A 51,014-nucleotide genomic window follows, 5' to 3' on the forward strand; every position below is an offset into this window, starting at 1 on the left:
CAGTTAAATGATAGCAGAAAAAGGAAAGAGGCAATTCTTGAAGAAAAAATAACCTCGGATAATATTTATAAGATTCTTGTAAATTTTAATAGCCTTTATACAGTTCTTTCAGATATCGACAAGAAGAGATTACTTAACGAAATGATAGAAGAAATTCAAATTTATGACGAAAAAACAGAAAAGGACACTTGGATAAAATCGGTTGTTTTCAAGCTTCCGCTTATAGATAATGAGATTGACTTTGGTTTGGACAATAAAGATAATGTCGAGAGTGTAGTATTGATGTCAAGAGAATAGGATAAGATGTTACAAGACTGTTGGTATCAATGGCTTTTAGGATTGTTGAAAGAAACCTTAAAGCCATTTTTCTATTAGAAAAACACCTCGTGGGAACATATCAATAGTAAAAATCGTAGGGGTGTGTAGACAGGATAGATATTTATAGGGAGAGTGAACAGAATAGATATTAGGACTTGACACATCAATTAATAAGTTGTAAAATATAAACAAGTTAGCAGATTAGCTAATAAAGTAATAGGAGGTAATCATGAACAATCACGAACTGACTTTTGGGGATTTTATTTCTCAGAAGAGAAAGGATTTAAGAATCACCTTAAAGGATATGGCGGACAGGCTTAATATCTCTTCACCGTATCTAAGCGATGTAGAGAAAGGAAAAAGAGATTCTTTTGACTTAGAGAGGTTGAACCAAATTGCTAAAATATTAAACTTGGATGAAGAAGAATCATCCATTATGATGGATTTAGCTGGAAAGCAAAGAAATACGGTGGCACCTGATTTGCCAGAGTATATTTTAAAGACTAAAGGCTTAAGCGTAGCTTTGAGAAAGGCTAGAGACTTAGATGTTAAAGAAGAAGAGTGGATAAAATTCATTGAAGAAATTGAAAAAGAGAGGTAGGCATGTATCAATATAACTTCAACAAATCAAGTACATGTGCTCCATTTATCACTTTAGATCAAATTGAATCACTGACCGAGCAAATTCTCAATAAATATTGTCCTTCTGCAATTGAAAATTTTGAAGCGGTAGATATTGAGGGACTGGCAGAATTTGATTTAGGGTTTAATGTTGAGTATGCCTACTTATCTCATAACGGATGCTATGCAGGAATGATGGTCTTTAATGATGACCAAGTAATACGAACAATGAAAAGTCTAATGCCAAATGTTGAAACTGGACAATGGGAACTAGAATACCTTACAGATAGAGCCAATACTATTCTAATAGATAAGCAATTAGACAATCCAAGAGATAAAGGATTTAGAAGATTTACCCTAGCTCATGAATGTGGACATGGTGTAATTCATCCGTGTGTATTCTATAGAGATCCAAACCAACTAACTTTTTTTAATGAAGAAGAAAAGCCTGCGTCACTAGCTTGTCGAACTGGCGATGTTAATAAGAAGAAAAATAAACGCTGGGGATTTATGGATACAATAGAATGGCAGGCGAATACATTTGCTTCTTGTCTTTTGATGAATAAAAAAGCGATTAGAAAGTATTTATACTATCTAGGTTATGATAAGCACATTAAGGATGAAACTTATCTATTTGATTTCATCATGAAAGTATCAGAGCAATTCCAAGTATCAAAAACAGCAGCATTAGTTCGATTAAAAGTATTAGGCTATGCACCTAATGACTTTGAATTAACAAAAGAACTATATAACGAATTTAGTTTTTAAAATATAGCTTAGCTATATTTTTTTAAGAAAGAAATTAGCAAAGAAGCTAACAAGGAAAGATAAGGAGGTATTATGGAACAAATGGCATGTCCAGTCTGTAAAAAGAGATTTTTTGATGTATCAAGAATTCCTTTAGAGAAAATAGAGATAGCAGCAAAATGTCCACACTGTGGGAAAATTTCAACACTGGAAATATCAAACAAAAATAAGAAAAAACCATACCGAGCAAAGAAGTAAATGTAACTATCAAATAGCCGGATGAGTATTCAAAAGGAAACTCATCTGGCTATTTTTATATTAAGGAGGTGATCCTATAGAAATAAGAAACAAAGAAGGAAAAAGAGTCTGTGATATTAGCGAAGACAAGAAAAAGCTAACTATCAGGCGAGGTAAAAGTACAACCATAGCCTATGTAGTTAAAGGCGAAATTAAAATTTTAAATAAGTAAAAGAGATATCCGCAAGAACGCTAGACGGCAGTCGGAAAACCAAACCATGGTTTTCTATTGCCGTCTTTTTTTGTTTTTACGGATGGCCTTCTTGCGGATCTAGAGATTTTGCAAGGAGGCAAAAGATGGCAAAGAAAAGATATTTAGAAATAAATGGCAAAGAAATCGAAGTTAGTGAAGAAGTCTACAAAGAATATATGAAACCAATCTGGAGAGAAAAAAAGAGAATACAAAGAGCCTACAAGAATTTAGAAGAACTACAAGATAAAGACAGAATTAAAACAGCGACTGAGAAAAATGGAAACTATGTCCAAGCAGGAAGTTTAGAAACAGGCTTTGTCGAAACAAAAGAATATGGTCTTCCCTTATCCCTTGATGTTGCTGAAGAGGAATACGACTTTGAAGTAACTAGCGTTAAAAATACTGAGGACATAGTAACGTACAAACTTCTAGAAGAAGCATTCTTAGAAATCATTAGTGAATTTTCTGAAAGAGATAAAAAAGTTCTAAAACTACTTTTTCTCTACGAAATGAAAGAAAGAGAAGTCGCAGAAGTAGTAGGAATATCCCAAAAAACAGTTAATAACATCAAAAATAAGCATTTACCAAAGATTCAAGAAAAATTGAGACCTTGGAAAAAATAATTACTCAAAAACTTACTAGATGTCCTAAGGAATATGAGGGAAGAAGTCTTACTTAAATACAAACAGGATGTCCTAAGAAGTAAGAGAATATACAACTTACTCAAAATGAAGGCAAATGTCCTAAGGAGTATGAGAGGAGAAATCTTACTCAAAAATTTAATGAATGTCCCAAGGAATATGAAAGGAGGAACAAAGTGGACTTAGTAAAAAACGAACAGATGGCAGAAAGTTTAATAGCCATCTCAATTGTTGCCAAGAAGATAGCTATGGAATTAATGCAACCAGAGAAAGGAGAAAAAAGTGTCAAGAATAAAGCTATTAATGGAAATCAAAGAAGATGCAGAGAATCTTGCATCTAGTATAGGTGTCCTTCTCACAGCTTTAGAAAGTGATGAGGAAGTTCCTAAAAAGGAAGAAAAGGTAAAACAAGAAGAAAAGACTTATGAGATTGAAGATGTTAGAAAGATACTAGCCGACAAATCAAGATTAGGCCATACAGCTAAGATAAGAGAACTCTTAGAAAAGTATGGGGCTAAAAAGTTATCTGAGATTGAACCAAGTAACTATAAAAGCTTGGTAGCAGATGTGGAGAAACTCTAATGAGTGCTCACGCAATATTGTCTGCCTCAAGTAGTTCCCGTTGGATTCACTGTCCACCAAGCGTTAGGCTTTCTCAAAAATATGAAGATGAGATTAGTCCTTATGCACTTGAAGGTACTTCAGCTCATGCCTTAGCAGAATATAAAATAAAGAAGTTATTAGGTTTAGATACTAAAGACCCAACAGAGGATTTAGATTTTTATGATGAGGAAATGGATGAGCTAACTGAGGGATATGCTTCATATGTGACAGAAGTAGTAAGTAGATACGAAAGCCCAGCCGTCTTTGTGGAAGAAAAACTTGACCTATCGGAATATGTTAAAGAGTCCTTTGGTACAGCTGACTGTGCAGTTGTTGGAGGAGAAGACCTTCATATAATTGACTTAAAGTATGGCCAAGGTGTTTTGGTAGACGCTAGAGAAAATACTCAACTCATGTTATATGGACTTGGTGCATTAAGTCTCCTTGATGGAATTTATGATATCGAAAATGTAATACTTCACATCTATCAACCAAGAAGATGCAATATCTCAACTTATGAAATCAAGAAGATAGAACTTTATGAGTGGGGAGAAACCATACGAGAAATTGCAGATAAAGCTTACAAAGGCGAGGGAGAATTCTCTTGTGGAGAATGGTGTATCTTCTGCAAAGCTAAGAATAAGTGTAGAAAAAGAGCGGAAGAAAACCTGAAACTAGCACAAGAAGAATTTACCCTGCCACCAGAACTATCTGATGATGAAATTGAAGAGATTCTACCAAGATTAGACGAACTGGAACAATGGGCCAAAGATATCAAGGTTTACGCTTTAGAAAGAGCAATGAAGGGTCATAGATGGAAGAACCTAAAACTTGTCGAAGGTAGGTCTAATAGGAAATACCGAGATGAAGATAAAGTTGTAAAAAAAGTAAAAGAACTGGGATTTAATCCCTTTGAAGAAAAGTTACTTGGCATCACAGCTATGACTAAGTTACTAGGTAAAAAAGTCTTTGATGAAAATATCAGCGACTTATTAGAAAAACCAAAAGGAAAGTTAACCCTAGTTAGCATTGATGACAAACGAGAGGAAGTAAAAATTGACAATGTTAAAGAAGAATTTGGAGTGGTTAAGGAATGAAAAAAATACCACTTACAAAAGGACTTTATGCATTAGTTGACGATGAAGATTACAAAGAACTATCAAAATATAAGTGGTTTGCCAGCGGTCATCCAGGTCAGTTATATGCCTGTAGACACAATCCAGAGAATAAATCTCGCCATATTAGAATGCATAGGCAAATTCTAAATGCTCCAGAGAATATGGAAGTAGATCATATAAATCTGAATAGATTAGATAATAGACGATCTAATTTGAGGCTAGCAACTAGACAAGAAAATTCTTTTAATAGAAAAAAGTTTAACATGAAATCTCACTCTAGATATAAGGGAGTTACTTTTCATATTAGAGATAGATGTTGGCAAGCGTGCATCAGAATAAATGAAAAGCATATTTATTTAGGCAGTTTTGATAAAGAAGTAGACGCTGCAATGGCGTACAACGAAGCGGCAAAAAAGTATCATGGTAGATTTGCAAAATTAAATATAATTCAGGAGGAAAATTATGCAAAATAAAACAAAAGTAATTACAGGTGAAGTTAGATTATCATATTTTAACGGATGGGAACCAAAGTCAATCAATGGTGGTAAAGAAAGATACTCAGTATCCGTTATTATCCCAAAGAGCGATCAAAAGACAATCGAAAAAATTGAAAAAGCAGTAGATGCCGCTATTGATGAAGGACTTTCTAAATTTAATGGAAAGAAGCCGAATAAGAAATCTATTAAACTTCCATTAAGGGATGGTGACACAGAAAAAGATGATGAGGCTTATGCAGATGCATACTTCTTAAATGCCAACTCTATGACAGCACCTCAAATTGTGGATAGAAACGTAGAACCAATTCTTGATAGAAGTGAAGTCTACTCAGGAGTTTATGCAAGAGTATCCCTTAACTTCTATGCCTACAATGTAAATGGCAATAAGGGCGTAGCGGTTGGGCTAGGGAATATTCAAAAACTAAGAGATGGTCAACCTCTAGGAAATAGGTCTAATGCAGCAGATGACTTCGATGCTATGGACGATGATGACGAAGATTTCTTAGCATAGGAGGATTTTATATGAAAGAAACAATTTTAGCTATTTTGATGGGATTATGGTCTTACTACTGGTATAAGTTAGGCTATGTTCAGGCTCAAATTAATGAAACACAAAAGAGAATCAGGGAAATTTATAGAGATATAGAGAAACAATTGGATGAAATGCAAAGAACTGTTGATAAATGCATCCAATCATTGGACGAAATTAAATATAAATGAAGAAAATATCAATAGATCTTGAGACCTATTCTTCAGTTGATTTAGGCAAAAGTGGTGTATACAAGTATGCCGAGAGTGAGGATTTTGAAATCCTCCTCTTTGCCTATTCTATTGATGATGAAGAAGTTAAGGTCATAGATTTGGCAAGTGGAGAGATTGTTCCTGAAGAAATATTATCAGCACTTAGTGATGAAAGTATAGAAAAGTGGGCTTTTAATGCAAACTTTGAAAGGGTGTGTCTATCTAGGTTTTTAGGTAAGAGGCTAAAACCTCAAGGTTGGTATTGCACCATGATTTGGTCAGCCTATCTTGGTCTACCTCTATCGCTTGAAAAAGTTGGAGAGGTTTTGAAACTAAATAAGCAAAAGATGAATGAAGGCAAGGCCCTTATTAGATACTTTTCTATTCCTTGCAAACCAACTAAGACCAATGGTATGAGGACAAGAAATCTACCACATCACGACTTAGAAAAGTGGTCTACCTTTAAGGAATATAACCAAAGAGATGTGGAAACAGAAATGGCAATAAAGAAAAAACTATCATATTTTCCTATGCCTCAATCAGAATGGGAAAACTACTGGATAGACCAGAACATCAATGATAGAGGGATTTTGATTGATGAAGTTTTAGTTGATTCAGCTATTAAATTTGATGAAATATTACGAGAAGAAAATATGGACAGAGCCATAGAACTAACTGGTCTTGAGAATCCAAACTCTCCCTTACAGCTAAAAGAATGGCTTAATAAAAAAGGCTTAGAGATAGATTCCTTAGCTAAAAAAGATGTAGAGTCTGCTATTAAAAATGCTGAAGGTCATATTAAAGAAGTTTTGGAACTTAGACAAGAACTATCTAAGTCTTCAGTTAGAAAATATGATGCTATGAAAAATGTAAAAGGAAAAGACAAACGTGTGAGAGGGCTCCTTCAATTTTATGGGGCAAATCGTACAGGAAGATATTGTTTAACTGGAGATCACGAAGTTTTAACTGATAAAGGCTGGGTTAGACTTGATAAATGGAATGGAGGGAACATTGCTTGTTGGAATACCATAGGAGAAAAAATATCTTTTCAAAAGTCTGAAATGGTTAAGTTTCCATTCAGTGGACAAATGGTTTTCTATGAAGATAAAAGAATATCTCAAATAAGCACAACTGAACACAAGATGTATTTTAAAAATCATTATAAGAGTGAGTGGAGAGTTGGAGAAATATCCGAGATGCTAAATTATGCACATCCAGCTATTCCATTTACTGGATATAGACAAGTTCAGTCAAATTTAGATCATATTCAGCTTAGAGTTCTTATTATGATTCAAGCGGATGGACATTATACTGCAGAAGGAAATATAAAACTTTCTTTTTCAAAACTTAGAAAAGTTGAAAGATGTAAAAGTCTTTTGAGAAAAGCAGAAATTTGCTTTAATTTGAAAGAATACATGGATAAGTCAAAGAAAAGATATGTTTTTACTATCTACTCTAGACACCTACCTTTGTGGCTTAGAATGTTTGAAAACAAAACATTTGACACATGGCTATTTGATGAAAGTGCAGACGTGTTCTTTGATGAACTTGTTCATTGGGACGGATATCAAAGTGCTAAAAACAGCATTCAGTATTCTACAGTAAATAGGAAAAATGCAGATATAATACAGGCCTTTGCTCATCTAAGTGGTAGAGCATGTCAAATGAGTATAAAGAAAAGATCGCAAGTTCATAACAATTGGCAAGATGCATATATATTAGACATTTGGTTAAGACCTAAAAACGCACATCAAATACAAAGAAAAGCAAAGAAAATAGACTATACGGGAATGGTCTACTGTGCTATGACTCCAACAGGTTTCTTTTTAGTGAGGAGAAATGGAAGAGTATGGGTTACAGGAAATTCAGGACGTCTTATCCAGGTACAAAATTTGAGGAGAAACAATCTAAAAGATTTAGAACTAGCTAGGAGTCTTGTAAAAAATAGAGATTACGAAACTATGGAAATCCTCTATGAATCCCCGTCTGATGTTTTATCTCAATTAATAAGGACAGCCTTTATACCAAGAGAAGGCACCAGGTTTATTATTTCAGACTTTTCAGCAATAGAGGCCCGTGTCCTTGCATGGCTTGCAGGAGAACAATGGGTACTGGACGCTTTTGAAAATGGAGAAGATATCTATTGTAGAACAGCATCAAGGATGTTTGGAGTGCCAGTTGAAAAGCATGGAGTAAATGGACATCTAAGACAAAAAGGAAAGATTGCTACTTTAGCCTGCGGTTATCAAGGGGCCTTAGGTGCTCTAAAAGCAATGGGTGGTATTGAGATGGGTTTATCTGAAGATGAACTTCAATCAATAGTCGATTCTTGGCGAGAGGCAAATCCTAATATAGTAAGTCTTTGGTGGGACATAGATTCAGTTGTAAAAAGAGTTGTAAAGACTAGGACTAAAGAAAAATATAAGAGCCTAGTTATTAGCTATGAAAAAGGCCTTCTTTTTATACAACTACCCTCAAAAAGAAGACTTGCTTATCCAAAAGCAAAAATAGGGATGAATCGATTTGGTGGAGAGTCAATAGTCTATGAGGGAATCGTAGTAGGAAATAAATGGGACAAGATAGAATCTTACGGCGGTAAATTTGTAGAAAATATTGTTCAAGCAATAGCCAGAGATATTTTAGCAGAGGCTATGATGAGAATTGAAAATGAAGGATTTAATATCGTCATGCATATCCATGATGAAGTTGTAATAGAAAGTGACTCATCTAGTATTGAGGAAGTAAATCAAATTATGTCCGTTGTTCCAGAATGGGCGGATGGACTTATCTTAGATGCAGATGGATTTGAAAGCGAATTTTATAAGAAAGATTAATGGAGGTATATTCATGTTTTATGTGAAAGAAAAAATCAATGATTCTATGGAAATAAGCATTGAAATAAATGATGAGAATGTCTTTTGCACCTGTCCAAAGTGTGGAAAAGAAGTTCAAGTCGATTTAGTCGAAGTATTGGAAGATGGCGATTTATTTTCTACTCAAGTTTTCTGTAATACTTGTAGTGAAACAATGAGTGATATTTATGAATAAGGAACTATACAACAGGAGTGGGTGCAAGGATCCCACTCCTTATCAAGCAATTAAAAATGCAGAGAAGAAGTACTATCCTTTGGTATATATCTGCAGTCCATTTTCTGGAGATGTTGAAAATAATGTAATCAAGGCACAGAAGTATTCTCGATATGCCTTAGATAAAGGAAATATTCCTATAGCACCACATCTTTTATTTCCTCAGTTTATGAATGATGAAAAGGAGAGAAGACTTGCCATGCATTTTAATTATGTCCTTCTTGGAAAATGTGAAGAAGTATGGGTCTTTGGTGACAAGATAAGTCCTGGAATGGCTGAAGAAATAAAGATTGCTGAGAAGAGAAAAATGAAGATTCGCTATATAAAGGAGGTAGTCTAATTGAAAATATACACCTCAAATTTAATAGGAGTGGAGTCAAACTGTGTTTATCCAAATGAGGTTAATGCAGTAGATGTTAGGTCATTTGAGAAAGCTGCAAGTTTTGATCATGTAATGGCTAAGTATAAAAATTCCTACAGGTCCAATGATAATTTCATAGAGTCAGAATGTGTTCCCATGGATATAGACAACGACCATTCAGAAAATCCAGATGATTGGATTTCAACTAACGATTTAAAGAGAATATTTGACGGAGTTAAATTTGCCATAGTTTACAGCAGAAACCATAGAAAAGAAAAAAATGGAAAAGCTGCAAGACCAAGGATGCACATATATTTCCCAATTCCTAAGATTACAAATTTAGCTGAATATGTAGGAATCAAAGAAAGGTTAGCGGAGACCTATACTTTCTTTGATGGCAATGCCTTAGATGGAGCTAGATTTTTCTTTGGAGTTAAGAATCCTGCCGTTGAAATAGTTAGGGGAAGAAAATATGTGATAGAAATCCTAAAAGATAACTTTGAGGATTTTGATAACTCTCAAGACTTGATTCAGCAAGGCTCTAGAAATTCAACTATGAACCATTTTGCTGGTAGGGTTTTAATTCGATATGGAAATACAGATGAGGCGAGAGAATTATTCGATAAAAAAGCTAGTCTTTGTTCACCACCACTCCCAGATAATGAACTGGAACAAATATGGAGGTCTGCTTGTAGGTTCTATAAAAAAGTAGCAGCAAGTGAAGATTATATACCACCTGAAGAATACAATGAGAGATATGAGGAATATAAGCCAGAGAAACTTACAGATATAGCAATGGCTGAAATCTTTACTAAGCACAACAAAGATAAAGCTATCTACACTATATCTCAAGGCTGGCTTTATTGGACGGGCAAGAAGTGGGAAGATTCTGAACTAAAAGTAATGAGTCTTTATATGGAGACTGCCAAAAAAGTTCTAGAAAATGCAAGTATTGAATTTAAAGAGGTCTATCAAGAATTAGCAGATGCTGAAATGATGGGAAGTAAGGAAGAAAAAGCACAAGCAAAGTTAAAAGTAAATACTGCAAAAGCCTATCTCAATTTTGCTAAAAAAATGAACGACCATGGAAAAGTATCTGGAATATTAAAACTAGCTAAGTCTTTGTTAGAAGTTAAAAATGAAAAACTAGATTCAGATGCTTTTATTTTAAATACACCTGTTGGAGTTATTGATTTAAAAACAAGTGAAATAAAAGAGCATGACCCGTCTTACTATTGTACGAAGATTACTGCCCTAGCTCCAAGTAAGGATAATATGGATATGTGGATAGATACTTTAAGGGATGTAACTGGTGGAGATGATGAGTTTATTAATTTCTTAAAGTTCCATGCAGGATCTACATTAATAGGTCATGTTTATGAAGAAGCACTCCTTATAGCTTACGGAGATGGAGGAAATGGGAAGTCTACAGTCTTTAATTCAGAGGCTCACGTTCTTGGAGACTATGCAGGTAAAATTCCAGCTGAGTCTTTAACAACAAGAGCGAAGAATGTGAAGGTTGATCTTGCAGAGTTATGTGGTAAGAGATTTATTCTAGCCTCTGAAACAGAAGAGGGTCAAAGACTGTCAAGTTCTATGTTAAAGCAGATAGCAAGTGTTGATGATATTTCAGCAGAAAGAAAATACTATGCACCCTTTTCATTTACGCCAACACATTCTACTATTCTTTATACAAATCATCTACCAAAGGTGGGCTCTAATGATCGAGGAACCTGGAGAAGAATTGTGGTGGCTCCATTTTCTGTCGCCATTAAAAATCCTAAGACAGACTATATAGATAAGCTTCTAGAAAATGCAGGTGGGGCAATTCTACAGTGGATGATTGAAGGAGCAAAAGAATATATAGATGCAGGCTTTAAATATCCAAAGTGTAATGTTGTAGATGATGCTAAAAGATCATATAAAGAAGAAAATGACTGGATAAACCATTTTATTTCAGATAAATGCATAAAAGGAACAAATTATAAAGAGATGAGTGCAAGGTTATATCAAGTTTATCGTGAGTGGGCTGGTTCAAATGGAGAATACATTAGGAACAATAGAGATTTTTCACGAGCCCTTATAGCAGAAGGTTATGAAAAGAAAAGGACAAATAGGGGAATTGAATGGGGCGGTATAACCATCAATGATTTAATGGAGTCGGAAGACGACTTTTTATAAATGCATCTTAGTGTAGCATTTATAGGCTAAATAAAGATGATTGTATAGAAAAAAGTTTTTCTTAATTAATGAAAAGTGCATACACTAAACTACAAAAAAGACATGACTATTTACACTTGACTTAACACTGAAATGGCTTAATATACGCATTTTGTATGGTGTGAATAGTTATAGCCTACTTTCTTTTATATATTATTTTTATTCTCTCGTGTAAAAGGTTTATAAAAAGCTACACTATACAACACTTAAAAAATGGAGGATTTATGAATTTCTATAACTACATGATGAAAAATCACTTAAATGAAATGTCTCCAAGAGGAGATTTAGCAAGAGATATGATGGAAGATAGAGACTTTCCTAAAAATAAAACGGGGAAATTTAAGGGCTGGAAAAGACTGATTAAAAATTATTTAGAAAGCCAGGGTGCTTGTTATGATTGTATGATGACTTTTGAAGAAGCGTGGAAGGAGTATGAAAATTGCGAGAGAAAGAGATTGAATCTGCCCTTGTTAAAAGAGTAAAAGAGAATAAGGGTCTTTGTCTTAAATTTACATCTCCATCAATGACGGGAATACCAGACAGGATAATACTTCTACCTAAAGGTAAAATCGGATTTGTTGAAACAAAAAGACCTGGAGGAGAACCAAGACCAATTCAGAAAAAGAGAATAAGGCAATTTAAAGATTTAGGTTTTAAGGTTTATGTTCTTGACTCCAAAGAAAACATTGATGAAATAATAAAGAGAATCGGAGGTGACTAATTGGAATATACTCCACATAAATATCAAAATTATGCTACTGAATTTATAAAAGAAAATAAAGAATCAGCAATTCTACTGGACATGGGTCTCGGTAAGACTGTTATAAGCCTAACAGCTATAAAAGACTTACTCTTTGATTCTTTTGAAATTTCTAAAGTCTTAATAATAGCGCCACTAAGAGTTGCTAGAGATACATGGAAGGAGGAAATAGAAAAATGGTCTCACCTTGATATCTTAAAATATTCAGTGGTCATAGGTAGTGAAAAAGAAAGAATAAAAGCATTAGAAGAACAAGCAGATATTTATTTAATCAATAGGGAAAATGTATACTGGCTAATAAATAAGAGCGAACTGTCCTTTAACTACGATATGATTGTAATTGATGAACTATCCTCTTTTAAGTCTCATAGGTCAAAGAGGTTTAAAGCTTTGATGAAAGTTAGACCAAGGGTAAAAAGAATAGTTGGTCTTACTGGAACTCCATCATCTAACGGCCTAATGGATTTATGGGCTGAGTTTAGACTGCTTGATATGGGTCAAAGACTTGGAAGATTTATTGGTCAGTACAGGGAAATCTACTTCAAACCAGATAAGAGAAATGGACCAATCATCTATTCCTATAAACCACTGCCTTTTGCTGAAGATGCAATCTATGAAAAGATATCAGATATAACAGTTTCTATGAAAGCTGAAGATTACCTAAAAATGCCAGAGAAGATAAACAATGAAGTCTTTGTAAATCTATCAGATAAAGAAAGAGATATCTATGAGACCTTAAAAAAAGACTTGGTTGTTAGTATTAAGGATAAAGATATAGATGCAGTTAATGCTGCTGCACTTTCTAATAAGTTACTGCAAATGGCTTCAGGTTCTGTTTATGATGAAGATAAAAATATGATCCATATTCATGATAGAAAGCTTGATGCCTTGGAAGATTTAATAGAAGGTGCAAATGGTAAACCTGTTTTAATAGCTTATTGGTATAAGTCAGATTTAAAAAGAATAAAAGATAGGTTTGATGTAAGAGAACTTAAGACAAGTAAGGACTTTAAAGAATGGAATAAAGGTAAGATTCCAGTGGCTATTATTCATCCTGCATCTGCTGGTCATGGACTTAACCTACAAGCTGGAGGTTCAACACTTATTTGGTTTTCTCTTACTTGGTCCTTGGAACTTTATGAACAAACCAATGCCAGACTTTATAGGCAGGGTCAGAAAGAAACGGTTGTGATTCATCATATCTTAGCAAAAGGAACTATAGATGAAGACGTGATGAAAGCATTAGAAAATAAGAACAAAACACAAGCTGCACTTATTGATGCAGTGAAAGCAAATCTGGAGAGTTGATGTCATAGAATGTCACTAAGAACATTTGATAAGCTTAATATACGAGCAGGAGTTCTATGGAGAACTTACCTCAAAAACGTATGGAGGTAAGAAATGAATGCAAAAGAATATTTAAAACAAGCTTTTTATTTAGACAAGAGAATAAACTCAAAGCTGGAGCAAGTTGAATCACTCAACGCTCTAGCAACAAAAGCTACATCCACCTTATCAGATATGCCTAAGAGTCCTAATAGAGGATCATCAAAACTTGAAGATACTATCGTAAAGATCATAGACCTTCAAGAAGAAATAAATAGGGATATAGATAAGTTGGTGGATTTAAAGAAAGAAATCGTAAGAACAATAAAAAAGATTGAAGATAAAGAACTTCAGGTAGTTTTAGAAAAAAGATATCTTTGTTTTGAATCTTGGGAGAAGATAGCAGTTGAGATGAATTACTCAATTCAGCATATCTTTAGACTTCATAGTAATGCTTTGAAAAATATAGAGATATAAAAAAATCGGGTGACGCTTAAATGCATCACCCGCAAAACTTTCGTTTTCAATTCGTGTTTTTATTATAGTATTAAATTTAAAACTTGTCCAAGATATCATGGTGTCCAATATCTAAAAGAAATATCAATTCATTATTTTCATAGAACCAAATAATGCGAATATCCATGTTAACGGAAGACTCCCATATTCCATCCGTACCTTGTATTTTCTTAGTTCTTAAAGATGGATGGGTAGGATTTTCTACGAAAAATTTAAGTTTCTTTTTCGTTTGCTTCTTTTCAGTATCAGATAGTTTTTTGTAATGCTTTTTAAAGGCTTTCGAATAAGTAATTTTATAAGACATTACTTATCTAACTCCTCAAATAGAGAGTCAATGGAATCAAAGATTGGCCTTTCTCCATTTTTTATAGATTCTTTAATTTCTTTTACTTCAGCTTTTAAATTTTTTATGACGTGTTCTGGATAGATTGCTACTGGAACAAGTACAATTTTTCCGTTATCTTCTATGACTTCAAATTGATCACCTTGGTTTAATTCCATAGAGTTTACTATGTCTTTTGGGATAGTAACTTGTGATTTAGCTTTTAGTTCAACCAACATAACAAAACCTCCTTAGTTAGAAATTCATACTTTCTAACTAAATTATATTTTCTTCTGAGAAAAAAGTCAAGTGGAGAGTAAAGTTGATAGAATGAGAGTAAGTAGTTGTAGTATAGTTAGAATAGCAAAAGAATAATAAAACGAGCCTTGGAGATAAAATCTTCAGGGCTTTCTTTATGGAGTGATAAAGTGCCAAGAAAACCTAAGAGACCATGTTCTCATCCAGGTTGTCCTGAATTAGTTGAAGGACGATTCTGTAAAGAACATGAGAAAGAATACAACAAAAACTATGAAAAATATAAACGAGATCCTAACACTCATAAGCGTTATGGAAAAGCGTGGAGAATTATTAGAAAAAGATATGTAGCAGAGCATCCACTTTGTGAGATGTGTTTAAAAGAAAATAGAATGACAAAGGTAGAGGAAGTACATCATATACTTCCTCTTTCTCGTGGTGGAACTAATGACGAAGACAATCTTATGAGTCTTTGTAAATCTTGTCACTCAAAGATTCATGCTGAGCGTGGAGATAGATGGAATGAAAATAATTAAGAAACCAATACCTTCTTATCCAGGTTATTATGCAGATGTTCTTGGGAATATTTACTCGGTAAGAAGTGGCAAAGAAATAGTTATAAGTCAAAGAATTCATAAGGACTATTTACATGTAACTGTAAGAGATACCAATTCTCCAGTAAAAATACACAAAGAGCCAGTCCACAAGTTAGTGCTTCAAGCGTTTAGAGGATATAGACCTGACAACTATGTATGTAGACATTTGAATGGTAACTGTTTAGATAATAGATTAGTAAATTTAAAATGGGGAACTCAGAAAGAAAACATGCTGGACTCAATTAAACATGGTACAGCAGCTTTCTTAAGACACGGAGAAAATGCTAATGGTTCTAAACTTAAGTTAAAACAAGTTTTTCAAATTCGTTGGCTATATAAGTTTGGATATAAGCAAAAAGAATTAGCAACTTGGTTTGATATAAGTCAGAAGCATGTATCAGATATAGTGCGAGGAAAAACATGGAAGAAAACTATTTGTGTAGAGACCTAGGGGATGTCAAATCTCTACGATTGATTTCCCTACCAACGGTGCCGCCCTCTCACGCACAAAAAAAACGGGTTCAAAGGCCCTATTAAAAAAAATAATAAAATAGGAGGTGATACTATCGCTAAAGACGGAACATACAGAGGTGGAAGAAGAGTAAAAGCAGGAGGGAAACCACAGCCTGCTGCTGAAAAAATAGAAAAAGGTAAAAAAGTAGAAATATTAATGAATGATATTCCAACATTCACTCCAGAAGAAATAGATGCAGTTGACTTACCAGACGGAGCAATTCTTGATGGAACAGATATGCCAACACCTAGTGACTATCTATCTGCAAAGCAAAAGAATGGAATACCACTCGGTGCTGATGAAATATATAAAGAGACTTGGAGTTGGTTAAAACAGAGGAACTGTGAAAACTTAGTAAATCCAAGATTATTAGAATCATACTCTCAGGCATTTGCAAGATACATTCAATGTGAAGAGGCAATAAGTCAATTTGGACTTTTAGGAAAGCATCCTACTACGGGAGGGGTTATTGCATCTCCATTTGTACAGATGTCTAGTCAGTTTCAAAAGACGGCAAATCTTTTATGGTACGAGATTTATGACATTGTAAAAGAAAACTGCACTGAAGTTTATGAAGACTACGGAGAAGATATGATGGAGAAATTACTAAGGCATAGGAGGTAATTATATTGTTTGAAAAAGTAAATCCAAAGCATCCAGATAAAATAGCGGATTGCATCGCTGGTGCAATTGTAGATTTAGCATATAAAGAAAAGGACAATCCTAAAATAGCAGTTGAAGTTTTACTTGGACATGGGAATTGTCATGTGATTATAGAAACGGACTGCAATCTAAATAAAAAAGAAATTGAAGTAGCAATTAAGAGAATCGCAGGAGATGTCATAGCAGATATTAAAATTGAAGAACAGGATATCCACCTATCAAATAATCAGAAAGATAAGATAAGATGTGGAGACAATGGAATCTTTAAGGGAGTGCCTACATCTGAAGAAGAAAAGGAACTATCTTTAATTGCTCGTGAAATCTATTCTAATTATCCTTACGATGGTAAATACATTCTTGATGGAGATAAACTCATCATCTGCCAGTCAAATGTATCTACAGAAATTTTAAAATCAATTTATCCAAGAGCAATAGTAAATCCATTGGGAGATTGGACTGGAGGATTTAATGTTGATACTGGAGCGACTAATAGAAAACTCGGTTCTGATATGGGACGAGCAGTAACTGGCGGAGGTCTTCATGGTAAAGACCTATCCAAGGCTGATGTATCGATTAATATTTATGCCCACCTAAAGGCACAAGAGGAAAATAGAGAGATTGAATTATCCTGTGCAATTGGAGATGAAACTGTTGATGGTAAAGCCTATGAAGAAATAGTAGAAATTGCCAAAGACTATGTAAAATCTATTGGTGGTTTTGAGGAATTTGCAAAGTGGGGGCTCATCTAATGAAAGAAGGACTATTACAATATGAATTAAAAAATGTAGATGAACTCATCCCATATATTAATAATGCTAGAACGCATACTGACGAACAAATAAATAAGGTAGCTGCATCAATAAAAGAATTTGGATTTTTAAACCCAATCCTAATTTCAGATGACAATGTAATCACAGCTGGGCATTGCAGACTTCTTGCAGCTAAGAAACTTGGACTTAAAAAAGTACCTTGCATATTAGAAAATTATCTTACAGAGGCACAAAGAAAAGCATATGTACTTGCTGATAATAAGCTAAGTCTTGATGCTGGTTGGGATGAAGAATTACTAAAAATCGAACTAGAATCATTAGAAGAATATGGATTTAACGTAGAGCTGACAGGTTTTTCGGAAGAAGAACTGGGTCAGCTTTTTGATTTAGGTAGTGAAGCAAAAGAAGATGACTTTGATATTGAGGGAGAACTAAATAAACCAACTTTTTCTAAAGAAGGAGATATATGGACACTAGGAAGACATAAAGTTATCTGTGGTGATTCTACTCAGTGGGATACTTTTGAAAAGCTGCTAAATGATACAAAGGTCAATTTAGTATGTACCGATGCACCATATTTTGTAGATTTGAAAAATAAATCGGGAACAATTAAAAATGACAATCTTAATGATAAGGAAGCCTATGAATTTTTGATGAAGGTTTTTACAAACTTTAAAGACGCAATGGCTAAGGATGCATCAATTTATGAATTCTATGCAACTATGAAAGCTAGAGTTTTCTATGATGCTTTTGAAGATGCAGGCTTTAAAGTTGGTGCAGGGCTTATTTGGAAAAAACCAAGAGCTCCTTTCATGAGAACAGATTGGAAATTTAATATGGAGCCTATTATCTTTGGTTGGAGAAAAGATGGAAAACATAACTGGTATGGAGATCAAAAGCAAACAGCAGTCTTTGAATTTGATGGAATTAAAGATTCAGAAAAAGAAGGATGTGGTCATCCATCATCAAAACCAGTACCTCTCATTGCCTACCTAATTAAACAATCTACACAAACGAATGGCTTAGTCCTTGACGGATTTTTAGGAAGTGCATCGACTCTGATTGCCTGTGAAGAACTTAATCGAATCTGCTATGGAATAGAGATAGAGCCAAAATTTGTTGATGTAGCAGTTAAAAGATATTTGAATTTAGTGAGGAGTGATGAAGAAATAAACTTATTAAGGGATGGAAAAGAGTATAAGTATGAAGATGTTATTAATCTGACTTGATATAAATCAGTATTTGAGTGATATATGTATGTGAGGTGATTAGATGATTTCAAGGGAAATTATACAAAAATTAAAAGAGACGTATCCAGTAGGTACAAGAGTAAAACTAATCAAAATGGAAGATGACGAGGCACCTCCAGTTGGAACCTTAGGTACAGTTTATGGAGTGGATGCTATTGGATCAATCCTAGTAAAATGGGATAATGGTTCAACATTAAATGTAGTTTTCAGGGTTGATAGAATAGAAAAGATATCGAGTAAAGGTTGAAATATAGCCGTTATATCCTCTAATTAACTTGACTTATTTTTGGTTGTACGGTTATATGTACATACAAAAAAAGATAAGGAGAAAAAATATGGCATACAAATATATTAAAACACAGGAAGACTTAAATGAGTTAATCGACTCTTCAGCAATTACAATGCTTGGACTTTATGAAGGAGAAAATGGAGACTTAGCTTTCCAAGATTATTTAAAAGACTACCTTGAAGATGACACAATTTATATCACAATGGGAAAAACAATTAACGAATTTTACGAAAGCGACCTTCCTGAAGACTTAAGGATAGTAAGTTTAAAGTACATCAAGTTAGGAAGACTTCCAATTATAAGACTTGAGATTGGAGCGAAATGGTTTGATGACTTTATAGATAATCTTTAAAAAGATTGAAAAATAACCGATTTATAGGCATAAAAACTTGACTAATACTCTCCTATACGGGAATATGCATATAACAAAAGCAAAGGAGAGTAAAACCATGAAAAAAGAGCTTTTAGAAAGATTAGAGACAGAAGTTAAAGCTTGCAAAAGATACGCAAAAAACTCAATAAAAAAATCAAAAGAAGGCAAGACTGGAGCAGCCATTAACCTTTTAGACATAGCAGGAACAGCAAAGAAATGTGCAGACCAAGTTCATGAAGAACTTTGGGAGGTATCAAAAGGAAATTTAACAAATGAAGAATTTCAACTTTTTGCAGAATCAGAAACACTAGATAGAGAACTTAAGAAAGCTTACAAAGAATTAAAAATAGCAAGAAAAAGATAAAAATAAAATTCCAAATAGAGTTTAGGCTCTTTTTCTCGTAGTGAACTAGCTAATGGCTAGTATTTTTTATGCCTATTTTAAAAGGAAGGAGGTCAAATGAAATATAAACCAACTAAATTTATGTTACCTACATCTCACTATGATAAAAACAAAGCAGACTATGCTGTCACTTTTATAGAATGCCTGAAGCATACAAAAGGTAGATGGGCAGGTAAAGACTTCAAGCTTATTGACTGGCAGGAAGAAATCATAAGAGACTTATTTGGAATTGTGAAAGATACAGGGTATCGACAATTTAATACAGCCTATATTGAAATACCAAAGAAGATGGGAAAATCTGAACTTGCAGCTGCTGTAGCACTTCTCCTTACTTGTGGTGATGGAGAAGAAAGAGCAGAAGTTTATGGTTGTGCTGCTGATAGACAGCAAGCAACTATCGTCTTTGATGTTGCAGCTGATATGGTAAGGATGAGCCCAGCCTTATCTAAAAGAGTAAAGATTTTGGCATCTCAAAAGAGGATGATATATAAGCCTACCAATTCTTTCTATCAAGTTTTATCTGCAGAGGCTTATTCTAAACACGGATTTAATATCCATGGTGTAGTCTTTGACGAACTTCATACTCAGCCTAATAGAAAGTTATTTGATGTTATGACAAAAGGGTCTGGTGATGCAAGAACCCAACCCCTATATTTTCTTATAACAACTGCAGGAACAGATACAAAATCAATCTGCTACGAAACACATCAAAAGGCAGTCGACATACTTGAAGGAAGAAAAACTGATCCAACTTTCTATCCTGTGATTTATGGAGCAGATAGAGAAGACGATTGGACAGATGAAAAAGTATGGCATAAGGCAAATCCGTCTCTTGGAATTACAGTTCCAATTGAAAAAGTAAGACAAGCCTGTGAATCAGCTAAGCAAAATCCAACTGAAGAGAATGCTTTTAGACAACTAAGACTTAATCAATGGGTCAAACAATCAATTAGGTGGATGCCTATGGAAAAATGGGACTTATGTAATTTTGCTGTTAATGAAGAAGAACTAAAAGGCAGAGTTTGTTATGGAGGTCTTGACCTATCAAGCACAACGGATATTACAGCTTTTGTTTTAGTCTTTCCTCCAATAGATGAAGATGATAAATATCAAATATTACCCTATTTTTGGTTACCAGAAGATAACCTCGACCTAAGAGTAAAAAGAGACCATGTAAACTATGACCTATGGAAAAAACAAGGTTATATTATGACAACAGAAGGAAATGTAGTTCACTATGGATTTATAGAAAAATTTATAGAGAACTTAGGTGAGATATACAATATCCGAGAAATTGCATTTGATAGATGGGGAGCAGTTCAGATGGTTCAAAACTTAGAAGGCATGGGTTTTACAGTTGTTCCTTTTGGTCAAGGATTTAAAGATATGTCTCCACCAACAAAAGAATTAATGAAACTAACCCTTGAAAGAAAAATAGCCCATGGGGGTCATCCAGTTCTAAGGTGGATGATGGATAATATTTTTATACGAACTGACCCTGCTGGAAACATCAAGGCAGATAAGGAAAAATCTACAGAAAAGATAGATGGAGTAATTGCTACAATTATGGCTCTTGATAGGGCGATAAGGTGTGGTAATGATACAAGTGAATCTGTTTATGATGATAGGGGATTGATTGTTTTTTAATCTCTCTATTTTTGATTTATCATAGCCAAATTTAGAAAAGTAGCGAGATTTAGAGTTAAGTAAAAATGCACGAAAAAAGCCACCATATAGGTGGCTAGAATATGTATACCAATTGCTTATGAGTGACGATAACACATATCGCTTACCTAGATAATGGCACTTGAATAAGACTTACTGTTGGTATAATCATGATACTTTAAAAATAGAAAAAAGTCAAGTTTTATAGGGGAAATTCAAAAATATATTTTAAGATACCATTGTCTCTTAAAGTTTTAAACTCATCGGCGTAATTACCTGTTTTAAGATGAGAATACAAGATATTTGAGAAAACATCAGCGATTTGAATATTTGAGTTATTGGCAGAGTCAAAATATGAAACCGCAAAATTTCCTTGATTAATCCCAGTTATGCAAAGTTCAGTGTTTAAATAGTCCTCAAGAAAGAATCTCGATTCGGTTCTTTCATTTCTTTCATCAAGTTGTAAAAGATGATTCTCACTTGGTATGTAATTATTTCTTATGAAGTAGTCCAGTGATATTTTTAATAGGTAATTGAAAACCCTAGATGTATTTGAACAAAAAGTATCTTTGAGTCTTGAATTGTCAACTTTTAAATAGAAAAGACTGAAGTTGCTTTTTCTGGCAAAGAAGTTTATAAATTTTTGTTTCATGGGTCTATCAAAAGCAGAACCTTTTAACTCATGAAATGATCCATTTAAAAACATTTTTTGCCTATTGTCTATTCTTTTAAGCTCTTCAAGATTAGATGCTACAAAACGTTTATAGGATCTTTTTAAAGTATTAGAATTATCTGGAATAATTAACGTGATAATGAAGTATTCATTTTTAAGTTGATTATTAATTGTTCCTGATTCGTCGATATATATGTTCATAGTTTGTCCTTCCAGTAAATATATTAACATTATATCACAAATGATTAAAATTTTAGGAGGTGGTAATATAAACATTTTAAATTTAATATTCAAGTCGAGAGACAAACCTAAAGACGGGGAGAGGATATCTTCATCGTCTTTTTTATTTGGGAGAACAACAGCAGGAAGGAATGTCAACGAATTTACTGCTATGCAAATGACGGCAGTTTATTCATGTGTGAGAGTTCTTGCTGAAACCTTAGCAGGACTTCCTCTTCATCTATATAAAAGAGGGGATTCAAACTCAAAGGAAAAAGCAAAAGACCATGCCATATATTTTCTTTTACACGATGAGCCAAATACTGAAATGACTTCCTTTGTATTTAGAGAAACATTAATGACCCATCTATTACTTTGGGGTAATGCCTATGCTCAGATAATTCGTAATGGAAGAAATGAGGTTATTGGTCTCTATCCACTAATGCCAAATAAGATGACTGTAATGAGAAGTGAAGATGGAGAAATCTTCTATAAATACAATCATAAATCAGAAGAAGTTTATCTCTTAAAAGAAGATGTTCTTCATATACCAGGACTTGGTTTTGATGGACTCATAGGATACTCGCCAATCACCATGGCTAAAAACGCAATTGGAATGGCTATGGCTTGTGAAGATTACGGAGCGTCATTCTTCCAAAATGGAGCACAACCAGGTGGAGTTTTAGAGCATCCAGGTATTATCAAAGACCCAGAAAGAGTCAGGGAGTCATGGAACGCAGCCTTTCAAGGGCCTAAGAACGCCAACAAAGTGGCTGTACTTGAAGAGGGGATGAAGTATCAACCCATAGCCATAGCACCAAGTGAAGCCCAGTTTTTGGAAACAAGAAAGTTTCAGTTAAATGAGATAGCAAGGATATTCAGAATACCACCTCACATGATTGGCGACTTGGAGAAATCATCATTTTCAAATATAGAACAGCAGTCACTTGAATTTGTTAAATACACCCTTGACCCTTGGATCGTTCGTTGGGAGCAATCCTTAGAAAGAGCACTATTAACAAAGAAAGAAAAAGAATCCTACTTTATTAAATTTAATCTTGATGGACTTCTGAGGGGAGACTATGAATCAAGGATGAATGGATATGCTGTAGGAAGACAAAATGGCTGGATGAGTGCAAATGACATAAGAGAATTAGAAAACCTAGATAGGATATCAGCTGAAGAAGGTGGTGACTTATACCTTGTAAATGGAAATATGCTACCACTTGATAAAGCAGGTAGTTTCTATCAGCAGAAAGGAGAAGAAATAAATCCTAATGAAGAACAATAAAATATTTTGGAATTGGAATAAGGATTCAAATGAACTCTATATAGATGGAGTTATTGCAGAAGAGTCTTGGTTTGATGATGAAATCACTCCAAGGCTCTTTTTTGAAGAATTAAAAAATAAAAGTGGAGACATAACTGTGTGGATCAACTCTCCTGGTGGAGATTGTATAGCTGCATCAAGAATTTACACCATGCTTTTAGAGCACAAGGGAAATGTGACTATTAAGATTGACGGGCTTGCAGCATCAGCAGCATCAGTCATTGCTATGGCAGGAACTGAAGTATTGATGAGTCCTACCTCACTAATGATGATTCACAACCCCTTAACTGTAGCCATTGGTGACTCAAAAGAAATGCAAAAAGCCATAGATATGTTAAAGGAAGTCAAGGAATCAATCATCAATGCTTATGAGATTAAGACAGGTTTATCAAGAGAAGAAATTTCTAATCTAATGGATGGAGAGACTTGGTTTGATAAGAACAAGGCTATTGAGATGGGTTTTTGTGATGGAACTCTCACTGACAAAAGAAAAGATGAAAAAGTCACTAATATGGTTTTTTCAAGACGAGCAGTTACAAACTCACTTTTAACAAAGATAAATAAAGAAGTAAAGACTCACTCAATGAGTGAGGTAGAAGAAAGATTAAACAAAATTAAAAACACTTGGAGGTAATTATGAATTTAAAAGAACTTTTAGAAAAGAGAACTAAGGCTTGGGATGAGGCAAAGGCATTTGCTGAATCTAAGAAAGATGAAAAGGGTCTAATGTCTGATGAAGACTTTAAGACATATGAAGAGATGGAAAGAACTATCGAGAATTATACTCGTGAAATTGAAAGAAAGAAGAGGGAAGAAGAAATGGATAAATCCTTAGAAAAACCTACTACTCAAGCACTAACAAATGAACCTGCTACTTTTAATGAAGAAGAAAAGCCAATGAGGGCAAGAAATGTCTATAAGAAATCTATGATGAAAGCATTAAGAACTAACTTTAGAGATATTTCAAATGAATTAAAAGTAGGTACAGATGAAAGTGGTGGATATTTAGTTCCAGAAGAAATGGAAGTAGATATTGTAAATGGTCTTGAAGATGAAAATATTGTAAGAAAATTAGCTACAAAAGTTCAAACTTCAGGACTCCATAAAATTAATATTGCAGCTACTAAACCAGCAGCCCTATGGGTAGAAGAAGGTGGCCAACTTACCTTTGGAGATGGCACATTCGATCAAGTATCTCTTGATGCACACAAACTCCACGTTGGAATTAAAGTTACTGAAGAACTTCTCTATGATGCAGCCTTTAATTTAGAAAAATACATCACTGAAGAATTTACTAGAGCACTAGCAAATGCTGAAGAGGATGCCTTCCTAAATGGAGATGGAGTAAATAAGCCTACGGGAATTTTTGATTCTAAAAAAGGTGGAGAACTTGGTGTGACAACAAAGGCTCAAACAATTACTGCAGATGAACTAATTGATTTAGTTTACTCCCTAGATAGACCATATAGAAAGAAAGCAGCCTTCATTTTAAATGATGCAACAGTTGCTCAAATTAGAAAACTTAAAGATGTTAATGGTGCATATATTTGGCAACCATCACTTAAGGATGGAGAACCAGATAGACTTTTAGGATATCCTGCATATACATCAGCCTTTGCTCCAAAAGCTGAAAAAGGAAAATTGGCAGTAGCCTTTGGCGATTTTTCATATTACAAGATTGGAGATAGAGGAAATAGGTCTTTCCAAGACTTAAAGGAACTATTTGCTGGAAATGGCATGGTTGGTTTCTTAGGTAAAGAAAGAGTTGATGGAATCCTTGTATTAAGAGAAGCAGTTAAACTTTTAAAAATCGGTGCTACTGCCTAGGGAGTAAACTATGATTACTCTTGAGGAAGCAAAGTCCTATTTAAGGGTGGATTTTGATGATGAGGATGAGATGATTAATTCTCTCATCCAATCATCAATCAAACATTCTATGGATGTAGCTAGAGTTAATAGTGAAGAAGACCTTTCTAAAAATCCAAATGGAAAGATAGCTGTCTTATATATGACTGCTTATCTTTATGAACATAGAGAAGAGGCAGATTATTCTGAATTAAACTTAACTCTAAGGGCTTTATTATTTGGAATGAGAAAGGCTGAGTTCTAATGAAGATATCAGATTTAAATAGAAAAATAACCTTTCAAAATAAAAATGTGGAAGTTGATGAGATAGGTAACCATAAATCAGTATGGATGGACTATCTAACAACATCAACCTATATATCTTTTCAAGGTAAAGGCGAAGAAGTTTTTCTAGGGATGGAAGTAGACAGGTCGGATATTTCTTTTACTGTGAGATTTCAAAATAGGTTAAAGAATATTAACACTTCAGAATACAGAATTCTATTTGATGATGAAATGTACAATATCATCTCAATTGACTTTATGAACTATAAAAATAGACTTATAAAGTTTAGGTGTAGGAAGGTGAGTAGATGAATGTAAAAATTGAAAACCTCGCCAGTGAAATAATGAAAGGCTTAGAAGATTATTCTGATATGGCAACAGATGAAGTCAAAAAGGAAGTCAAAAAAGCTGGTAGCAATATTAGAAAAGACATACAAGAAAATGCACCTGTAGGAGAAACAAAGAAATATTCTAAATCTTGGTCTGTTAAAACAATGAAAGAAACTTCAAACTCAATAGAACTCGTAGTCCATTCAAGAAATAGATATCAACTGGCACATCTACTAGAGAAAGGTCACGTCCTTAGACAGGGAGGAAGAGTATCTGCTAAGCCTCATATTGGACCAGCTGAGGAGAAAGGAATCAGAGAATTGGAAGAAAATATTATGAGGAAACTAAACGATGGATAGGCTATTAAAAATAATTGAAGCTATAGGACTTCCATTTGCATACTCGCACTTTGCTGAAGGAGAAAGTCCAGACCCACCATTTTTGGTTTATCTATTTCCAAAGAATAAACACTTTGGTGCAGATGGAGTAGTTTTCTATAAAAACACCCAAATAGACTTAGAACTATACACCGATAAGAAAGACTTAAAATTAGAAGAAAAAATAGAAGCGATCCTTGATAGAGAAAAAATCTATTATGAAAAATCTGAAGTTTGGATTGAATCAGAAAGACTCTATGAAGTTTTATATGAATTTACTATGGAGGTAAAAAATGGCTAATAAAGTTAAATTTAATATTTGTAATGTTCACTACGCTCTCTTCGATAAAGCCGAAGAGGGCGTTATTAAATATAAGACACCAGTGCCAATGCCTGGTGCTGTTTCAATTTCATTAGATCCAAATGGAGAGCCTGAAAGCTTTTATGCAGATGGAATTGAATATTACACTATTTCAAACAATATGGGATATGACGGAGATTTGGAAATCGCTCTTATTCCAGAATCCTTTAGGACTGATGTTTTGATGGAAAAATCAGACTCCAATAAAGTTCTAATTGAGTCTTCAAACTCTGAAACTGCAAACTTTGCACTGTTATTTGAGTTTGATGGAGACCAAAAGAAAATCCGTCACGTCATGTATAACTGTTCAGCAGCAAGACCTACTCTCGAAGGAGAAACTAATGAAGAATCAAGAGAAGTTCAACCAGAAACCTTGTCAATTCAAGCAAGACCACTTCCAAATGTAAATGTAAAGGCTAGAACAGGTGAAGAAACTACGAAGGAAACTTACGATGGTTGGTATAAGTCAGTCTATATGCCAACAGAAACTACAGTAACACCTTCAAGAGCAAGTGTTGGAGGTAAATAAATATGGCACTAACCAAGAAAATTCAAATCGATGGGAAAGAAGTTGTTTTCCGTGCATCAGCAGCTATCCCAAGAATCTATAGGCTTAAATTTGGAAGAGATATCTTCAAAGACTTAATGGAATTAGAAAAGTCCATGAAGAAAAATGATGAAGATAAATCTAATCTTGATATAGGCTCATTAGAACTATTTGAAAATATAGCCTATGTAATGGCAAAGCATGGAGATAAATCTGTGCCAGATAGTCCAGAAGAATGGTTGGATAATTTCTCAACCTTTTCAATTTACCAAATTCTACCTCAGCTAATTGAGTTATGGGGGCTTAACATAAAGTCGGAAGAAGTTCCTAAAAAAAAGTAAGACCAACAGAAAGACCAATGACTACACCCTTGTTTCTACTAAGGGCGGTGGAACTTGGTCTTTCTGTTTCTGATTTATCTCTTTTAACAATTGGACTTGTAAATGATATGTTCACAGAAAAAAATAATGACGACTATAAATACAAAGAAGTAGCTACGCAAGAAGATTATGATAAATTTTAATCTTCAAGCTTAGCTACTCTTTTTTCAGCATCTTTATAGACTTTGGATTCCGCTCTTGCACCGATAATAATGACAAGAACTTCATCATCTGATTTTTCCAACTTATAAACGATTCTAAGACCTGAACTCTTAAGTTTAATTTTCATAAGACCAGCAAGCTTAGAATCAGAATGGTTAGAAAGAGGCTTGCCATAGCCACCTTCAGTATTAGGAAGAGGATTTATTAAGATCCTCTTAAGTGCTTTATCGACAATTTTTCTTTGAGATCCATCTAAGGCTTTATAGTCTTGGATGGCTTCTTTTATAAAGGATAGTTTATAGTTCATTCGATTTCGTCCTCATCAAGAGGAGAGACTTCATTTAAATCGATATGGAAGGCTTCTTCAAATTCATCTTGAGAAATTAAATCGGATTTATCCATTGATGACATCCTAGTATTGGCAAGCATAAGATCTCTTGCATCTTCGAGCTCATCAATGAGTTTCGTATATTCATCAGGGGAAACAAGAATGCACTCAGGAGCATTATTTTTTAATACGACCTTAGAACCGTTAACTTTGACATCATCGAAAATACGTCCAGCTAGGCCTCGATTAAATTCAGAAATGGATACAGTCTTATTGGATAATTCTTTTACAAAATTCATACTTATCACCTCAAGATAAGTATAGCATAAATTGATAAAAACATCAATAAAAACACTGATAAATATATCTCTAAAGAGGAGGTGAGATATTGGCAAATAGAATAAAAGGGATAACTGTTGAAATTGGTGGAGATACTACCAAATTACAGACTGCACTAAAACAAGTTAATACGGAGATAAAACATACTCAGTCTGAACTTCGTGATGTCAATAAACTTCTTAAACTTGATCCTGGCAACACTGAACTTATCTCCCAAAAGCATAAGCTATTAGGACAGACCTTAGAAGAAACAAAGAATAAATTAACCTCTTTAAAAGAGGCACAAAAACAAGCTGAACAGGCTCTCGCAGAAGGAAAGATTTCCCAAGAGCAATATGATGCCCTTAAACGAGAGATTATTGAAACAGAACAAGCCCTAAAGTCTCTAGAAAGACAAGGAGCAACCACTAATCAAACCCTTCAAAACATAGCTATTACTGGAGAAAAATGGCAAAACACAGGGCAAAATATAGAAAACGTGGGAAGAAAAATGATGCCAGTATCTCTTGCAGTAGCAGGTCTTGGAGTAGCAGCTGTAAAGACTGCATCAGATTTTGATTCTGGCATGTCAAAGGTAAAAGCAGTATCTGGTGCAACAGGGTCCGACTTTGATGCCCTAAGGGAAAAGGCCCGTGAAATGGGAGCCAAGACCAAGTTCTCAGCATCTGAAGCGGCAGAGGCTATGAATTATATGGCCATGGCTGGTTGGAAAAGTAAAGATATGATTAGTGGTATTGAAGGAGTCATGAACCTTGCTGCAGCTAGTGGTGAGGACTTAGCTACTACTTCAGATATCGTAACAGATGCCCTTACAGCCTTTGGTTTAAAAGCAGAAGATTCTTCTCACTTTGCTGATGTTCTTGCTGCGGCATCATCTAATGCCAATACCAATGTTTCATTAATGGGTGAAACCTTTAAATATGCTGCACCTATTGCTGGTACACTTGGCTATTCAGTTGAAGATACAGCAGTAGCTATAGGTTTAATGGCTAACGCAGGAATAAAAGGCTCACAAGCAGGGACAGCTTTAAGGTCTGGACTAACAAGACTCGCATCACCAACTAAAGAAGTTATTAATGGAATGTCCATGTTGGGATTATCTATTGAAGATGTACAGGGCCTTTCACTTGATGAGACTCTAAGCACCTTTAGAGTAGCCTTTGCTAATTTAGATGGAACTCAAAAAGCACAAGCGGCATCCATGATATTTGGTAAAAATGCCATGTCTGGAATGTTGGCAATAATAAATGCCAGTGAGAAAGACTACAACAGTTTGAGTGATGCCATTTATAACGCAGATGGAACAGCAGAAAAAATGGCTGCTACTATGCAGGATAACCTAGCTGGTCAATTAAAGATCCTACAATCTGCCTTAGAAGAATTAGCTATATCCTTTGGAGAACTTTTAATGCCTGCTGTTAGAAAAGCAGTAGACATATTAACAAAACTGGTAAATGGGCTTAATGCGCTTCCAGGTCCAGTAAAAGGTATTATTGCTGGTATTGGTCTTTTTATAGCTGCTCTTGGACCTGTACTTATGATTGTAGGAAAACTTATCTGGTCAATAGGTACTATTATGACCAAAGGACCTCTAATAGTAGGAGGAATAACTAAGATAGTTGGAATCTTTACAGGGACACTTATACCAGCAATCACTGCAGTAGTATCAGCCATTGGGATTGTTCCTATTGCTATTGGTGCAGTAATAGCTGGTCTTGTTCTTTTATGGAAGAAGTGCGACTGGTTTAGAGAAGGGGTCATCTCCATATGGGAAACTATTAAGGAATCAACTGTTGCCATTTGGAATGGAATAAAAGAATTTTTCGTAAACCTATGGCAAGGAATATCAGAATCTTGGACAAGTACCTGGACTGAAATCACAAGTTTTCTATCAGAATTTTGGTCTGGATTTATTGAAGGAGTGAAGACTACTTGGAAAGGCATCAAGGACTTCTTTGCCAACCTATGGAATGGACTTGCTGAAGGATGGAACAGTATATGGACATCTATAACAACTTTTCTAACTGAATCTTGGAATACCTTTATTGAGGGAGCCAAGAGTTTATGGCAAAGTTTAGGAGAATTCTTTACAAGCCTCTGGACGGGAATTCAAACAACTTTTACCAATATATGGACAGCTATATCAACTACAACTACAGAAGTATTTACAGCAGTTGGAGAGTTTATCAAGACTACTTGGGAAGGTATTAAGACTTTAATTTCAACAGTTCTTGATGCAATTAAAGTAAAAGTAGAAACCATTTGGAATGGACTAAAAAAGTTCTTAACAACAGTCATCACTGCCATTGGAGAATTTATTTCTACATCCTGGACCAATATAAAAACGACTATTGAGACTATCTTGACTTCTATTAAGACGGTCTTTGAATCAATCTGGAATGGGATAAAGACCTTTATCTCATCAACAATGAATAACATTAAGTCCTTTGTTTCATCTGCTTGGAATTCTATAAAGTCGACTATCTCCTCCGCAGTAAATAGTGCAAAGTCAGCAGTATCATCTGCCTTTAATTCTATGAGATCAAGCATTTCATCTACCATGTCAAATATTCAGTCCACTATTAGAAATGGATTTAATAATGCGGTTAATCACATTAAGAATTTGGCGTCTCAAGCTTATACATGGGGAGCTGATATGATTAACGGAATTGCAAGAGGTATTAGAAGTGCCATTAGCAATGTGACATCTGCAGTATCGAATGTGGCATCAACTATTAGGTCTTACTTGCACTTCTCTGTTCCAGATGTTGGTCCACTTACTGATTATGAATCATGGATGCCAGACTTCATGCAAGGCTTATCAAAAGGAATTGAAAAGAGCAGGAAATTAGTTCAATCTTCGATGGAAAATGTAGCAAGTGATATGGTTTTAAGTCCAAATATATCAGCTGTTGGCATAGGTGGATATGATAAAGAATCTGCTGTAAATGGAATTGATATAGGAAGACAAATATCTGATGCACTTGCAAACATTAATTTAAAATCAGAAAATACTGGAGATATTGTCATACCAGTCTATCTTGGAGGCACACTCCTTGATGAAGTTATTGTTAATGCATCTATGCGCAAGAATTTAAGAAGTGGAGGTAGGTAATGAAATATCAATCATATTTAATTATTGAAGGAGTAGACCTACCTCTACCAAATTCTTATGATTTGGAGTTTAGAGATATAGAAGCAGATACTGGCGGAGAAACAGAGGCAGGTACTATTCAAAGGGATATTGTTAGAAACAAAGTAGCAAGTATTTCTGTAGGTTTTTCATGTAGTCCTAAACTTGTAATGACATTAAGTAATTTTGCTAATAAGTCTAATCTAAAAGTTAAATACTTAGATACAGAAACATTAGAATTAAAAGAGACACAAATGTATATAGACAAGTTTCAAGTCAAACTAATAAAAGATACTTCTTATAAAGGATTGTGGGAAGTATCTTTTTCATTGGAGGAATACTAATGACCTAACCCAAAATCATAGATTTTGGGTTAGGTCAGATGTCGCTTTGTTTCAAATCTTTGATTTGTCAAAAAGCGACTAATGTACAGAAATGGAGGTGATAAGTTGTTCTTAACAAGTGAAGAATATAAAACAGTTATAAAAAAGAACTCTCGTAATTTTTACTGGACGGGAAATATCATCTTAAAAGATGAAACAATCATTCCATTTACAAATAAAGATATTCTTAAAGGATCAGGATATATCCATCGTTCCTGCTCTGGATCTTCTGAACTTGAAATAGGTACAGTTTATGCTGGAGAGTTTGGAATCAGTCTTTTTTCAGATATAGATAGGTATTCTTTAGAGGATTCTAAATTAGAACTCTTTTATCATCAAGAATTAGAAAATAAAAAGATTGAAACCATACCAATGGGAATCTTTGATGTCACTGAGGCAAATAGGTCTAAGAAAATTTTAGAACTAAAAGGTTATGACTATATGCTTAGGTTTGATAAGAACTTTCCTGTAACAGATACCTTTGGTACAGCTTTTGAATTACTAAGTCTTTCATGTGAGAAGTGCAAGGTAGAACTAGGTATGACAGAAGATGAGATAAAGACTTTTGTTAATGGTGAGGAAGTTTTGGCAATTTATCAAGACCATGATATAGAAACCTATAGGGACTTTATTCACTATATAGCATCGACTCTTGGTGCTTTTGCTGGGGTCTCTCGTGATGGTAAGTTGGTTTTAAAGAAGTATGCAGAAAGCATATCAACTGAAATTAAATCAAGAGAAAGATTTTCTTCATCAATATCAGATTTTAAGACAAGATATACAGCCATCAACTCAACAAATGCAAAGACTAAAATAGCTGAATACTATTCTTTAGAAAATGATGATGGCCTAACTATGAACCTTGGAATAAATCCTTTAATGCAATTAGGACTTCCAGAAAAAAGAAAAAGGATGTGTGAGGTGCTTCTTACTGAAGTTTGCAAAATTCACCACACACCTTTTGATATGGTAACAATAGGAGACCCCAGCCTCGATGTTGGAGATAGGATAGCTATTTCTTACGAAGAAGAAAAGATTGAAGGACTTATTACCGACATTGAATACAAGATAAATGGAAAACACAGGATTTTAGGAGTTGGGAAGAATCCATACCTATCCAAGGCCAAAAGCAAGAATGATAAAAATATAGTAGGACTATTAAATCAGATTGAATCGGAAAAGTTGGTAGTCCATGCCTACTCAAACTATTCTGCCTTTAATCTTTCCACAACGGATACGCCAATAATTCGTATAGAATTTGCCTCCAATAAAGAAACGGAGGCAATTTTTAATGCATCTATCTTGTTAAATATAATTTGTGATACTGAAGAAAAGACAAGAAAGGTGTCAAGAAAAGTAAAGAAACAAGTAGAGGTTTTAAATAAAGATGGAAAATCCTATGATCCTCCAAAGTTTGAAGAAAAAGAGGAAGTAGAAGAATTAGACTTTATTGAAAATATAGAAATACCAACAAGGATAGTTATTACTTATGTTTTAAATGATACAAAAATAGAACATCACATTCCCAAAGAAACCTACCTAAGTGGTGACCACATTCTAAATCTTTTTTACCCACTAACTAAACTTCAGGAAAAGACGATGAACAACTTTTCAGTCCTCATTAGGCTTGAATCAGGACAAGCAATGATTGGAAAAGATAATGCTATCGCAGCTATATCTGGTCAATCTCTAGGTTCTACAGAGGCTTGGGATGGAAAGATTAAGATTGATGAATCCTGGAAGATAATAGAACTTAGTCATTCATTCCTGCTTAGGAAATTGAAGGCTGAATACCAAGTAGAAAGTCAAGTCCCAAGACCACTAGTATTTAATGAGAAGGTAGGAAGATTTAAATATCAAGGATTGGTGCTTGGAAAATATAAAGAAGAAATCACTACAGAATTTAAAGATAAGGAGGAAGAAGGAAATGCTCAAGGGTAAATCAGTCATTGAACTAACTGATGTGAGAACAAATACGAAGGAGATATATGAAGATGAAAACTTAATAACCAATGCTGTGCCAGATTTATTAAGACTGAATCCATCAGGGCTTATGTATCCGATATATAAAACAAATGCAGAGGAATACAAGGAAGAAATATTCCCAATAGCAAATAAGTGTTATGGGGGTATTTTATTATTTGAAGCTCCTCTCGATGAAAATTCAAATAAATATATAGCACCTGCAAATAATAAGATAATTGGATATGCATCGAATGATGTTAATTCAACAGATGCACCAAAAAGAGGCTCTGCCAATTTAACTGAATCTACTCCTATAGAAAACGGATATAAATTTGTTTGGGATTTTTCAACATCGCAAGCCAATGGAAGAATATCTGCTCTTGCACTAACTCATTATAAAGGAGGGAGATATTTTTATGGAGATGCTTATGGCAGACAGTCTTGCTTAAGGTTAAATTACACCTATACATCCATAGATAATGAAATTTTGAAAGTTTACGTAGGTATGGTAGAAGCTGATGCTCTCCATAATACAATTACTTCTGTTTGGCCATTGGAAAACAAAACATTAGAAATATTAAAAATGCAAGAACCATTAACCAGTATTGGATTAAATGATCCAATCTTTAAAAATGCTCCTCAAAATATAGAAAAGACGACAATCTCTATAGAAGACTTTTATAAAAATATCGGAACGTATGACTGGTATGAATCGGGATTTTTTGATGGTAAAGATGGCTATTACTATGGCTTCATAAGAAATCTTGAAAACAATTATACTGACTTAAATAGGATAAAGATAAAAAAGGATGATTGTAGCTATACGATAGATCATTGGAAATTAAATAATATTAGACTCTATAGAATTGGATCATACCCATCAAGTTCTAATAGTGCCTATAAAAATGGTTATAGCTTGCTAAAGAATGGATATCTATACGTCCCTAATAATGACTGTAATAAAATCTATAAAATTAATGCAAATAATCCAGTTGATGTTTCAGAAATAGCCATTGATTTTGAAATGAAATACACATCTGGAGAAAGTACAAGTTTAGGAATTTATGAATGGGGTGATTATATACTGGGATATAAGTTTGTGATTGATGGAGACGATAATATCATTCAAACGAGCAATGCAACTTTTTATGACATGATGACTCCATCAATTGAATTTGGACCGTTTAGGGTAGGATATGGGTCTTTTAGAGGAAATCTCTATAAAAATTTATATTTGCACACTCCGTATCTTGGAACAATTAATAACTTATCAAGTCCAATATTAAAAACGGCAGATAAGACAATGAAAATAACTTACACACTAACAGAGGAGGAATAAAATGAATAAGTTTTTAGAAATACTAAAAGTATGTTTTACAGCTATCGGAGGATGGTTGGGATTTTATCTTGGAAGTGTAGATGCTTTTATTTACACACTGCTTGCTTTTGTTATTGCTGACTATCTAACAGGAGTTTTAAGAGCAGGGGTTGAAAGAAAGCTATCCTCATCCATAGGATTTAAAGGGATAGCTAAAAAGATTATGATTTTTATAGTTGTAGGTATCGCAAACCTATGTGATGTAAATTTAATTAAAGGTGATGGAACAATGATAAGAACAGCCATCATCTTTTTTTATATAGCAAATGAAGGGCTCTCTATTTTAGAAAACTCTGTAGCACTAGGCTTGCCAGTACCAGAAAAATTAAAAAGAGTATTAGAACAATTCAAGGAGGAAAAATAAATGAGTAATAGTGCATTAGTACAAGCAAGAATTCTCTCACCTAACCATAGCGGTAGAAGAAATCAAAGAATAACAAAAATTGCTATTCACCATGCAGCAGGAGTTATAAATGGTAGAAATCTTGCTGGGGTATTTGTGCCAAGGTCAAGACGAGCATCAGCTAACTATAACTTAGGATCCGATGGAGTCATTGTTTTAGGAGTTGATGAATCTAACAGAGCGTGGACAACCTCATCTTCCTGGTGTGACAATAGAGCGGTAACAATTGAGGTAGGAAACTCTACGAGAGGACCTCAATGGTTAGTTTCTGATTATGTTTTAAATAGACTAATTGATTTAGTGACAGACATCTGCAGAAGAAATGGAATCTATCCTTGCACCTACACTGGAGGTAAGGATGGTGTTCTTCAAAAACATGAGTGGTATAAAAACACTAACTGTCCAGGACCATATCTTGGCAGTAAGTTTCCATATATAGCAAATGAAGTAAATAAAAGACTAAGAGGCGATAAGACTGTTAGTAAACCAACAGGTGGGCTATATAGAGTTAGAAAATATTGGTCTGATATAAAAAGCCAGAAAGGTGCATTTAAGAATTTAGATAATGCCAAAAGATGTGCCGATAGATTCGGATTAAAAGTATTCGATGCTAATGGCAAGATAGTTTATCCAGTTGGAAAGACAATCGACCAATTAGCAAGAGAGGTCATTAGAGGAGACTGGGGAAATGGAGAGGAAAGAAAAAGGAAATTAACTAATGCTGGATATGATTATTATGCTGTTCAAAAAAGAGTGAACCAACTATTATAATATGTGAGTAAGAAGCCTGTGCCGATTTTGCTACAGGCTTTTTTCTATGTAACTTTTCAAAACTATAATTACGTTATTTATTATAAACTCTACTCAAAAACACTCTTTTTGTCCTAAGGAATATAGAGGAAAGAAAACTAAGGTTAAAAATAGACCTGATTTCTTTGCCTGTGACATAGGAGGTGGAGTATGAGAGTAGAAAAGTTGGAAGGCAGAAAAGAAATTTTAAAAACTGAATATACAGAGAGAGATTTAAAGGCAGAGCTTAACTTTTATCTATCGGATAAATTCATTCAAGATCTCTTTCTTTTAGATGAAATCAGTCTTGAAGAATATAGGAAAATTAGGAGAGAAAACATAAAAAAATTCAGACCTATTCTTTCAGAATTATTGCTATAAGACTTGATATATACTCATTTGTACGGGAATATAGCACTGAGAGAAAGAGAGCTGAGACGATGAAAAAGATAACAATAATAGAAGCGAATCAAAAAGAAGAATCTATATTAAGAGTTGCTGCCTATGCAAGAGTATCTACAGACGAGGAAGCTCAGCTTGTGAGTCTTAAAACGCAAAAGGCACACTACGAAAAGATAATATCTGAGAACGAATCATATACATTTGCAGGTCTATACTTTGATGAAGGCATCACTGGAACAAAGAAAGAATGCAGGGATGGACTTCTAAAAATGCTAAAAGATTGTGAGAATGGAAAGATAGATTTTATCCTAACCAAATCCATCTCAAGGCTTGCAAGAAACACAACAGATTGTTTGGAAATAGTAAGAAGACTCCTTGACTTAAACATTGGTATCTATTTTGAAAAAGAAAACATTGATACTAGGACAATGGAAAGTGAGTTGATGTTATCCATACTTTCATCACTGGCAGAAAGTGAGTCCAGGTCTATATCAGAAAATAACAAATGGTCCATAAAGAAAAGATTTCAAAATGGAACGTTTATTATATCTAGCCCACCCTATGGCTATGAGAATATTGACGGAAAGATGGAAGTGAATGAAGAAGAAGGAAAAATAATAAAAGAAATATTTGAACAGTATCTTTCAGGTAAGGGAACGCACAAAATAGCAGATAACCTAAATAAAAGAAAGATTAAAGGACAAAAAGGAGCAAGCTGGCATGGGTCAACTATAAACGGCATCTTAAAAAATGAAAAATACACAGGGGATGTTATCTACCAAAAAACTTATACAGATGAAAATTATAATAGACATAAAAATAAGGGAGAAGAAGACCAGTATAAGATAATAGACAACCATGAAGCCATAGTAAGTAGAGAGGACTTTCAGAAAGTTCAAGACCTAATAAAGATAATGGCTATAGCAAAAGGAAATGGAGAAGACACTAAAAGATATCAAAATAGATATAGCCTATCGGGGAAAATAAAGTGTGGCGAGTGTGGTTCAACCTTTAAAAGAAGGCATCACTATAATGGTAAAGAAAAATATATAGCCTGGACTTGCAGTGAACACCTTAAAGATATAAATAAGTGCTCCATGAAATTTATCAAAGATAAGGACATAAAACTAGCATTTGTGACTTTAGTAAACAAGCTAATTTTTGGAAAAGATAGTATCCTAATGCCACTCTTAGAATCATTAAAGAGAGTGGATAGTAAGGAAGAAGTAGAGAAGATAAATAAAATAGAAGAAAGCCTAGAAAATCTAAATGAAAGAAAAGAGGTTCTAAGCAAACTAATAACTTCGGGAGTTTTAGATGCAAGTATTTACGCAAAAGAAAGCAGCGAAATTTATAGTGAAGAAAGTTATCTACTCAGGGAAAAGGAAAGAATTAAAAAAGCCATCCTTGGAAATGATGAAGAAATAAGAGAGCTTGAAAAACTAATAGAAATCTTAGGAAAAAGTGAAATGATAGATCGCTATAAAGATGACTTGTTTGAAGGAATCATTGCCCACATACAGGTTGTCAATAGAGAGACTCTTGATTTTCATTTAAAGTGTGGACTTGTACTAAGAGAGGAAGTGAAAGAAGATGTCTAGACTATGTTATGGCTATACCATAAGAGAAGGAAGGTTAGAAATTCAAGAAAAAGAAGCGGAGAATATAAGAAAAATCTTTAAAAATTATCTTGCTGGCAATGCCCTTATAAAGTCGGCAGAACTTGCAGGCTTAAAGAAAAACAGCTCAAGTGTAAAAAGATTATTATCCAACAAAAAATATTTAGGAAATGAAATCTATCCCAAGATAATAGATAGAGAGAGTTTTGATAAGGCAGGACAAATGTTAAAAGAAAGGGCAGTGGCCATGGGACGAGTTTGGGAAAAGGGAGAAGAGATCAGTAAAGTTCCTTGTAAGTTTAGGTATAAAGAGGAAGGAGTTCTACCAATAGATCCTTTTGAGAGAGCAAGTTATAAGTATAGGTTAATCGAGGTGATAGATGATGAATAGCAAGGTCATAGTTATACCAGCGAAGAAGAAAAAAGGAAATTCCATCAAGGAATCAGAAAAGAAGAAACTAAGAGTCGCTGCCTATGCAAGGGTATCGACAGATAGCGATGAACAAGCAACTTCTTATGACACTCAAATAGACCATTACACAAATTATATAAAGAGAAATCCAGATTGGGAATTTGCGGGAGTTTTTTCTGATGAAGGAATCAGTGGAACTTACACCAAGAAAAGAGCTGGCTTTAATAAAATGATTGAAGAAGCCATGAAAGGAAATATCGACTATATAATCACAAAGTCCATATCTAGGTTTGCCAGAAATACCCTGGACTGCTTAAAGTACATTCGTAAGCTAAAAGAAAACAACATCCCAGTTTACTTTGAAAAAGAAAACATCAACACCATGGATGCCAAGGGAGAAGTCCTCCTTACCATTATGGCATCTCTTGCTCAACAGGAAAGTCAGTCCTTGTCACAAAATGTGAAGCTAGGCTTTCAATATAGATTTCAACAAGGGCAAGTCCAGGTTAACCATAATAGGTTTTTAGGCTACAGTAAAGATGAAGATGGAAAACTTGTCATCGTTCCTGAAGAAGCAAAAATTATAAAAAGGATCTACAGAGAATACTTGGAAGGAGCAAGCCTAAGAGATATAAAAGAAGGACTTGAAAAAGACAAGATAGTAAATGGAGCAGGAAATAAGAAGTGGCATGTATCAAACCTCAATCAAATATTAACCAATGAGAAATACATGGGGGATGCCCTCTTACAAAAGACTTATACTGTGGATTTTCTAAATAAGAAGAGAGTAAAGAATGATGGAATAGCACCTCAATATTATGTAGAAAATAGCCACGAAGCCATCATACCAAAAGAAATCTTCATGCGAGTTGGGGAAGAAATGTACAGACGAGCTAATATGGTGAGCGGCAAAGGGAAAAGAAGAATTTATTCCAGCAAATATGCCCTTTCAAGTATTGTCTACTGCCCTAAATGCGGGGATATTTACAGGAGAATAGCATGGAATAATAGAGGAAAGAAATATACTGTTTGGAGATGTTGTACAAGAGTAACCCATGGACCAGATGCCTGCTATGCAAGAACCATAAAAGAGACTGATCTACAAGAGGCAGTCGTAGAATCCATTAATCAGCTTATATCTGAAAGCAGTGAATTAAAAGAAATAATAAAAGAAAATATAGAAAAAGCCATCACAGGTGATGGAAGTAGCAGAATCAAAGAAATAGACAAAGAAATGTTGAAAGTGCAAGAAGAACTTTTAAAAGTAGCTAATGCCAAGAAAGATTATACTGAACTTGCAGACAGGGTGGAAGAATTAAGAAATGAAAAAGAAAAGATACTTCTAGATTTAGCGGAAGAGAAGAATGAACAAAGCAGACTAATAGAATTAGAAGAGTTTTTAGAAAATCAAGAAATAGAAGTAGACAGCTATGATGAAGATTTAGTAAGAAAACTTGTAGATAAGGTAGTTGTATATGATGAGGAACTAAAGATAGTGCTCAAGTCAGGAGTTGAAGTCAATGTATGTGTATAAATATCTTGACTTTCAAATATAACATGTGCTACAATATAACTAAGTTATATTTGAAGAAAGGAGGGCAAATCGTGGCAAACGGAGATTATGAAGTAACTCATAATAGGATTCTTAATAGCGGTAAGAAAATTTTCAAAGAACAAGGATTTGAAAAGGCAAATTTAAGAGCTATTTGCAAAGAAGCAGGTGTTACTACTGGGGCGTTTTATGGTCATTTTGAGGATAAGGAAGCACTTTTTTCTGAGTTAGTTGAGCCGATTGTAAGCCAAATACGAAAATACTATGCTATGTATGAGGATGAGAGTTTTGAGACATATAAAAAGGAAGTTCCACTTGGGAAAGAAACCATTTATAAAATTTTAGACTCTAAAGCACATGGTGCTGTTAAGATGGTCTTGTATTTTTTTGAAAATAAAGATGCATTTGAGTTATTAGTGTTTGGTTCTTATGGAACAAAATACAGTAATTTTTTAGATGAACTCGTGGAAATAGAAGATAAAAATCACATCAAAATATTAAGCATGATTTATGGTGAAGATGGTGTCGGTAGTGTAATAACCGATATGGGAATTCACTTAATTAACCATGCATATTATTATGCTTTATCTGAAGTTGCTGTTCATTCTAAAAGCAGAGAAGAAGTAGAATTAAATGCCAAACTAATTTCAAAATTCTTTAATGAAGGATGGGGCAAAATACGAGGTTTGTAAAATGGAAAAATTTTTGCATCAAATATAACTTAGTTATATTAAAGATTTAATTTTATATAAATTGGCAACATGCTGTTTTATAAGCAGATAAAAAATATTATATGTATTCAAGGAGGAGAAAAATGAATTTAAAAAGTATTGTAAAAATAGCAGTATTTTCTGTTATTGGTTTTGTATTAACAATGGGATTGGGACTTTTGACAGGATCGTTTGGAATGATTCCGAGTTTGTATTTATCATCGGCACTTCCAACAATAATTGCCGCGCCAGTTTTTGTAATAATGTGTAAACAAGTCGCACAAAGAGGAACAGCATTCTTATATTTCTTATTACTCGGCGTGTTCTATGCTCTTATGGGAATGTGGCCTGTAATAGTAGTTTGTGCAATTGCAGGAATATTAGCAGAGCTTGTGATTGGTAAAAAGGAAAATTACTCAGACAAAACTATGAAAGTAGGTCTTGGTTTTGGTGCTGGTATGTTTATATATTCGCTTCATGCGATGTATTTCACATTCGTATTTGGTGTAGAAGGTCTTACAAAACAATTCCCTAAGATGTTTACAACAGACTATGCAACATTTCTTTATAATTTTTACACCCCTAAAAACATTGCAATTTGCGTAGTGATCGCAATCGTTGCATCAATTATTGGTGCTAATTTTGGAACATATATTTACAACAAATTCTTTAGCAACAGGAAGAAAAAAAGTGTTTTGTAAAGGTGAAAAAAATAATATAAACGAATACCAACTATCAGATAAAATCAACCCGCTTACTATAGTTGGGTTGATTTTACTATTTTCAGTTATTCTAACTGTTGGAGAGCAATCACAATATTTATTTTCCCTTATTTTTGTCTTAGGACTATTATTCTTATTTTCTATAAGAAAGGCATTTAGAACGATATGTTCATTGCTTATAGTATGGGGGCTTATTTATTTGCTGAAACCACACTTAGGAAATGTTTTGGTTGGTTCTATATATACAATGCTACTTATAGTGTTGAAATTTGCTCCACTTTTCATTTTGGGAAAAGTTCTGTCCTCATATAGTTCTTCGCATCTAATGGCTGCATTTAGAAAAATTGGAATTGATGGTGGAATAGGGATAGGAATTACAGTATTCTTTCGTTTTATTCCGGAAATCTCTATTAGGATGAAGGAAATAAACAATGGCATGAAAATTAGAGGATTTAAAGCAAGTATTTTCAAACCAATTAAAACATTTGAATTATATTTTGTTCCTCTTATGTATAAGTGCATAGATATAAGCGATACCTTAACTTGTTCAATCATATCAAAAGGTATTGAATATGATGGACAAAAAACAAGTTTTCATGAGGTGAGATTTACATTTATTGATATAGCAATGATGATCGGAGGAATGATTTTGTTGGGGGCGAGTTTATGGAAAATATTTTAGAGGCAGAAATCAAATCCTTTCATTATGGAGAAGATTTGATTTTGAAAGATTTAAAAATGTCTGTAAAGAAAGGCGAAATTATAGTCTTAACAGGTCTTTCAGGATGCGGAAAAACGACACTTTTAAGACTACTAAACGGGCTTATTCCGTCATTTTATGACGGTGATTTGGACGGCGAAATTAAGATTTTAGGGAAGGATATAACTACTTATAAAAAGGGAGAGTTAGCTAAATATATTGGCAATGTATTTCAAAATCCTAAGGATCAATTTTTTTGTGATGTAGTTGAAGATGAAATTGCTTTAGTAGGTGAAAATTTGGGATTAGACAGGGACACCCTAAAAGAAAAAGTTGAAAAAGCAATGGACTTGTTAGGAATAAATCATATTAGCAAAAAATCCATTTTTGAATTATCAGGGGGAGAAAGGCAAAAGGTGGCGATAGCAGGAACACTTATTTATGATACAGACATTATCTTTTTCGATGAACCTTCAAGTAGCCTTGATTACGATAGTATAAAACATTTCAGTGAAATACTTATCAGATTGAAGACGATGGGAAAGACAATAATTATAGCGGAACATAGGCTCTATTATTTAAAAGAGATTTTTAGCAGATTGATTTATATAAAAGACGGTACAATATGTGATGTTTTTCCGAATGGTAGTCTTAGTAATGATAAATGTAAGGAACTTGAGTTAAGGACACTTAATGAAAGAGAATTGATATCAGAAAAAGAACCTATTGTGGCTAAAAGCTGTATCAAAGTAAATAAAGCCTGCATTCATCAAGGCAAAAGAACTTTGATAGAAGAATTAACTTTTGAGCTTGGAGAAAGCGAAATAATGGGAGTGATTGGTTCTAATGGTATTGGGAAAAGTACTTTGGCAAAAGCATTATGTGGTTTATCTGAAAAATATTTGGATGTCAGCTATGGACAGAAACAAAGAGAAAGACTTAGAAATTCATATTGCGTGTTACAAGATGTAGATGCTCAGATTTTTTTAGACACAGTAGAAAATGAGTTGATATTTTGTAAAGATAAAAACTCGGAAAATGATTTAGAAAAGATACGAGAATATCTGAAAGATACAAACCTGTGGCATAAAAAAACCAATCATCCGCAGAAACTATCCGGTGGACAAAAACAACGACTGGCAATTATTACTTCATTTTTATCCGGTCGTAAGCTGATAATTTTGGATGAACCAACATCGGGACTTGATTATAAAAGTATGAAAATTATGTCCGATTTAATTACAGAAAAAGCAAAGGAGATTCCAATTATAATAATTACTCATGATTTAGAACTGTTATTTAAAACCTGTCATTCCGTCTTAATGCTCGGTGATAATGGTTATAAAAAAATATCTGTAAAGGGAAATGAAGCGTTAATCATGGATTTTATGGATAAAAAAGGAAATTTATTGAAGGAGGAGAATGATGTTAAATAAGGTTTTTGAGTATGCTGGTTCGCATAAGAAAACAATACATTTAGCGAGTTTTATTATGCTATTAAGTGTCATTATGGGAGTTGTGCCATTTCTATTTGCTTATCAGATTATAAATCCCTTGATTTTAGGACAAAATTTGGAATTCACAAGGTTAGTTATTTTGCTTGCCGGTATTTTGATATGTTTGGTTTTGCAAGCATTATTAGGTGGTTTGGGTCTTAATATGTCCCATAAGGCAGCATATAACACATTATTTGGACTTAGAACATCTCTACAAAAAAAGATGGAGAATCTTCCCTTAGGAGCTATTGAAGAAAAGGGAACAGGTGCTATTAAAAAGATGTTTGTAGATGATATTGGTAGTTTGGAAGTTCTTTTGGCACACTCATTGCCTGAAGGAATTGCCAATTTAATTGTGCCTGTAATGGTATATATTGCAATGTTTTTCGTTGATTGGAGACTGGCACTTATGTCTTTGGCATCCATTCCACTAAGCATTGTCGCTATGATGATTATGTATTCCGCAGGAATGAAAAAAATGGGACCATATTATATGGCGAGTGGAAAAATGAATAATACCATTATTGAATATGTGAATGGTATGGAAGTAGTAAAAGTGTTTAACAAGCAAACGGAATCATATAAAAGATTTTCTAAAGATGTTGGAGATTATAGAGATTATGCACTCGCTTGGTATAAGACTGCATGGCCATGGATGGCATTATACAGTGCCTTACTTCCATGCACGATTATATTAACATTGCCGCTTGGAGCTTACTTTGCTTACATGGGCTATGTTAGTCTTTCTGATTTGATATTGGTATTATGCCTATCTTTGAGTATTGGCTTACCACTCTTAAAGGCTTTGGGATTTTTACCAACGATGCCACAGCTTAATTATAAAATATCTGCATTGGAAGATGCTTTAAATATAGAACCATTAAAACAAGGTGAAAACAAGTTTAAAGGTATAGATCATACTATTTCCTATGACAATGTTACATTTGGTTATCAACTAAGCAAGATGGGAGAGAATGGACAACCTGAAACATACATTAAAAATGTGATTCATAATGTGAGCTTTACAGCAAAAGTTGGAGAAAAGACAGCCATTGTTGGAGAATCAGGCTCAGGTAAAAGCACCTTAGCGAAACTCTTAATTCATTACTATGATGTTTTAGAGGGAAGTATTAGCATTGGAGGACAAAATTTACAGGATATGAGTCTTAAGGCACTGAATAAAGAGATTTCTTATGTGTCTCAAGACCAATATTTATTTAATACTTCACTCTTAGAAAATATTCGTATCGGAAATTTGTCAGCTACCGATGAAGAAGTGATAGAAGCTGCAAAGAAAGCTCAGTGTATGGAATTTTTAGATAAGCTCCCAAATGGTATTTACTCTTTGGCTGGCGAGGCAGGAAAGATGTTATCAGGTGGAGAAAGGCAAAGAATATCATTAGCGAGAGCTATTTTGAAAAATGCTCCGATTGTTGTACTTGATGAGGCAACAGCCTACGCAGATCCGGAAAATGAAGAAAAAATGGAAGCAGCTATTCGTGAACTTGTAAAAGGAAAAACATTGATTGTAATTGCTCATAAACTTCCGGCAATTGTAGATGCAGACCAAATATTGGTAATGAATCATGGTCGTTTAGTTGCAAATGGAAAACATAATGACTTGTTAGAATCATCAGCAGACTACCGTAAATTATGGGATGCGACACTATTTAGTAAAGATTGGAAAATCAGCAGAAAGGAAGGTGAAATGAATGTTTAAACTAATATCAAGAATTTTAAACTTGTCAGGAAAGTATAAAAATAGAATTAAAGGGGCATTTGTTTTTGCCTTTATTGAATCTGTTTTAAGTAAAATGCCTATTTTTATTGCATTTACTGTATTGATAGGATTTTATGAAAAGACAATATCACCGAAAACATTCTTGTATGTAGGAATAGGACTTGGTTTGGTAGTGTTGGTACAGGCATTGGTTCATTTTTTAAGCGATAAATTGCAAAGTGCTGCTGGCTTTCTGATTTTTGCAGATAAAAGGATGGAGCTTGGAAATCACCTTAGAAAACTTCCTATGGGATATTTCACATCAGGAAATTTAGGAAAAATCAATTCTGTTTTAAGTTCAGATATGTCATTCATTGAGGAAGTATCCATGAGTACCATAGCTAATATGATGAGTTATGTGCTTTCAACCGTTGTGCTTACTATATTCATGTTTGTTTTAGATTATAGAATAGGTCTTGTGTCTGTGTGTGTAACTCTAATAGCAACATTACTTGCAAGCAGAATGAATAAAATGTCTTTATCTGAAGCTGTTATCAGGCAAGAGCAAGGAGAGAAGCTAACAGATGCAGTTTTGTCATTTGCAGAAGGAATTAGTGTAATCAAAAGCTATAACCTTTTAGGAGACAATTCAAAGGCTCTTACAGATAGCTTTGCTTCATCAAGAGACACTTCTATAAAGTTTGAAAAGAAGATGACACCTTGGACAAGCGGATTGAACATTATTTATGGTATCGGAATTACTTTTATTTTGGCACTTGCTTTGTATCTTCATTTACAAGGAATGTTGAAACTTCCTTATGTGTTAGGACTGATACTATTTGTATTTGACTTATTCAGTCCATTAAAAACTCTTTATGGAGAAGCAAGCAGGCTAACAGTTATGAATGCTGCTTTAGATCGTATTGAAGAAGTATTAAATGAAACAGAACTACAGGATACAGGTAAAAAACATCTCTTAAAGGCTAAGTTTGGTGAGCCGGAAATTAGTTTTAATCATGTGAAATTTTCTTATGGAGAAAAAGAGGTTTTGCATGATATGAATTTTGAAATGAAAAAGAATACAATGACAGCTTTAGTTGGACAGTCCGGAGGAGGAAAATCTACAGTAGCAAATCTTTTGGCAAGATTTTGGGATGTAGACTCCGGTGAAATTTTGATTAGAGGGGTGAATATAAAGGATGTTTCGCTATCTGAATTGATGTCGGAAATTAGTATGGTTTTCCAGAGAGTGTATTTGTTTCAAGATACGATTTTTAACAATATTGCCATGGGGAAAGAAAATGCGACGAAAGAAGAAGTTATAGAAGCTGCAAAAAAAGCAAGATGCTATGATTTTATTATGGCACTTCCTGATGGATTTGACACAATGATTGGAGAAGGCGGAGCAACTCTATCCGGTGGTGAAAAACAAAGAATTTCTATTGCTCGCTGCATATTAAAAGATGCTCCTATTGTAATTCTTGACGAGGCAACAGCAAGTGTTGATGTGGACAATGAAAGCTATATACAGGAAGCAATCAGTGAATTGGTAAAGAATAAAACATTATTAGTTATCGCCCATAGATTAAATACTATTAGAGATGCCGATAGTATTATTGTAATCAAGGAAGGGAATATTGCAGAACAAGGAACCCATAATGAGCTAATTGCTTTAAATGGGATTTATAAAAATATGGTAGAGCTCCAAGAAAAAAATAAAGGACTAAAAATTATATAAAAATTGGTCTAAGAGAGGAGAAGGCAATGAAACAAGATATGAAAGAACAATTATTAACAAAAAGACCGATAGATTTACTCTTTCAGTTATCTATTCCGGCAGTTATCGGAATGATTGTTATCGGTCTGTATCCGTTAATGGACGGAATATTTGCAGGGAAAATTATAGGACAGACAGCAATGACTGCCTGTGGTGTCGCAATGCCACTTACCTTTTTCAACAGCGGTGTTTCAACTTTACTTGGTGTAGGTTCTGCATCTGTACTTTCAAGAGCAATCGGTAAAGGGGATCAAAAAACTGTAGATAAAATTATGGGTAACCTAATCTATTGGGTGATTTTCTTCTCTGTAATTATTACAGTTGGAGGAATACTTCTTGCTCCGCATTTTTTAGATATGGTCGGTGCAACGGGTGAAATCAAAGCCTATGGTATTAGATACCTTAGAGTAATTTTTATAGGTTCTCTATTTGTAAACTTCACACAGTCCGCAAACATGGTTATGCGTGGCGAAGGACTGATGAAAAAAGCTATGACGATTATGGGACTTGGAGCATTACTGAATATCATTCTTGATCCGATTTTAATGACAGTTATGGGTGAATATGCGATTGAAGGTGCTGCCCTTGCAACCATCACAGCACAATTTGTTCAGGCAGTGGCAACACTACATTATTTCTTGAAAAAGAGTAAAGTTGTTAAAATCCATAAGATAAAGTCTGATGCGGAAATTAAAAAAGAAATGTTTTCTGTCGGTTCATCCGCTATGATGATGCAGCTTTTGTTTATGATTCAACAGACTATGCTCTATAAAATGGCATTTAAGTATGGCGGAGATACCAATGGAATTTTGATGGCGGCATCACTTCGTGTATATGCCTTTTCATTTATTCCTCTTTGGGGAATGAGTCAAGGCTTACAACCTGTTGTTGGAACAAACTTTGGAGCAAAGCAGTATGACAGAGTAAGACAGGCTATGAAGGTCTTTTCTATTGGCGGTTTAGTTCTTGCAGCAATCTTTTGGATTCCGTCTTTATTGCTTTCAAGTCAAATACTATCTTTATTCGGTGTAGAAGCAAACATCATTGCACAGGGTGTTGGAAACTTTAGATTGTTCTATTCCGTATTTATTTTGTATGGAGTAATGGTTATGACTGTTACTTTCTTCCAATCAATCGGAAACGGAAAGAAAGCTGGGATAATCGTAATGCTTAGACAACTGTTTTTGTTTGTTCCTGCCATGATTTTATTGCCAATGATATTTGGAGTAAAAGCTGTTTGGTTTACACAGCCACTTGTTGATTTCATTATGATTGTTGTTGGCGTTTTCATGATGATTGGGGAACTGAATAAAATGGGGAAAGAAAAAGTTCAAGCGTAAAATTTCTTATTAGGTGTTTAGAATTTGAAACATTAGAAGGACTTAATTTATGGAAAATAGTTAGCTATAAAATGGAGGGATAGAAATGGAAAAGTCTATATATTTATTTGAAAGAATAAACCACAATAAAAATAGTCCTTTTTCCTATAAGCTTTATAGCTGTTTGTCTTTCCATATGCTCGTCTAAACAATTAAATATAATTAAAGGAAGAACAAGTTTCTTTCGTTTTAGAGGACTTCTTATGCCAAGGTGCAGGAGTCCTCCTTTTTTTGTTTTAAAACGCAGACAAAAAGAAATGGAGGAAGCATATATGCCAAAAAAATATTACCTTTATATCAACGGACAAAAGGTCAAAGTCAGTGAAGATATTTATAAAGTCTACTGGCGAGAAAGAGAACACGAAAAGTATTTGGAGCAGGTGGAAAGAAAAAACCACTTGCTCTTTTTTCATCATTGGATCATGACGGACATTTTGTAGATAATATTGTTGATGAAAGTGTTGATGTAGAAAAGATTGTTGAAACACAGATGATGATTGAAGCAGTCAGAAATACAATTTCAAGACTCAATGCAGAAGAAAGGGGCATCATTGAGCGTTTGTACTTTCAGGATGAAATTCTTTCGAGTATTACAAGAATAAAGAAAGTGAGTTATCAAGCTATACAATGGCGTAAGAATAATATATTGAAAAAACTGAAGTTGTTATTAGAAGATTTTTTAAGATAATCGACTTGTAGATAAGGGCAGATTTTCCATTATAAAGTAAAGGTGATATAGGGCTATTTTTCTTTGCTTATTAATAGTATATTATGTAATGAGAGAAGGAATTTATATCATAGATATATTCCCACATACGAGGCTTTTGAAAAATCTCAAATTTTATCCATACAGACCACTCAAGCCATGTGGAGACGGTAGCACTTTTGTCCAAACTTGATGTCGATAAGCATATAAATATTGAAATTGAGCTGGATGAGCTTGATTTGACAAGTGCTGAAAGTAAGGCAACATATGCTCAAATCAAAGAATATGTTTGGAATAAATTTGAATTAAAAGTTTCGACATTATATATTGCACAGATAAAAAAGAAATGTGGAATAGAATTACGAGAACATTACAACAAGTCTAAAAAGGAGAAACAAATTATTCCACAGTGTACACCTGAAAAAGAAGAAGCCATCATGGATGCTTTGAGACACTTCAAAATGATTTAATAGAAAAGAATGACAGCATATGACTTTCTGCATTTATTACATTCCTACTTGGTATAGTAACAGCTATTATTCCTTTCTTGCAAGGTATCAATTAGAAAATAGGCTCAATATAAAGATTGATAGGATCATTTTTATATTTAAAGGAGCGTTGAAATGATTGATAAAAGCAACAAAAAATTTTAGGATAAATTTGCTAAGTTGTATGCCCCTTTTATGAAAAAAGATAAAGAGGTTTATGATAAAGTTTGTGAATATCTTAGTCCTCATTTGAATAAAGATATGGAGGTGCTTGAACTTGCTTGTGGAGTAAGACCTTTTCTATCTGATAAGTTTGATATTACAAAGCATAAGAATTACAAGTTATTGGAAGATTATGATAAGAAAAACTTGTTTGATGTTGAAGAGTATCTAAAGCAAAAAGGGAGGGCGAAGTTGACACCAAATACAAGGATATTTAGGGTATTATATATATGATATAAATTAAGAAAGAGGAGGAAAAACATTGGTTGATTATTTATTCAATTCATCTGGAGAATGGATCTGTTTCAAAGTTAATAAATTTATTTGGGACAAAAATGGAAAATTGATAGGATGGCTTCCGTGGGGAGATAATGAAGTTGTTTCAATGAAAGGAGATTATTTAGGAACTATTGTAGATAGGGATAGAATTTATTATTTTACAAATCATCCTTATAGAGGCAATCCAGGCTATCCAGGTTATCCGGGTTATCCAGGCTATCCAGGTTATCCAGGATTTGCTGGATATAAGCCTTTACCATCGGGTGCAAAAGATATAGTTATAAAAAAATAAAAGGATTTGTTTATTTGAAATTGAGAAAGCAGTAAGTCTAATATGATTTACTGCTTTTTATATCCAACAATTTGAAGGAGGTAAAAATAGTAAGGATAAGAAGTCCTACTTAAAACAATTTAATGTATAAGATATTTAGCGATTGAAATATAAGTTCAGTCGCTT

Annotated in this window: 60 protein-coding genes and 5 pseudogenes; 60 read left to right on the forward strand and 5 right to left on the reverse strand. The window is 34.0% G+C overall.

What is annotated here, in order from left to right; genetic code table 11:
* The 19 genes and pseudogenes from HMPREF2782_RS06310 to HMPREF2782_RS06390 form a co-directional block, all read left to right on the forward strand.
* Positions 1-297, forward strand: a pseudogene (locus tag HMPREF2782_RS06310) (recombinase family protein); the annotation flags it as partial.
* 250 nt (positions 298-547) lie between these two features.
* On the forward strand, positions 548-919 hold the full coding sequence (locus HMPREF2782_RS06315) for a helix-turn-helix domain-containing protein (RefSeq protein ID WP_034440562.1): 372 nt from the start codon (positions 548-550) through the stop codon (positions 917-919).
* A gap of 2 nt (positions 920-921) precedes the next feature.
* Positions 922-1,707: an ImmA/IrrE family metallo-endopeptidase gene (locus HMPREF2782_RS06320; protein ID WP_070641687.1), complete on the forward strand. Its 786-nt coding sequence runs from the start codon at positions 922-924 to the stop codon at positions 1,705-1,707.
* A 72-nt stretch (positions 1,708-1,779) separates the two neighbouring features.
* Complete coding sequence (locus tag HMPREF2782_RS09510; protein WP_002834910.1) at positions 1,780-1,944, forward strand: hypothetical protein; 165 nt, start codon at positions 1,780-1,782, stop codon at positions 1,942-1,944.
* Positions 1,945-2,280: 336 nt separating this feature from the next.
* The gene (locus tag HMPREF2782_RS06325) at positions 2,281-2,799 is read left to right on the forward strand and encodes a sigma-70 family RNA polymerase sigma factor (protein ID WP_070641688.1); all 519 of its coding nucleotides are present in this window, start codon (positions 2,281-2,283) and stop codon (positions 2,797-2,799) included.
* A gap of 194 nt (positions 2,800-2,993) precedes the next feature.
* The gene (locus tag HMPREF2782_RS09515) at positions 2,994-3,158 is read left to right on the forward strand and encodes a hypothetical protein (protein ID WP_186821660.1); all 165 of its coding nucleotides are present in this window, start codon (positions 2,994-2,996) and stop codon (positions 3,156-3,158) included.
* Positions 3,121-3,399, forward strand: coding sequence for a hypothetical protein (locus HMPREF2782_RS06330; RefSeq protein ID WP_186821661.1), 279 nt, complete (start codon positions 3,121-3,123; stop codon positions 3,397-3,399). The genes HMPREF2782_RS09515 and HMPREF2782_RS06330 overlap by 38 nt, the downstream gene beginning before the upstream one ends.
* On the forward strand, positions 3,399-4,517 hold the full coding sequence (locus HMPREF2782_RS06335; RefSeq protein WP_070641690.1) for a DUF2800 domain-containing protein: 1,119 nt from the start codon (positions 3,399-3,401) through the stop codon (positions 4,515-4,517). Before HMPREF2782_RS06330 ends, HMPREF2782_RS06335 begins: the two co-directional genes overlap by 1 nt.
* Positions 4,514-5,011 carry an HNH endonuclease gene (locus HMPREF2782_RS06340; protein ID WP_070611445.1) on the forward strand — a complete coding sequence of 166 codons (498 nt, stop codon included), beginning with the start codon at positions 4,514-4,516 and terminating at the stop codon, positions 5,009-5,011. The genes HMPREF2782_RS06335 and HMPREF2782_RS06340 overlap by 4 nt, the downstream gene beginning before the upstream one ends.
* On the forward strand, positions 5,001-5,546 hold the full coding sequence (locus HMPREF2782_RS06345; protein ID WP_070641691.1) for a DUF2815 family protein: 546 nt from the start codon (positions 5,001-5,003) through the stop codon (positions 5,544-5,546). The genes HMPREF2782_RS06340 and HMPREF2782_RS06345 overlap by 11 nt, the downstream gene beginning before the upstream one ends.
* Before the next feature lie 11 nt (positions 5,547-5,557).
* Positions 5,558-5,755, forward strand: coding sequence for a hypothetical protein (locus HMPREF2782_RS06350; RefSeq protein WP_070641692.1), 198 nt, complete (start codon positions 5,558-5,560; stop codon positions 5,753-5,755).
* The gene (locus HMPREF2782_RS06355) at positions 5,752-8,610 is read left to right on the forward strand and encodes a DNA polymerase (protein WP_070641693.1); all 2,859 of its coding nucleotides are present in this window, start codon (positions 5,752-5,754) and stop codon (positions 8,608-8,610) included. The genes HMPREF2782_RS06350 and HMPREF2782_RS06355 overlap by 4 nt, the downstream gene beginning before the upstream one ends.
* A 13-nt stretch (positions 8,611-8,623) precedes the next feature.
* Positions 8,624-8,824, forward strand: a complete 201-nt coding sequence (locus HMPREF2782_RS06360) for a hypothetical protein (protein WP_070641694.1) — start codon at positions 8,624-8,626, stop codon at positions 8,822-8,824.
* Positions 8,817-9,203, forward strand: a complete 387-nt coding sequence (locus tag HMPREF2782_RS06365; RefSeq protein WP_070641695.1) for a DUF7768 domain-containing protein — start codon at positions 8,817-8,819, stop codon at positions 9,201-9,203. The genes HMPREF2782_RS06360 and HMPREF2782_RS06365 overlap by 8 nt, the downstream gene beginning before the upstream one ends.
* 30 nt (positions 9,204-9,233) lie before the next feature.
* Positions 9,234-11,405, forward strand: coding sequence for a phage/plasmid primase, P4 family (locus HMPREF2782_RS06370; protein WP_261668731.1), 2,172 nt, complete (start codon positions 9,234-9,236; stop codon positions 11,403-11,405).
* Between the two features lie 263 nt (positions 11,406-11,668).
* Complete coding sequence (locus tag HMPREF2782_RS06375) at positions 11,669-11,926, forward strand: sterile alpha motif-like domain-containing protein (RefSeq protein ID WP_070641697.1); 258 nt, start codon at positions 11,669-11,671, stop codon at positions 11,924-11,926.
* A complete protein-coding gene (locus HMPREF2782_RS06380) occupies positions 11,884-12,165 on the forward strand; it encodes a VRR-NUC domain-containing protein (protein ID WP_070641698.1) in 282 nt (93 codons plus the stop codon). Before HMPREF2782_RS06375 ends, HMPREF2782_RS06380 begins: the two co-directional genes overlap by 43 nt.
* The gene (locus HMPREF2782_RS06385; protein ID WP_070641699.1) at positions 12,166-13,512 is read left to right on the forward strand and encodes a DEAD/DEAH box helicase; all 1,347 of its coding nucleotides are present in this window, start codon (positions 12,166-12,168) and stop codon (positions 13,510-13,512) included. It begins immediately after the preceding gene.
* 93 nt (positions 13,513-13,605) lie between these two features.
* On the forward strand, positions 13,606-14,007 hold the full coding sequence (locus HMPREF2782_RS06390) for a DUF1492 domain-containing protein (RefSeq protein ID WP_009430836.1): 402 nt from the start codon (positions 13,606-13,608) through the stop codon (positions 14,005-14,007).
* 76 nt (positions 14,008-14,083) lie between these two features.
* Here HMPREF2782_RS06390 and HMPREF2782_RS06395 read toward each other — a convergent pair whose 3' ends face one another.
* A complete protein-coding gene (locus HMPREF2782_RS06395; RefSeq protein ID WP_002834890.1) occupies positions 14,084-14,350 on the reverse strand; it encodes a type II toxin-antitoxin system RelE/ParE family toxin in 267 nt (88 codons plus the stop codon).
* Entirely contained in the window at positions 14,350-14,607 is a 258-nt protein-coding gene (locus HMPREF2782_RS06400; RefSeq protein ID WP_004835121.1) for an AbrB/MazE/SpoVT family DNA-binding domain-containing protein, read from the reverse strand. Before HMPREF2782_RS06400 ends, HMPREF2782_RS06395 begins: the two co-directional genes overlap by 1 nt.
* A 189-nt stretch (positions 14,608-14,796) precedes the next feature.
* Here HMPREF2782_RS06400 and HMPREF2782_RS06405 point away from each other — a divergent pair, with 189 nt between their 5' ends.
* From HMPREF2782_RS06405 to HMPREF2782_RS06445, 9 genes are all read left to right on the forward strand, one after another.
* Entirely contained in the window at positions 14,797-15,159 is a 363-nt protein-coding gene (locus HMPREF2782_RS06405) for an HNH endonuclease (RefSeq protein WP_070641700.1), read from the forward strand.
* Positions 15,146-15,670, forward strand: coding sequence for an HNH endonuclease (locus HMPREF2782_RS06410; protein WP_070641701.1), 525 nt, complete (start codon positions 15,146-15,148; stop codon positions 15,668-15,670). Before HMPREF2782_RS06405 ends, HMPREF2782_RS06410 begins: the two co-directional genes overlap by 14 nt.
* 114 nt (positions 15,671-15,784) lie before the next feature.
* Complete coding sequence (locus tag HMPREF2782_RS06415; protein WP_222563141.1) at positions 15,785-16,357, forward strand: P27 family phage terminase small subunit; 573 nt, start codon at positions 15,785-15,787, stop codon at positions 16,355-16,357.
* Positions 16,358-16,362: 5 nt separating this feature from the next.
* On the forward strand, positions 16,363-17,145 hold the full coding sequence (locus HMPREF2782_RS06420) for an S-adenosylmethionine synthetase N-terminal domain-containing protein (RefSeq protein ID WP_070641703.1): 783 nt from the start codon (positions 16,363-16,365) through the stop codon (positions 17,143-17,145).
* The gene (locus HMPREF2782_RS06425) at positions 17,145-18,395 is read left to right on the forward strand and encodes a site-specific DNA-methyltransferase (RefSeq protein WP_070641704.1); all 1,251 of its coding nucleotides are present in this window, start codon (positions 17,145-17,147) and stop codon (positions 18,393-18,395) included. The genes HMPREF2782_RS06420 and HMPREF2782_RS06425 overlap by 1 nt, the downstream gene beginning before the upstream one ends.
* Before the next feature lie 43 nt (positions 18,396-18,438).
* Complete coding sequence (locus HMPREF2782_RS06430) at positions 18,439-18,663, forward strand: DUF4314 domain-containing protein (RefSeq protein ID WP_070641705.1); 225 nt, start codon at positions 18,439-18,441, stop codon at positions 18,661-18,663.
* Positions 18,664-18,751: 88 nt separating this feature from the next.
* Positions 18,752-19,057, forward strand: a complete 306-nt coding sequence (locus HMPREF2782_RS06435; protein WP_070641706.1) for a hypothetical protein — start codon at positions 18,752-18,754, stop codon at positions 19,055-19,057.
* A 97-nt stretch (positions 19,058-19,154) separates the two neighbouring features.
* The gene (locus tag HMPREF2782_RS06440) at positions 19,155-19,442 is read left to right on the forward strand and encodes a transcriptional regulator (protein WP_070641707.1); all 288 of its coding nucleotides are present in this window, start codon (positions 19,155-19,157) and stop codon (positions 19,440-19,442) included.
* Between the two features lie 96 nt (positions 19,443-19,538).
* A complete protein-coding gene (locus tag HMPREF2782_RS06445) occupies positions 19,539-21,128 on the forward strand; it encodes a terminase large subunit (RefSeq protein ID WP_070641708.1) in 1,590 nt (529 codons plus the stop codon).
* A 220-nt stretch (positions 21,129-21,348) separates the two neighbouring features.
* Here HMPREF2782_RS06445 and HMPREF2782_RS06450 read toward each other — a convergent pair whose 3' ends face one another.
* The gene (locus tag HMPREF2782_RS06450; protein ID WP_070641709.1) at positions 21,349-22,020 is read right to left on the reverse strand and encodes a DUF3800 domain-containing protein; all 672 of its coding nucleotides are present in this window, start codon (positions 22,018-22,020) and stop codon (positions 21,349-21,351) included.
* Between the two features lie 67 nt (positions 22,021-22,087).
* Here HMPREF2782_RS06450 and HMPREF2782_RS06455 point away from each other — a divergent pair, with 67 nt between their 5' ends.
* From HMPREF2782_RS06455 to HMPREF2782_RS09520, 10 genes are read left to right on the forward strand one after another with little or no spacing between them, the layout of a single operon-like run.
* Complete coding sequence (locus tag HMPREF2782_RS06455; RefSeq protein ID WP_395852571.1) at positions 22,088-23,329, forward strand: phage portal protein; 1,242 nt, start codon at positions 22,088-22,090, stop codon at positions 23,327-23,329.
* Positions 23,316-24,002 carry a head maturation protease, ClpP-related gene (locus HMPREF2782_RS06460; RefSeq protein WP_049690773.1) on the forward strand — a complete coding sequence of 229 codons (687 nt, stop codon included), beginning with the start codon at positions 23,316-23,318 and terminating at the stop codon, positions 24,000-24,002. Before HMPREF2782_RS06455 ends, HMPREF2782_RS06460 begins: the two co-directional genes overlap by 14 nt.
* 2 nt (positions 24,003-24,004) lie before the next feature.
* On the forward strand, positions 24,005-25,195 hold the full coding sequence (locus tag HMPREF2782_RS06465) for a phage major capsid protein (protein ID WP_070641710.1): 1,191 nt from the start codon (positions 24,005-24,007) through the stop codon (positions 25,193-25,195).
* Between the two features lie 10 nt (positions 25,196-25,205).
* Positions 25,206-25,478, forward strand: a complete 273-nt coding sequence (locus HMPREF2782_RS06470; RefSeq protein ID WP_049690775.1) for a head-tail connector protein — start codon at positions 25,206-25,208, stop codon at positions 25,476-25,478.
* Positions 25,478-25,810 carry a phage head closure protein gene (locus HMPREF2782_RS06475; protein ID WP_070641711.1) on the forward strand — a complete coding sequence of 111 codons (333 nt, stop codon included), beginning with the start codon at positions 25,478-25,480 and terminating at the stop codon, positions 25,808-25,810. The genes HMPREF2782_RS06470 and HMPREF2782_RS06475 overlap by 1 nt, the downstream gene beginning before the upstream one ends.
* A complete protein-coding gene (locus tag HMPREF2782_RS06480) occupies positions 25,807-26,187 on the forward strand; it encodes an HK97 gp10 family phage protein (protein WP_070641712.1) in 381 nt (126 codons plus the stop codon). Before HMPREF2782_RS06475 ends, HMPREF2782_RS06480 begins: the two co-directional genes overlap by 4 nt.
* A complete protein-coding gene (locus tag HMPREF2782_RS06485) occupies positions 26,180-26,506 on the forward strand; it encodes a hypothetical protein (protein WP_070641713.1) in 327 nt (108 codons plus the stop codon). Before HMPREF2782_RS06480 ends, HMPREF2782_RS06485 begins: the two co-directional genes overlap by 8 nt.
* Positions 26,499-27,095 carry a major tail protein gene (locus HMPREF2782_RS06490; RefSeq protein ID WP_070641714.1) on the forward strand — a complete coding sequence of 199 codons (597 nt, stop codon included), beginning with the start codon at positions 26,499-26,501 and terminating at the stop codon, positions 27,093-27,095. The genes HMPREF2782_RS06485 and HMPREF2782_RS06490 overlap by 8 nt, the downstream gene beginning before the upstream one ends.
* A gap of 2 nt (positions 27,096-27,097) precedes the next feature.
* Positions 27,098-27,454, forward strand: a complete 357-nt coding sequence (locus HMPREF2782_RS06495; RefSeq protein ID WP_019117844.1) for a hypothetical protein — start codon at positions 27,098-27,100, stop codon at positions 27,452-27,454.
* A gap of 17 nt (positions 27,455-27,471) precedes the next feature.
* A complete protein-coding gene (locus HMPREF2782_RS09520) occupies positions 27,472-27,636 on the forward strand; it encodes a hypothetical protein (RefSeq protein ID WP_186821662.1) in 165 nt (54 codons plus the stop codon).
* Here the strand turns inward: HMPREF2782_RS09520 and HMPREF2782_RS06500 are convergent.
* Positions 27,633-27,962 carry a type II toxin-antitoxin system RelE family toxin gene (locus HMPREF2782_RS06500; protein WP_070641715.1) on the reverse strand — a complete coding sequence of 110 codons (330 nt, stop codon included), beginning with the start codon at positions 27,960-27,962 and terminating at the stop codon, positions 27,633-27,635. The two genes, HMPREF2782_RS09520 and HMPREF2782_RS06500, sit on opposite strands and share 4 nt — an antisense overlap.
* Complete coding sequence (locus tag HMPREF2782_RS06505) at positions 27,959-28,282, reverse strand: type II toxin-antitoxin system Phd/YefM family antitoxin (RefSeq protein WP_070641716.1); 324 nt, start codon at positions 28,280-28,282, stop codon at positions 27,959-27,961. The genes HMPREF2782_RS06500 and HMPREF2782_RS06505 overlap by 4 nt, the downstream gene beginning before the upstream one ends.
* 89 nt (positions 28,283-28,371) lie before the next feature.
* Here HMPREF2782_RS06505 and HMPREF2782_RS06510 point away from each other — a divergent pair, with 89 nt between their 5' ends.
* From HMPREF2782_RS06510 to HMPREF2782_RS06610, 22 genes and pseudogenes are all read left to right on the forward strand, one after another.
* On the forward strand, positions 28,372-31,437 hold the full coding sequence (locus HMPREF2782_RS06510) for a phage tail tape measure protein (protein ID WP_070641717.1): 3,066 nt from the start codon (positions 28,372-28,374) through the stop codon (positions 31,435-31,437).
* Positions 31,437-31,799 carry a hypothetical protein gene (locus HMPREF2782_RS06515; protein WP_070641718.1) on the forward strand — a complete coding sequence of 121 codons (363 nt, stop codon included), beginning with the start codon at positions 31,437-31,439 and terminating at the stop codon, positions 31,797-31,799. The genes HMPREF2782_RS06510 and HMPREF2782_RS06515 overlap by 1 nt, the downstream gene beginning before the upstream one ends.
* An 81-nt stretch (positions 31,800-31,880) precedes the next feature.
* On the forward strand, positions 31,881-33,779 hold the full coding sequence (locus HMPREF2782_RS06520; RefSeq protein WP_261668741.1) for a hypothetical protein: 1,899 nt from the start codon (positions 31,881-31,883) through the stop codon (positions 33,777-33,779).
* Complete coding sequence (locus HMPREF2782_RS06525; RefSeq protein WP_070641720.1) at positions 33,766-35,142, forward strand: hypothetical protein; 1,377 nt, start codon at positions 33,766-33,768, stop codon at positions 35,140-35,142. The genes HMPREF2782_RS06520 and HMPREF2782_RS06525 overlap by 14 nt, the downstream gene beginning before the upstream one ends.
* Before the next feature lies 1 nt (position 35,143).
* Entirely contained in the window at positions 35,144-35,545 is a 402-nt protein-coding gene (locus tag HMPREF2782_RS06530; protein WP_019125117.1) for a phage holin family protein, read from the forward strand.
* The gene (locus tag HMPREF2782_RS06535; protein WP_070641721.1) at positions 35,546-36,355 is read left to right on the forward strand and encodes an N-acetylmuramoyl-L-alanine amidase; all 810 of its coding nucleotides are present in this window, start codon (positions 35,546-35,548) and stop codon (positions 36,353-36,355) included.
* 189 nt (positions 36,356-36,544) lie between these two features.
* A complete protein-coding gene (locus HMPREF2782_RS06540) occupies positions 36,545-36,754 on the forward strand; it encodes an SHOCT domain-containing protein (protein ID WP_070641722.1) in 210 nt (69 codons plus the stop codon).
* 59 nt (positions 36,755-36,813) lie between these two features.
* A complete protein-coding gene (locus HMPREF2782_RS06545) occupies positions 36,814-38,376 on the forward strand; it encodes a recombinase family protein (RefSeq protein WP_070641723.1) in 1,563 nt (520 codons plus the stop codon).
* The gene (locus HMPREF2782_RS06550) at positions 38,369-38,785 is read left to right on the forward strand and encodes a serine integrase family protein (RefSeq protein WP_070641724.1); all 417 of its coding nucleotides are present in this window, start codon (positions 38,369-38,371) and stop codon (positions 38,783-38,785) included. The genes HMPREF2782_RS06545 and HMPREF2782_RS06550 overlap by 8 nt, the downstream gene beginning before the upstream one ends.
* On the forward strand, positions 38,778-40,340 hold the full coding sequence (locus HMPREF2782_RS06555; RefSeq protein WP_070641725.1) for a recombinase family protein: 1,563 nt from the start codon (positions 38,778-38,780) through the stop codon (positions 40,338-40,340). Before HMPREF2782_RS06550 ends, HMPREF2782_RS06555 begins: the two co-directional genes overlap by 8 nt.
* 71 nt (positions 40,341-40,411) lie before the next feature.
* Positions 40,412-41,050 carry a TetR/AcrR family transcriptional regulator gene (locus HMPREF2782_RS06560; protein ID WP_004835143.1) on the forward strand — a complete coding sequence of 213 codons (639 nt, stop codon included), beginning with the start codon at positions 40,412-40,414 and terminating at the stop codon, positions 41,048-41,050.
* 122 nt (positions 41,051-41,172) lie between these two features.
* Complete coding sequence (locus HMPREF2782_RS06565; RefSeq protein ID WP_019125108.1) at positions 41,173-41,769, forward strand: MptD family putative ECF transporter S component; 597 nt, start codon at positions 41,173-41,175, stop codon at positions 41,767-41,769.
* Positions 41,759-42,472, forward strand: coding sequence for an energy-coupling factor transporter transmembrane component T family protein (locus tag HMPREF2782_RS06570; protein WP_034439161.1), 714 nt, complete (start codon positions 41,759-41,761; stop codon positions 42,470-42,472). Before HMPREF2782_RS06565 ends, HMPREF2782_RS06570 begins: the two co-directional genes overlap by 11 nt.
* Entirely contained in the window at positions 42,457-43,926 is a 1,470-nt protein-coding gene (locus tag HMPREF2782_RS06575; protein ID WP_044565602.1) for an ABC transporter ATP-binding protein, read from the forward strand. The genes HMPREF2782_RS06570 and HMPREF2782_RS06575 overlap by 16 nt, the downstream gene beginning before the upstream one ends.
* Complete coding sequence (locus tag HMPREF2782_RS06580; protein ID WP_070641726.1) at positions 43,916-45,706, forward strand: ABC transporter ATP-binding protein; 1,791 nt, start codon at positions 43,916-43,918, stop codon at positions 45,704-45,706. The genes HMPREF2782_RS06575 and HMPREF2782_RS06580 overlap by 11 nt, the downstream gene beginning before the upstream one ends.
* The gene (locus tag HMPREF2782_RS06585) at positions 45,699-47,444 is read left to right on the forward strand and encodes an ABC transporter ATP-binding protein (protein WP_034439153.1); all 1,746 of its coding nucleotides are present in this window, start codon (positions 45,699-45,701) and stop codon (positions 47,442-47,444) included. The genes HMPREF2782_RS06580 and HMPREF2782_RS06585 overlap by 8 nt, the downstream gene beginning before the upstream one ends.
* A gap of 26 nt (positions 47,445-47,470) precedes the next feature.
* On the forward strand, positions 47,471-48,823 hold the full coding sequence (locus HMPREF2782_RS06590; protein ID WP_034439151.1) for an MATE family efflux transporter: 1,353 nt from the start codon (positions 47,471-47,473) through the stop codon (positions 48,821-48,823).
* Between the two features lie 311 nt (positions 48,824-49,134).
* Positions 49,135-49,550: pseudogene (locus HMPREF2782_RS06595) on the forward strand (sigma-70 family RNA polymerase sigma factor).
* Positions 49,551-49,723: 173 nt separating this feature from the next.
* Positions 49,724-50,038 (forward strand): annotated as a pseudogene (locus HMPREF2782_RS06600) (23S rRNA (uracil(1939)-C(5))-methyltransferase RlmD); the annotation flags it as partial.
* A gap of 213 nt (positions 50,039-50,251) precedes the next feature.
* Positions 50,252-50,348 (forward strand): annotated as a pseudogene (locus tag HMPREF2782_RS09770) (class I SAM-dependent methyltransferase); the annotation flags it as partial.
* Positions 50,342-50,512, forward strand: a pseudogene (locus tag HMPREF2782_RS06605) (conjugal transfer protein); the annotation flags it as partial. The pseudogenes HMPREF2782_RS09770 and HMPREF2782_RS06605, both read left to right, overlap by 7 nt.
* 28 nt (positions 50,513-50,540) lie before the next feature.
* A complete protein-coding gene (locus HMPREF2782_RS06610) occupies positions 50,541-50,849 on the forward strand; it encodes a hypothetical protein (RefSeq protein ID WP_070641727.1) in 309 nt (102 codons plus the stop codon).
* The last annotated feature ends 165 nt before the right edge of the window (positions 50,850-51,014 follow it).

The sequence above is a fragment of the Anaerococcus sp. HMSC068A02 genome (assembly GCF_001811125.1).
Taxonomy (GTDB): domain Bacteria; phylum Bacillota; class Clostridia; order Tissierellales; family Peptoniphilaceae; genus Anaerococcus; species Anaerococcus vaginalis_C.

What these genes read in the sequence shown, in the direction of transcription:
- HMPREF2782_RS06350 (WP_070641692.1), top strand. Translation starts at nt 5,558, where the DNA reads ATGAAAGAAACAATTTTAGCTATTTTGATGGGATTATGGTCTTACTAC.
- HMPREF2782_RS06590 (WP_034439151.1), top strand. Translation starts at nt 47,471, where the DNA reads ATGAAACAAGATATGAAAGAACAATTATTAACAAAAAGACCGATAGAT.
- HMPREF2782_RS06320 (WP_070641687.1), top strand. Translation starts at nt 922, where the DNA reads ATGTATCAATATAACTTCAACAAATCAAGTACATGTGCTCCATTTATC.
- HMPREF2782_RS06470 (WP_049690775.1), top strand. Translation starts at nt 25,206, where the DNA reads ATGATTACTCTTGAGGAAGCAAAGTCCTATTTAAGGGTGGATTTTGAT.
- HMPREF2782_RS09520 (WP_186821662.1), top strand. Translation starts at nt 27,472, where the DNA reads ATGACTACACCCTTGTTTCTACTAAGGGCGGTGGAACTTGGTCTTTCT.
- HMPREF2782_RS06375 (WP_070641697.1), top strand. Translation starts at nt 11,669, where the DNA reads ATGAATTTCTATAACTACATGATGAAAAATCACTTAAATGAAATGTCT.
- HMPREF2782_RS06460 (WP_049690773.1), top strand. Translation starts at nt 23,316, where the DNA reads ATGAAGAACAATAAAATATTTTGGAATTGGAATAAGGATTCAAATGAA.
- HMPREF2782_RS06360 (WP_070641694.1), top strand. Translation starts at nt 8,624, where the DNA reads ATGTTTTATGTGAAAGAAAAAATCAATGATTCTATGGAAATAAGCATT.
- HMPREF2782_RS06505 (WP_070641716.1), bottom strand. Translation starts at nt 28,282, where the DNA reads ATGAATTTTGTAAAAGAATTATCCAATAAGACTGTATCCATTTCTGAA.
- HMPREF2782_RS06340 (WP_070611445.1), top strand. Translation starts at nt 4,514, where the DNA reads ATGAAAAAAATACCACTTACAAAAGGACTTTATGCATTAGTTGACGAT.
- HMPREF2782_RS06315 (WP_034440562.1), top strand. Translation starts at nt 548, where the DNA reads ATGAACAATCACGAACTGACTTTTGGGGATTTTATTTCTCAGAAGAGA.
- HMPREF2782_RS06335 (WP_070641690.1), top strand. Translation starts at nt 3,399, where the DNA reads ATGAGTGCTCACGCAATATTGTCTGCCTCAAGTAGTTCCCGTTGGATT.
- HMPREF2782_RS06495 (WP_019117844.1), top strand. Translation starts at nt 27,098, where the DNA reads ATGGCACTAACCAAGAAAATTCAAATCGATGGGAAAGAAGTTGTTTTC.
- HMPREF2782_RS06465 (WP_070641710.1), top strand. Translation starts at nt 24,005, where the DNA reads ATGAATTTAAAAGAACTTTTAGAAAAGAGAACTAAGGCTTGGGATGAG.
- HMPREF2782_RS06435 (WP_070641706.1), top strand. Translation starts at nt 18,752, where the DNA reads ATGGCATACAAATATATTAAAACACAGGAAGACTTAAATGAGTTAATC.
- HMPREF2782_RS06535 (WP_070641721.1), top strand. Translation starts at nt 35,546, where the DNA reads ATGAGTAATAGTGCATTAGTACAAGCAAGAATTCTCTCACCTAACCAT.
- HMPREF2782_RS06575 (WP_044565602.1), top strand. Translation starts at nt 42,457, where the DNA reads ATGGAAAATATTTTAGAGGCAGAAATCAAATCCTTTCATTATGGAGAA.
- HMPREF2782_RS06480 (WP_070641712.1), top strand. Translation starts at nt 25,807, where the DNA reads ATGAATGTAAAAATTGAAAACCTCGCCAGTGAAATAATGAAAGGCTTA.
- HMPREF2782_RS06585 (WP_034439153.1), top strand. Translation starts at nt 45,699, where the DNA reads ATGTTTAAACTAATATCAAGAATTTTAAACTTGTCAGGAAAGTATAAA.
- HMPREF2782_RS06365 (WP_070641695.1), top strand. Translation starts at nt 8,817, where the DNA reads ATGAATAAGGAACTATACAACAGGAGTGGGTGCAAGGATCCCACTCCT.
- HMPREF2782_RS06390 (WP_009430836.1), top strand. Translation starts at nt 13,606, where the DNA reads ATGAATGCAAAAGAATATTTAAAACAAGCTTTTTATTTAGACAAGAGA.
- HMPREF2782_RS06545 (WP_070641723.1), top strand. Translation starts at nt 36,814, where the DNA reads ATGAAAAAGATAACAATAATAGAAGCGAATCAAAAAGAAGAATCTATA.
- HMPREF2782_RS06345 (WP_070641691.1), top strand. Translation starts at nt 5,001, where the DNA reads ATGCAAAATAAAACAAAAGTAATTACAGGTGAAGTTAGATTATCATAT.
- HMPREF2782_RS06515 (WP_070641718.1), top strand. Translation starts at nt 31,437, where the DNA reads ATGAAATATCAATCATATTTAATTATTGAAGGAGTAGACCTACCTCTA.
- HMPREF2782_RS06525 (WP_070641720.1), top strand. Translation starts at nt 33,766, where the DNA reads ATGCTCAAGGGTAAATCAGTCATTGAACTAACTGATGTGAGAACAAAT.
- HMPREF2782_RS06550 (WP_070641724.1), top strand. Translation starts at nt 38,369, where the DNA reads ATGTCTAGACTATGTTATGGCTATACCATAAGAGAAGGAAGGTTAGAA.
- HMPREF2782_RS06540 (WP_070641722.1), top strand. Translation starts at nt 36,545, where the DNA reads ATGAGAGTAGAAAAGTTGGAAGGCAGAAAAGAAATTTTAAAAACTGAA.
- HMPREF2782_RS06355 (WP_070641693.1), top strand. Translation starts at nt 5,752, where the DNA reads ATGAAGAAAATATCAATAGATCTTGAGACCTATTCTTCAGTTGATTTA.
- HMPREF2782_RS06580 (WP_070641726.1), top strand. Translation starts at nt 43,916, where the DNA reads ATGTTAAATAAGGTTTTTGAGTATGCTGGTTCGCATAAGAAAACAATA.
- HMPREF2782_RS06490 (WP_070641714.1), top strand. Translation starts at nt 26,499, where the DNA reads ATGGCTAATAAAGTTAAATTTAATATTTGTAATGTTCACTACGCTCTC.
- HMPREF2782_RS06445 (WP_070641708.1), top strand. Translation starts at nt 19,539, where the DNA reads ATGAAATATAAACCAACTAAATTTATGTTACCTACATCTCACTATGAT.
- HMPREF2782_RS06330 (WP_186821661.1), top strand. Translation starts at nt 3,121, where the DNA reads ATGGAAATCAAAGAAGATGCAGAGAATCTTGCATCTAGTATAGGTGTC.
- HMPREF2782_RS09510 (WP_002834910.1), top strand. Translation starts at nt 1,780, where the DNA reads ATGGAACAAATGGCATGTCCAGTCTGTAAAAAGAGATTTTTTGATGTA.
- HMPREF2782_RS06530 (WP_019125117.1), top strand. Translation starts at nt 35,144, where the DNA reads ATGAATAAGTTTTTAGAAATACTAAAAGTATGTTTTACAGCTATCGGA.
- HMPREF2782_RS06425 (WP_070641704.1), top strand. Translation starts at nt 17,145, where the DNA reads ATGAAAGAAGGACTATTACAATATGAATTAAAAAATGTAGATGAACTC.
- HMPREF2782_RS06395 (WP_002834890.1), bottom strand. Translation starts at nt 14,350, where the DNA reads ATGTCTTATAAAATTACTTATTCGAAAGCCTTTAAAAAGCATTACAAA.
- HMPREF2782_RS06450 (WP_070641709.1), bottom strand. Translation starts at nt 22,020, where the DNA reads ATGAACATATATATCGACGAATCAGGAACAATTAATAATCAACTTAAA.
- HMPREF2782_RS06440 (WP_070641707.1), top strand. Translation starts at nt 19,155, where the DNA reads ATGAAAAAAGAGCTTTTAGAAAGATTAGAGACAGAAGTTAAAGCTTGC.
- HMPREF2782_RS06325 (WP_070641688.1), top strand. Translation starts at nt 2,281, where the DNA reads ATGGCAAAGAAAAGATATTTAGAAATAAATGGCAAAGAAATCGAAGTT.
- HMPREF2782_RS06400 (WP_004835121.1), bottom strand. Translation starts at nt 14,607, where the DNA reads ATGTTGGTTGAACTAAAAGCTAAATCACAAGTTACTATCCCAAAAGAC.
- HMPREF2782_RS06555 (WP_070641725.1), top strand. Translation starts at nt 38,778, where the DNA reads ATGAATAGCAAGGTCATAGTTATACCAGCGAAGAAGAAAAAAGGAAAT.
- HMPREF2782_RS06520 (WP_261668741.1), top strand. Translation starts at nt 31,881, where the DNA reads ATGTACAGAAATGGAGGTGATAAGTTGTTCTTAACAAGTGAAGAATAT.
- HMPREF2782_RS06500 (WP_070641715.1), bottom strand. Translation starts at nt 27,962, where the DNA reads ATGAACTATAAACTATCCTTTATAAAAGAAGCCATCCAAGACTATAAA.
- HMPREF2782_RS06565 (WP_019125108.1), top strand. Translation starts at nt 41,173, where the DNA reads ATGAATTTAAAAAGTATTGTAAAAATAGCAGTATTTTCTGTTATTGGT.
- HMPREF2782_RS06475 (WP_070641711.1), top strand. Translation starts at nt 25,478, where the DNA reads ATGAAGATATCAGATTTAAATAGAAAAATAACCTTTCAAAATAAAAAT.
- HMPREF2782_RS06410 (WP_070641701.1), top strand. Translation starts at nt 15,146, where the DNA reads ATGAAAATAATTAAGAAACCAATACCTTCTTATCCAGGTTATTATGCA.
- HMPREF2782_RS06430 (WP_070641705.1), top strand. Translation starts at nt 18,439, where the DNA reads ATGATTTCAAGGGAAATTATACAAAAATTAAAAGAGACGTATCCAGTA.
- HMPREF2782_RS06485 (WP_070641713.1), top strand. Translation starts at nt 26,180, where the DNA reads ATGGATAGGCTATTAAAAATAATTGAAGCTATAGGACTTCCATTTGCA.